This window comes from Halomonas organivorans (genome assembly GCF_014192055.1).
GTDB lineage: Bacteria > Pseudomonadota > Gammaproteobacteria > Pseudomonadales > Halomonadaceae > Halomonas > Halomonas organivorans.
Window position 1 is genome coordinate 113,737 of the sequence record NZ_JACHXM010000003.1, and the last position, 56,453, is coordinate 170,189.

General features: G+C 68.0%; 51 protein-coding genes and 1 tRNA gene (1 of these 52 running past the window's edge). 20 read left to right on the top strand and 32 right to left on the bottom strand.

The features are described from left to right. The 3 genes from FHR96_RS04895 to FHR96_RS04905 form a co-directional block, all read left to right on the top strand. On the top strand, positions 1-806 hold the 3' portion of the coding sequence (locus FHR96_RS04895; RefSeq protein ID WP_183386553.1) for a methyltransferase domain-containing protein. Its footprint begins 28 nt before the window's first position; only the last 806 of its 834 coding nucleotides appear in the window; its start codon lies beyond the left edge, outside the window; the stop codon is at positions 804-806. 1 nt (position 807) lies between these two features. Next, on the top strand, positions 808-1,509 hold the full coding sequence (gene bioD / locus FHR96_RS04900) for a dethiobiotin synthase (RefSeq protein ID WP_183386554.1): 702 nt from the start codon (positions 808-810) through the stop codon (positions 1,507-1,509). A 45-nt stretch (positions 1,510-1,554) separates the two neighbouring features. Next, positions 1,555-1,639: transfer RNA gene (locus FHR96_RS04905), tRNA-Leu, on the top strand. A gap of 197 nt (positions 1,640-1,836) precedes the next feature. Here FHR96_RS04905 and FHR96_RS04910 read toward each other — a convergent pair. Beyond that, entirely contained in the window at positions 1,837-3,342 is a 1,506-nt protein-coding gene (locus tag FHR96_RS04910; RefSeq protein WP_183386555.1) for a sensor domain-containing diguanylate cyclase, read from the bottom strand. Positions 3,343-3,563: 221 nt separating this feature from the next. Between FHR96_RS04910 and bioA the strand changes: the two genes are divergently transcribed. The 4 genes from bioA (at position 3,564) to FHR96_RS04930 (ending at position 6,234) form a co-directional block, all read left to right on the top strand. Beyond that, entirely contained in the window at positions 3,564-4,841 is a 1,278-nt protein-coding gene (gene bioA, locus FHR96_RS04915; protein ID WP_183386556.1) for an adenosylmethionine--8-amino-7-oxononanoate transaminase, read from the top strand. An 84-nt stretch (positions 4,842-4,925) separates the two neighbouring features. Further along, entirely contained in the window at positions 4,926-5,219 is a 294-nt protein-coding gene (locus FHR96_RS04920; protein ID WP_183386557.1) for a winged helix-turn-helix domain-containing protein, read from the top strand. Between the two features lie 71 nt (positions 5,220-5,290). Next, positions 5,291-5,839, top strand: coding sequence for a thioredoxin family protein (locus tag FHR96_RS04925; RefSeq protein ID WP_183386558.1), 549 nt, complete (start codon positions 5,291-5,293; stop codon positions 5,837-5,839). 17 nt (positions 5,840-5,856) lie between these two features. After that, positions 5,857-6,234 carry a VOC family protein gene (locus FHR96_RS04930; protein WP_183386559.1) on the top strand — a complete coding sequence of 126 codons (378 nt, stop codon included), beginning with the start codon at positions 5,857-5,859 and terminating at the stop codon, positions 6,232-6,234. A gap of 63 nt (positions 6,235-6,297) precedes the next feature. On the opposite strand, the gene FHR96_RS04935 is transcribed toward FHR96_RS04930, so the two are convergent. From FHR96_RS04935 to FHR96_RS04960, 7 genes are all read right to left on the bottom strand, one after another. Next, positions 6,298-7,161, bottom strand: coding sequence for an HTH domain-containing protein (locus FHR96_RS04935; RefSeq protein WP_183386560.1), 864 nt, complete (start codon positions 7,159-7,161; stop codon positions 6,298-6,300). A 181-nt stretch (positions 7,162-7,342) separates the two neighbouring features. Then, positions 7,343-9,166, bottom strand: coding sequence for an acyl-CoA dehydrogenase C-terminal domain-containing protein (locus FHR96_RS04940; protein WP_183386561.1), 1,824 nt, complete (start codon positions 9,164-9,166; stop codon positions 7,343-7,345). 99 nt (positions 9,167-9,265) lie between these two features. Beyond that, complete coding sequence (locus FHR96_RS22565; RefSeq protein ID WP_281378369.1) at positions 9,266-9,391, bottom strand: hypothetical protein; 126 nt, start codon at positions 9,389-9,391, stop codon at positions 9,266-9,268. Positions 9,392-9,410: 19 nt separating this feature from the next. Then, positions 9,411-9,593 carry a hypothetical protein gene (locus FHR96_RS04945; protein ID WP_183386562.1) on the bottom strand — a complete coding sequence of 61 codons (183 nt, stop codon included), beginning with the start codon at positions 9,591-9,593 and terminating at the stop codon, positions 9,411-9,413. After that, entirely contained in the window at positions 9,590-10,357 is a 768-nt protein-coding gene (locus FHR96_RS04950; protein ID WP_183386563.1) for an SDR family NAD(P)-dependent oxidoreductase, read from the bottom strand. Before FHR96_RS04950 ends, FHR96_RS04945 begins: the two co-directional genes overlap by 4 nt. A gap of 15 nt (positions 10,358-10,372) precedes the next feature. Beyond that, the gene (locus FHR96_RS04955; protein ID WP_183386564.1) at positions 10,373-12,043 is read right to left on the bottom strand and encodes an AMP-binding protein; all 1,671 of its coding nucleotides are present in this window, start codon (positions 12,041-12,043) and stop codon (positions 10,373-10,375) included. A gap of 241 nt (positions 12,044-12,284) precedes the next feature. Beyond that, a complete protein-coding gene (locus FHR96_RS04960; protein WP_183386565.1) occupies positions 12,285-12,854 on the bottom strand; it encodes a TetR/AcrR family transcriptional regulator in 570 nt (189 codons plus the stop codon). 128 nt (positions 12,855-12,982) lie between these two features. Here FHR96_RS04960 and FHR96_RS04965 point away from each other — a divergent pair, with 128 nt between their 5' ends. The 3 genes from FHR96_RS04965 (at position 12,983) to FHR96_RS04975 (ending at position 16,285) form a co-directional block, all read left to right on the top strand. Beyond that, positions 12,983-14,170 carry an acetyl-CoA C-acyltransferase gene (locus FHR96_RS04965; protein WP_183386566.1) on the top strand — a complete coding sequence of 396 codons (1,188 nt, stop codon included), beginning with the start codon at positions 12,983-12,985 and terminating at the stop codon, positions 14,168-14,170. Positions 14,171-14,282: 112 nt separating this feature from the next. Continuing rightward, positions 14,283-14,978, top strand: a complete 696-nt coding sequence (locus tag FHR96_RS04970; protein WP_343066330.1) for an alpha/beta fold hydrolase — start codon at positions 14,283-14,285, stop codon at positions 14,976-14,978. Between the two features lie 122 nt (positions 14,979-15,100). Then, positions 15,101-16,285, top strand: a complete 1,185-nt coding sequence (locus tag FHR96_RS04975) for an MFS transporter (protein ID WP_183386567.1) — start codon at positions 15,101-15,103, stop codon at positions 16,283-16,285. A 179-nt stretch (positions 16,286-16,464) separates the two neighbouring features. On the opposite strand, the gene pstB is transcribed toward FHR96_RS04975, so the two are convergent. The 5 genes from pstB to FHR96_RS05000 all read right to left on the bottom strand — a co-directional run bounded on the left by pstB (position 16,465) and on the right by FHR96_RS05000 (position 22,278). After that, positions 16,465-17,247 (bottom strand): phosphate ABC transporter ATP-binding protein PstB, encoded by a 783-nt coding sequence (pstB, locus tag FHR96_RS04980; protein WP_183386697.1) that lies wholly within the window; start codon positions 17,245-17,247, stop codon positions 16,465-16,467. A 93-nt stretch (positions 17,248-17,340) separates the two neighbouring features. After that, entirely contained in the window at positions 17,341-18,507 is a 1,167-nt protein-coding gene (gene pstA, locus FHR96_RS04985; RefSeq protein WP_183386568.1) for a phosphate ABC transporter permease PstA, read from the bottom strand. Between the two features lie 17 nt (positions 18,508-18,524). After that, positions 18,525-19,781, bottom strand: coding sequence for a phosphate ABC transporter permease subunit PstC (pstC, locus tag FHR96_RS04990; RefSeq protein WP_183386569.1), 1,257 nt, complete (start codon positions 19,779-19,781; stop codon positions 18,525-18,527). Positions 19,782-19,895: 114 nt separating this feature from the next. Then, positions 19,896-20,909 (bottom strand): PstS family phosphate ABC transporter substrate-binding protein, encoded by a 1,014-nt coding sequence (locus tag FHR96_RS04995; RefSeq protein WP_183386570.1) that lies wholly within the window; start codon positions 20,907-20,909, stop codon positions 19,896-19,898. A 184-nt stretch (positions 20,910-21,093) separates the two neighbouring features. Next, on the bottom strand, positions 21,094-22,278 hold the full coding sequence (locus FHR96_RS05000; RefSeq protein ID WP_183386571.1) for a multidrug effflux MFS transporter: 1,185 nt from the start codon (positions 22,276-22,278) through the stop codon (positions 21,094-21,096). A 132-nt stretch (positions 22,279-22,410) separates the two neighbouring features. Here FHR96_RS05000 and tal point away from each other — a divergent pair, with 132 nt between their 5' ends. Beyond that, positions 22,411-23,349, top strand: a complete 939-nt coding sequence (gene tal / locus FHR96_RS05005) for a transaldolase (RefSeq protein ID WP_183386572.1) — start codon at positions 22,411-22,413, stop codon at positions 23,347-23,349. Positions 23,350-23,425: 76 nt separating this feature from the next. On the opposite strand, the gene FHR96_RS05010 is transcribed toward tal, so the two are convergent. The 9 genes from FHR96_RS05010 to FHR96_RS05050 form a co-directional block, all read right to left on the bottom strand. Next, entirely contained in the window at positions 23,426-23,935 is a 510-nt protein-coding gene (locus tag FHR96_RS05010; protein WP_183386573.1) for an STAS domain-containing protein, read from the bottom strand. Beyond that, entirely contained in the window at positions 23,922-25,118 is a 1,197-nt protein-coding gene (locus FHR96_RS05015) for a PP2C family protein-serine/threonine phosphatase (protein WP_183386574.1), read from the bottom strand. Before FHR96_RS05015 ends, FHR96_RS05010 begins: the two co-directional genes overlap by 14 nt. Positions 25,119-25,130: 12 nt before the next feature. Next, positions 25,131-25,904, bottom strand: a complete 774-nt coding sequence (locus tag FHR96_RS05020; protein WP_183386575.1) for an MlaA family lipoprotein — start codon at positions 25,902-25,904, stop codon at positions 25,131-25,133. 46 nt (positions 25,905-25,950) lie between these two features. Continuing rightward, positions 25,951-27,063: a beta-ketoacyl-ACP synthase III gene (locus FHR96_RS05025; protein WP_183386576.1), complete on the bottom strand. Its 1,113-nt coding sequence runs from the start codon at positions 27,061-27,063 to the stop codon at positions 25,951-25,953. A 54-nt stretch (positions 27,064-27,117) separates the two neighbouring features. Further along, the gene (hrpA, locus tag FHR96_RS05030) at positions 27,118-31,134 is read right to left on the bottom strand and encodes an ATP-dependent RNA helicase HrpA (RefSeq protein WP_183386577.1); all 4,017 of its coding nucleotides are present in this window, start codon (positions 31,132-31,134) and stop codon (positions 27,118-27,120) included. Between the two features lie 312 nt (positions 31,135-31,446). Then, positions 31,447-33,126, bottom strand: a complete 1,680-nt coding sequence (locus tag FHR96_RS05035) for an AMP-binding protein (protein ID WP_183386578.1) — start codon at positions 33,124-33,126, stop codon at positions 31,447-31,449. Positions 33,127-33,245: 119 nt separating this feature from the next. Beyond that, positions 33,246-34,025, bottom strand: a complete 780-nt coding sequence (locus FHR96_RS05040) for a class II glutamine amidotransferase (RefSeq protein WP_183386579.1) — start codon at positions 34,023-34,025, stop codon at positions 33,246-33,248. Next, positions 34,018-35,856: a VWA domain-containing protein gene (locus FHR96_RS05045; protein WP_183386580.1), complete on the bottom strand. Its 1,839-nt coding sequence runs from the start codon at positions 35,854-35,856 to the stop codon at positions 34,018-34,020. Before FHR96_RS05045 ends, FHR96_RS05040 begins: the two co-directional genes overlap by 8 nt. A gap of 9 nt (positions 35,857-35,865) precedes the next feature. Further along, positions 35,866-36,300, bottom strand: coding sequence for a hypothetical protein (locus tag FHR96_RS05050; RefSeq protein WP_183386581.1), 435 nt, complete (start codon positions 36,298-36,300; stop codon positions 35,866-35,868). Positions 36,301-36,373: 73 nt separating this feature from the next. Between FHR96_RS05050 and FHR96_RS05055 the strand changes: the two genes are divergently transcribed. Continuing rightward, positions 36,374-38,485 (top strand): S9 family peptidase, encoded by a 2,112-nt coding sequence (locus tag FHR96_RS05055; RefSeq protein ID WP_183386582.1) that lies wholly within the window; start codon positions 36,374-36,376, stop codon positions 38,483-38,485. 62 nt (positions 38,486-38,547) lie between these two features. Here FHR96_RS05055 and FHR96_RS05060 read toward each other — a convergent pair whose 3' ends face one another. From FHR96_RS05060 to FHR96_RS05090, 7 genes are all read right to left on the bottom strand, one after another. Then, entirely contained in the window at positions 38,548-38,994 is a 447-nt protein-coding gene (locus tag FHR96_RS05060) for a YcgN family cysteine cluster protein (RefSeq protein ID WP_183386583.1), read from the bottom strand. Between the two features lie 274 nt (positions 38,995-39,268). Next, the gene (locus tag FHR96_RS05065; RefSeq protein ID WP_183386584.1) at positions 39,269-39,571 is read right to left on the bottom strand and encodes a YcgL domain-containing protein; all 303 of its coding nucleotides are present in this window, start codon (positions 39,569-39,571) and stop codon (positions 39,269-39,271) included. Then, on the bottom strand, positions 39,568-40,701 hold the full coding sequence (gene rnd / locus FHR96_RS05070) for a ribonuclease D (RefSeq protein WP_246392785.1): 1,134 nt from the start codon (positions 40,699-40,701) through the stop codon (positions 39,568-39,570). The genes FHR96_RS05065 and rnd overlap by 4 nt, the downstream gene beginning before the upstream one ends. A 34-nt stretch (positions 40,702-40,735) precedes the next feature. Next, positions 40,736-41,341: a recombination mediator RecR gene (gene recR / locus FHR96_RS05075; RefSeq protein ID WP_183386586.1), complete on the bottom strand. Its 606-nt coding sequence runs from the start codon at positions 41,339-41,341 to the stop codon at positions 40,736-40,738. Between the two features lie 95 nt (positions 41,342-41,436). After that, positions 41,437-41,763 carry a YbaB/EbfC family nucleoid-associated protein gene (locus FHR96_RS05080; protein ID WP_183386587.1) on the bottom strand — a complete coding sequence of 109 codons (327 nt, stop codon included), beginning with the start codon at positions 41,761-41,763 and terminating at the stop codon, positions 41,437-41,439. Positions 41,764-41,838: 75 nt separating this feature from the next. Then, a complete protein-coding gene (dnaX, locus tag FHR96_RS05085) occupies positions 41,839-43,938 on the bottom strand; it encodes a DNA polymerase III subunit gamma/tau (protein ID WP_183386588.1) in 2,100 nt (699 codons plus the stop codon). Positions 43,939-44,083: 145 nt separating this feature from the next. Next, complete coding sequence (locus FHR96_RS05090) at positions 44,084-45,163, bottom strand: endonuclease/exonuclease/phosphatase family protein (protein ID WP_246392786.1); 1,080 nt, start codon at positions 45,161-45,163, stop codon at positions 44,084-44,086. Positions 45,164-45,294: 131 nt separating this feature from the next. Between FHR96_RS05090 and FHR96_RS22570 the strand changes: the two genes are divergently transcribed. Beyond that, entirely contained in the window at positions 45,295-46,332 is a 1,038-nt protein-coding gene (locus FHR96_RS22570) for a sodium:calcium antiporter (RefSeq protein ID WP_183386589.1), read from the top strand. Positions 46,333-46,414: 82 nt separating this feature from the next. On the opposite strand, the gene cysK is transcribed toward FHR96_RS22570, so the two are convergent. The 3 genes from cysK to FHR96_RS05110 form a co-directional block, all read right to left on the bottom strand. Continuing rightward, positions 46,415-47,386, bottom strand: coding sequence for a cysteine synthase A (gene cysK, locus FHR96_RS05100; RefSeq protein WP_183386590.1), 972 nt, complete (start codon positions 47,384-47,386; stop codon positions 46,415-46,417). Positions 47,387-47,410: 24 nt separating this feature from the next. After that, positions 47,411-48,445: a histone deacetylase family protein gene (locus FHR96_RS05105; protein ID WP_183386591.1), complete on the bottom strand. Its 1,035-nt coding sequence runs from the start codon at positions 48,443-48,445 to the stop codon at positions 47,411-47,413. Positions 48,446-48,566: 121 nt separating this feature from the next. Beyond that, on the bottom strand, positions 48,567-49,478 hold the full coding sequence (locus tag FHR96_RS05110; RefSeq protein ID WP_183386592.1) for a LysR family transcriptional regulator: 912 nt from the start codon (positions 49,476-49,478) through the stop codon (positions 48,567-48,569). A 106-nt stretch (positions 49,479-49,584) separates the two neighbouring features. Here FHR96_RS05110 and FHR96_RS05115 point away from each other — a divergent pair, with 106 nt between their 5' ends. The 7 genes from FHR96_RS05115 (at position 49,585) to FHR96_RS05145 (ending at position 56,451) form a co-directional block, all read left to right on the top strand. Beyond that, positions 49,585-50,955, top strand: a complete 1,371-nt coding sequence (locus tag FHR96_RS05115; RefSeq protein ID WP_183386593.1) for an aminotransferase family protein — start codon at positions 49,585-49,587, stop codon at positions 50,953-50,955. Between the two features lie 5 nt (positions 50,956-50,960). Beyond that, positions 50,961-51,662, top strand: a complete 702-nt coding sequence (locus FHR96_RS05120) for a CoA transferase subunit A (protein WP_183386594.1) — start codon at positions 50,961-50,963, stop codon at positions 51,660-51,662. Next, positions 51,652-52,305: a 3-oxoacid CoA-transferase subunit B gene (locus tag FHR96_RS05125; protein WP_183386595.1), complete on the top strand. Its 654-nt coding sequence runs from the start codon at positions 51,652-51,654 to the stop codon at positions 52,303-52,305. Before FHR96_RS05120 ends, FHR96_RS05125 begins: the two co-directional genes overlap by 11 nt. Next, positions 52,305-53,585 carry an ArgE/DapE family deacylase gene (locus FHR96_RS05130; RefSeq protein ID WP_183386596.1) on the top strand — a complete coding sequence of 427 codons (1,281 nt, stop codon included), beginning with the start codon at positions 52,305-52,307 and terminating at the stop codon, positions 53,583-53,585. The genes FHR96_RS05125 and FHR96_RS05130 overlap by 1 nt, the downstream gene beginning before the upstream one ends. After that, positions 53,582-54,760 carry an acetyl-CoA C-acyltransferase gene (locus FHR96_RS05135; RefSeq protein ID WP_183386597.1) on the top strand — a complete coding sequence of 393 codons (1,179 nt, stop codon included), beginning with the start codon at positions 53,582-53,584 and terminating at the stop codon, positions 54,758-54,760. Before FHR96_RS05130 ends, FHR96_RS05135 begins: the two co-directional genes overlap by 4 nt. Before the next feature lie 153 nt (positions 54,761-54,913). Beyond that, positions 54,914-55,717 carry a transporter substrate-binding domain-containing protein gene (locus tag FHR96_RS05140; protein ID WP_183386598.1) on the top strand — a complete coding sequence of 268 codons (804 nt, stop codon included), beginning with the start codon at positions 54,914-54,916 and terminating at the stop codon, positions 55,715-55,717. A 77-nt stretch (positions 55,718-55,794) separates the two neighbouring features. Then, the gene (locus tag FHR96_RS05145) at positions 55,795-56,451 is read left to right on the top strand and encodes an amino acid ABC transporter permease (protein ID WP_183386599.1); all 657 of its coding nucleotides are present in this window, start codon (positions 55,795-55,797) and stop codon (positions 56,449-56,451) included. The last annotated feature ends 2 nt before the right edge of the window (positions 56,452-56,453 follow it).

Below are 56,453 nucleotides of genomic sequence, written 5' to 3' on the forward strand. Positions count from 1 at the left end.
ACGCGCCTGACGCCGTCCGGGATCGCAACTGGCGCGACCGGGTCGCCCACGCCTTCTCCCGGGCCGCGCCGCACTACCGCGAACGCGCCCGGGCCCAGCAGGCCATGGCCGAGCGCCTGCTCGAGCGACTGCCCGACCGTGCCGGTGCCGTGCTGGACCTGGGCTGCGGTCCCGGCGACATGACCGCCGAGCTGGCGCGGCGCTATGTTGATGGCGATGGCGATGGCGATGGCGATGGCGATGGCGGCACGATCCACGGCCTCGATCTGGCACCGGGCATGCTCACCGAAGCCCGCCGCCGCCATGGCGAGGCCATCGGCTGGCTGTGCGCCGACGCCGCCGACCTGCCGCTGCCGAGCGCAAGCCTCGATCTGGTGGCCTCCAACCTGGCGATCCAGTGGTGCCCGGACCTGGACGCGGTGCTCGCCGAACTCGTCCGGGTGCTGCGCCCCGGCGGACGAGCGCTGATCAACACCCTGGCGCCGGGCACGCTGGCCGAGGTCGGCCAGGCCTGGCAGCGCCCTGCCGGCCTGCTCGGCTTCCGCGACGCGGCCTGCCATCGCCGCGCCGCCCACCAGGCCGGCTTTCGCCGCGTCGAGGTCACGGAGCACATCGAGCGCTTCCACTATCCCGACCTCTCCGCGGTGATGGCCTCGATCAAGGGCGTGGGTGCCCAGGTGGCGCGCGACGGCGCACGGCTTTCACGCGCCGACGTGGCCCGCGCCGCTCGTCGCTTTGAGAGGCTGCGCACCGAGGACGGACTGCCCGTCTCCTATCACCTCCTGACGCTCGACCTGGAACGCTGAGATGACCGCCTATTTCGTGACCGGCACCGACACCGACGCCGGCAAGACCCTCGTCGCCAGCGGCCTGCTGGCCAAAGCCCGCCGCCGCGGCCTGACCACCCTGGGACTCAAGCCCGTGGCCTCCGGCTGCGAGTCGACCGCCGTGGGGCTGCGCAACATCGACGCCCTGACCCTGCAGGCCCAGAGCGAGCCAGCCACGCCCTACGCCGTCATCAATCCCTACACCTACGCGCCGCCCATCGCCCCCCACCTGGCGGCCAAGCAGGTCGGCGAGCGGCCGACCGTCGACGCCCTGGCCGAACACATTGCCGCACCGCTGGCCGAGCGGCGCGGGCTGACGCTGATCGAGGGCGCTGGCGGCTGGCGAGTGCCGCTCAACGACGATGAGGACCTCGCCGGCCTGGCGGTGCGCCTCGAGCTGCCGGCGATCCTGGTCGTCGGACTCAAGCTCGGCTGCCTGAACCATGCCCGGCTCACCGCCGAGGCGATCCGCGCCGACGGCCTACGCGTGGCCGGCTGGGTAGGCAACCTGATCGACCCCGACTTTGCCACAGACGAAGCCTGCTACCGCGACAACCTGGCCACCCTCGAGCGCACCCTGGACGCCCCCTGCCTCGGCATCGTGCCGCGTCTGGACGCCGACACCCCGGACACCCGCGCCACCGCGGCCGCCGATTACCTGGGACTGCCCGACGACGATTGACTTGCCGCATGGCGTCCGTAAAATATGGACGCCTGCCTGACCCGTGCGGATGTGGTGGAATTGGTAGACACGCCAGATTTAGGTTCTGGTGCCTTCGGGCGTGGGAGTTCAAGTCTCCCCATCCGCACCATTTATCTCTTTTATTTCAACACCTTGCCTTGCGATCTCATGCCCGTTTGGGCTGCATTTGGTCTGTTTTGGGCATGGTGTGGTCAGCTTTTTGGTCAATTCCCCGAACGACATCTTGGCGATGATCGCGCCCCATGTCGCGCCGCCAACATGCTCCGCTTGATACGGTCCTGGCATGACCACACGATGCCCCCGGGCTCAGCGTTCGGTCGCGCAAGATCCCAAGGCACCGTTTCCAGCCCCGGTCACGCTTGCATGCCGCCTGGTGCGATTGCGCCCCGCCTGCTTGGCGGCATACAGCGCCTCGTCCGCCCAGACCAGCGCCAGGGCCTGACGCGTCTCGAGATCCGTCGTTCCCGGTGGCATGCGCGCGACGCCAAGGCTGATCGAGACGGCGACCGTCACCGGTTCCGGCGCTCCGGGCAGCTGCAGGCGAAAGGGACGGTCGACCACCGCACCGCGCAGTCGCTCGGCGAGGGCCAGCATCCGCTCGCCGTCGCCGCTGCGAATCAGCAGCGCGAACTCCTCGCCGCCCAACCTCACCAGTGCATCGTCCTCGCGCAACTCGCCGTGCAATCGCCGGGACAGCTGACACAGCAGGGCATCGCCCGCCGCATGGCCGTATCGATCGTTGACCGCCTTGAAATGATCGATGTCCAGCAGCATCAGGTGCACCGACTCGCGGCGAGCATGGGCTTCCAGCCAACGCATCAGCCCTCGCCGGTTCAGCGCCCCGGTCAGGGCATCCGACTCGGCGGCCCGTCGGGAACGCTCCTCGTCTCGCTTGCGGCGATGAATGTCGATCAGGATTCCGGCCATGGACAGCGGTCGGCCGGCCTCGTCGCGCTGGATCTCGGCGACGATCTCGAACCAGCCGGTGCCACCCGCGTAGAGCGGCATCCGCACATCCAGCCGACAGTGCGATTGCCGCCCGGCCAGGCAAGCACGCACCTGCTGCCAGAGCTGGTGTCGATCCTCGCGCCACAGCCTGGCCAGCATGCGGCGCAGCGGAACGCGCGGATAGGTCGCGGGATAGCCCAGCTGCGCCTTGAGGGCTTCGGAGCACCAGACGTGTCCATTGGTCAGCGCAACTTCCCAGACGCCGCAGTTCGCCACCCGCTGGAACAGTTCGACCTGCCGGGAGCGGCTGGTCAGTCGATGTCGATAGATGGCGGCCGCGATCAGCTCGGCGGTGGCGATCAGCAGATCGAGCCCAGGTCCCTTCCAGGAGATCGCCCGCCGGCAGTCGTCGATGCCCAGCGTGCCCCACCACTCGCCATGAACCATGATCGGTACCGTGGCCATGGACAGAATGTCCTGGCTCTCGAGGTGGCGTCGCAGCGGACCGTCGGCCATGTCCGACACGCACAGGTCATGGCATCCGCCGTCACGTCGCTCCTCGACCAGGCGACGATAGACGGGATCCTCGAGCCCCGAACGGAAAAAACGGAAGCGGCGCTGCATCAGCTGCCGATAGGCCGGCGCGGCGGCCCACTCGAAGACGTAGTCCTGCAGCACGGCCTGGGGCTGGAGCTCCAGCAACTGGAAGACCCACACCCGGCTGGCACCGGTCGCCCGGCCGATCTCGGCGAGTAACCGGTCCACGCCATCCGCCCAGTTGTCGGCCTGCATCATGGCACGGCTGCCGACCGAGAGGGCCGCCAGGTAAAGGCTCTCATGAGACGCGGACGCGACTGTCGTCATGCCATCCTCACTGTCAGCGATGCCGGCCGACGCGGCGAGGCACATCCTCAATTCGATTCGGCCGATATGGTCGACACTTTATCCGCTCAAGGCGGGGGATGCCACGCGCCAACAGTCAACATCTTCATAACACCATGGTTTACATGTAAGGTAGCCACAGCCACTCCATCGGCACGCCGCCCGTCCCGATGGCGCCGTTCATGCACGCTTCAGGAGGCCCGATGACGTCCCCCGTCTGGCACCCCTACGCCCACCTCAAGACCCAGGCCCCATCCCCCAAGGTGATCGGCGGCGAAGGCCCGCGCTTCACCCTGGAGGGCGGCGAGTCGCTGCTCGATGCCACCTGCTCCTGGTGGTGCATGATCCACGGCTATCGTCATCCGCGGCTGGTCGAGGCCATCCAGCGCCAGGCCGACGAGCTGTGCCACGTGATGCTCGGCGGACTCACCCACGATCCCGCCGACCGCCTGGCCCGGGAACTGGTTCGCGTCACGCCGGAAGGCCTGAATCATGTGTTCTTCTCCGACAGCGGCTCGGTAGGCATGGAAGTGGCCATGAAAATGGCCGTGCAGTACCACTACCTGCGCGGCAAGCCGGCCAAGCATCGCATGCTGACGCTGATGAAGGCCTACCACGGCGACACCGCCGGCTGCATGGCGGTCTGCGACCCAGAAGAGGGCATGCACTCGCTGTTCACCGGTTTCCTGCCCCGGCACCACTTCGCCCCCGCGCCCACCGCAGGCTTCGACGCCAGCCGCGCCGAGGTGCAGGACGACCTCGACGCCCTGCGCGCTGTGCTCGAGGCCCATCACGAAGAGATCGGCGCACTGCTGATGGAGCCGCTGCTGCAGGCGGCCGGCGGGCTCAACATGACCTCGCCCCACTACCTGCGCGGCTCCCGCGAGCTGTGTGACGAGTTCGACGTGCTGCTGGTGTTCGACGAGGTGGCCACCGGCTTCGGCCGCACCGGCCGGATGTTCGCCGCCGATCACGCCGAGGTGACGCCGGACATCATGGTGCTGTCCAAGGGGCTCACCGGCGGCTATCTGGGCCATGCCGCGACGCTGGCCACCGACCGCGTCCACGATGCCTTCATCGGCGACAGCGAGCTGCACGCCTTTATGCACGGCCCCACCTTCATGGGCAACCCGCTGGCCTGCCGCGTCGCCCTGGAGAGTCTGGCGGTGTTCGAGGAGGATGACTATCTGGGCCGCATCCAGGCGCTGAACGGCGTGCTACGCCAGGAGCTGGCGGACGATGAGTCGCTGCGTGCCCACGCTGATGTCGCCGACGTACGCGTGCTCGGCGCCACCGCGGTGATCGAGGTCCACGACCCCGCCGCTCTCAGGGGCGTGGCCGACTTCGCCCGCACTCGAGGCGTATGGCTGCGCCCCTTCGGCCGCTGGCTGTACACCATGCCGGCCTACATCACTCCCGAGGACGACATGCGCCGCATTACCGATACCATGAAGGACTGGTTCCTCTCCCGCTCCCGCTGAGGCGTCGTCCTGGAGAAGGCCCAGGCTGGCACTCGCCTCTGCGCCATGTCAGCCTGTGGCAAATCTTCCCGGACGATCCCCACAATGAGCCTGAGCAAGACCCAGACGAGCTTCTATCGCCGCCTCTACGTGGCCCACCTGATCGCCGCCGGTACCGCCAGCGTGCCGGCGATCATGCAGGCCACCGGCATGCCGCGCCGCACCGCCCAGGACACCATCGCCGCCCTGGCCGAACTGGACGTTCGCTGCGAATTCGAGCCCGAACCCGGCCAGCGCCACAACGTCGGCCATTACGTTATCCGTGACTGGGGCCCCATCGACCCGGACTGGGTGGCCCACCACGCCGATCGGCTGCGCCAGGCACTGGGCTACGACTGAATCGGCAACCGCCGGGCGGCCTGCGAGCCTTCTGATAGGCTGAGAAGATCACCCACACAACGGTAGCTCCCATGTCCCTGACGCCGTCCACCATGATCGAGCTTGGCAGCCCCCTGCCCCCTTTCCGCCTGGCCGATGCCCAAGGCCATGCGACGGGAAGCGATGACTACCCCGACCAGCCGCTGCTGGTCGTCTTCATGTGCAACCACTGCCCCTTCGTCAAGCACCTGGCCGACGCCCTGGCCGACTTCGGCCGCGAGTATCAGGCCAAGGGGCTGGCGGTGGTCGGCATCAACAGCAACGACTACCGGCGTCATCCGCAGGATCGCCCCGAGAAGATGCTCGAGGAAGCCCGGGCAAGGGGCTACACCTTCCCCTACCTGGTCGACGAGACCCAGGAGGTCGCCCGGGCCTTCCAGGCCGCCTGCACCCCTGACATCTTCCTTTTCGACCGCGATCACCGGCTCGCCTATCGCGGCCAGTTCGACGCCAGCCGCCCTGGCAAGGAGCTTCCGGTGACCGGCGAGGACCTGCGCGCCGCCGCCGATGCCGTGCTGGCAGGCCACGCACCGAGCCCACACCAGCAACCGTCCATTGGCTGCAACATCAAGTGGAAGTGACAGCGGAGATCATCCCGATGAGCGCTCAACCCTACCTCGAGATCCAGGCCGACGACCCCGAGCGAGCTCGCGCCTTCTACACCGGCCTGCTCGGCTGGCGATTCACCGCCGTGGAGGGTCTCCCGGTGGCCTACTGGCGCCTCGAGGCCGAGGGCCTGCGCGGCGGCCTGCTCGAGCGACCGGCCGCCACGCCGCCTGCCGAGTGCGGCACCAACGCTTTCACCTGTTCCTTCGAGGTCGACGACATCCGCGAAGCGGCGGCCCGTGTCGAGGGGCTCGGCGGCCGGGTCGCCCTGCCCGTCTTCGCCATTCCCGACACCTGCTGGCAGGGCTACTTCCTGGATACCGAAGGCAACACCTTCGGACTCTTCCAGGTCGACGCCAACGCCCGCTGAAACGTCGCGCCGGAACCTTCAGCGCTCACCGCCCGTGACTCGGCGTCGTGCGGCACCGACGGGCTACGAGCCCGCCGCGTATTGCCTTGCCTCGTCAACGAATGCCGCGGCTCGGCGCTGGGCCGGGCGCGCCTCGAGGCCGGCCCAGTAGGCCTCGAATTCGGGACGTCGCGGAAGCGTGCCGAACGCCATGCCCCAGCCGATATGGGACCCGACGTAGACATCGGCCGCGCTGAAGGCATCGCCGGCGATGAAGCGGCGGTCGCGAACCGCCCCGGCCAGCGTCTCGACCACGGCCTCCGAGTTTCCGCAGCCGAGCTGCATCTCCTGCGCCGGGCTCGGATGCACGCCGAGCAGCGACGACAGGGACAGCGTGGTCTCGAGCGGCCCTGCCGCGAAGAAGAGCCAGCGGTAGTAGGCGCCACGCCGATCGGGCGCCGGCGCCAGTCCCGCCTCGGGGAAGGCGTCGGCGAGATAGGCACAGATCGCCGCGGCCTCGGTGACCACGACGTCGCCATGGCGTATGGCCGGCACCTTGCCCATCGGATTGATCGACAGATAGTCCGGCGCCTTCATCGGCGCACCGTAATCGAGCACCTCCCGGCGATAGGAGATGCCGAGCTCCTCGAGCATCCAATGGACGATGCCGCCCCTCGACAAGGGGTTGGTGTAGAAGACCAGCTCGGCCGAAGGTTCGACGCCGGGAGCTCGCAGCGCCGGCGGCGGCAGCGGAACGTCGGGCGGCAGCACATACCCTTGTCCGGGCTCACTGACGATTTCGACGCCCACCGCCCGCAGCACGGCGATATCCTGGTAGAGCGTGCGCAGCGGCACCCCAAGCGCCTCGGCGAGCTCCTGCCCGCCGAGCGGTCCATCGTGATGTCGCAGCCTACCGAGCAGTTCCTGCAGGCGGTTCGTTCGGGACATGCTGGCCTCCTGGCGCACAGGGCGCGTTATCGCGGGCTCGATCCAAGCTGGCATCATGCCCCTACCTTCGCCCGAGCACCAGAGGCCCGGCAGCCAGACGCAAGAAAGGCGGCGAGATGACCTCGCCGCCAAGCCACCGGTCACCGACCGGCCGAGAGAGAAACCGCGATCGCTCCGCTTGTCAGATCTCGAAGCCGAGCCCGAAGTCCTCGGCGGAGATCGCCATCAGCGAATCGCCCCCCGCCTCGATGGCCTGCTTGTGGCCACGGGTCCTCGGCAGCAGCCGCTCGAAATAGAACCGCGCGGTATCGATCTTGGTGCGATAGAAGGCGGCCTCGCCCGTGCCGGCTTCCAGGGCGCTTCGCGCCTGCCGGGCGGCGCGGGCGAACAGATAGGCCAGCGTCACGTAGCCCGCGTACATCAGATAGTCGACGCTGGCGGCGCCCACTTCGTCGCGGTCGTTCATGGCCTTCATTCCCAGGCCCATGGTCAGCTCGCCCCATTCCGCGTTGAGCTTGGCCAACGGGCGGACGAATTCCGCCATCCCCGGCGTGGACTGCTCGGCCTGGCAGAACTTGTGGATCTCCCTGGTAAAGGCCTTGAGGGTCTCGCCCTGGCTCATCAGCACCTTGCGGCCCAGCAGGTCCAGGGCCTGGATACCCGTGGTGCCCTCGTAGAGGCGAGTGATGCGGGCGTCACGCACCAGCTGCTCCATCCCCCACTCCTGGATGAACCCATGGCCCCCGAACACCTGCACGCCCTCATTGGTCGCCTCGAAACCGACCTCGGTGAGAAACGCCTTGACGATCGGCGTCAGCAGGCCGAGCAGAGTATCGGCGCGCTCGCGTTCGGCGACGTCCTCGCCGTGCTCGACCACGTCGACCAACTGGGCCGTGTAGAGCACCAGCATGCGGCCGCCTTCGGCGAAGGCCTTCTGGGTCAGCAGCATGCGCCGCACGTCAGGATGTACGATGATCGGATCGGCAGGCTTGTCTGGGGCCTTGGCCCCGTCCAGGGAGCGCATCTGCAGCCGATCCCGAGCATAGGCCAGGGCGTTCTGGAAGCTCGCCTCGGCCAGTCCCAATCCCTGGATGCCCACCCCGATGCGCGCGGCGTTCATCATCGTGAACATGCAGGCCAGTCCCTTGTGAGGGCGACCCACCAGGAAGCCCCTGGCGCCGTCGAAGTTCATCACGCAGGTCGCATTGCCGTGAATGCCCATCTTGTGTTCCAGCGAGCCGCAGACCACGCCGTTGCGCGCGCCCGGCTCACCCTGTTCGCCGGTCAGGTGCTCTGGCAGGTACTTCGGCACCACGAACAGCGAGATGCCCCTGGAGCCCTCGGGCGCATCGGGCAGCTTGGCCAGTACCAGGTGGACGATGTTCTCGGCCAGGTCGTGCTCGCCGGCGGAGATGAAGATCTTGGTGCCGGTGACGTCATAGCTGCCATCGTCCCTCGGCACCGCCCGGGTCTTGATCAGGCCCAGGTCGGTGCCGCAATGGGGCTCGGTCAGGCACATGGTGCCGGTCCAGGTGCCCTCCACCAGCTTGGTGAGGTAGGTCGCCTGCTGCTCGGCGGTGCCATGGTGGCGCAGGGCATCGGCCGCGCCGTGCGAGAGCCCCGGGTACATGCCCCAGGCCAGGTTCGCCGAACAGATCATCTCCGAGAGCACCATCGACAGCGACGGCGGGAGCCCCTGGCCGCCGTGGTCGGGGGACGCCGCCAGGCCCGGCCAGCCGCCCTCGACGTACTGCCGGTAGGCGGCCTTGAAACCGCGCGGCGTCTTGACCTCGCCTCCCTCCAGCAGGCAGCCCTCGCGATCACCGCTCTGGTTCAGCGGCAACAGCACCTCGCGGGCGAAGCGCCCGCCCTCCTCGAGGATCGCCGCCACCACGTCCGGAGTGGCCTCCTCGCCGCCGGGCAGCCGCGCATAGTGGGCGGGGTAGTCCAGCAACTCCTCCATCACGAAGCGCATGTCGCGCAGCGGGGCCTGATAGTCGGGCATCTCGGTCTCTCCTGCTGTCGGGCGTAGGGGCACGGCGAAGGCCGCTTCAAACATGTGTTTGAAATTACGCCCGCACAGAAAGACAGTCAAGCGTTCGTTTTAGGATGAAGAAACGAAAAGCTGGAAGCTGGAAGCTGGAAGCTGGAAGCTGGAAGCTGGAAGCTGGAAGCTGGAAGCTGGAAGCTGGAAGCTGGAAGCTGGAAGCTGGAAGCTGGAAGGCAGCATGAACCCCGCCATCATCGGGTCAAGGGTTTTCTGCAAGCTTCAAGCTTATGACTTCAAGCTCCGGGCGAAGCCCGGCCGGGTTTTCTTCAAGCTTCCAGCTTAAGCCCGCGAAGCGGGCGTTCTTCCAGCTCCGGGCGAAGCGGGCGTTCTTCCAGCTCCGGGCGAAGCCCGGCTCTTTCAGCTCCCGGCGCAGCCGGGTCATTGCATGCGAATGCCGCCGTCCAGGCGAATCACCTCGCCGTTGAGCATCGGGTTGGTGACGATCTGCTCGGCCAGGCGGGCATACTCGTCGGGGCGCCCCAGCCGCTTGGGGAAAGGCACGGCGGCCGACAGCGCCTCCACGGCAGCCTCGGGAATGTCGCTCATCATCGGCGTCTCGAACACGCCCGGGGCGATGGCCATCACCCGGATCCCGTGGCGCGACAGCTCCCGGGCTGCCGGCAGGCTCATGCCCACCACACCCGCCTTGGAAGCGCTGTAGGCACACTGCCCCACCTGGCCGTCGAAAGCCGCCACCGAGGCGGTGTTGATGATCACCCCGCGCTCCCCGTCCTCTCCCGGCACATTCCTGGCCATGGCCGCCGAGGCCAGGCGCATGACATTGAAGGTGCCCACCAGGTTGATCTGCAGGGTTCGCGCATAGGCCTCCAGGTCCGCGGGATGGCCTTCGCGATCGAGCAGCTTGGCCACGCTGACCACCCCGGCGCAGTGCACCACTCCCGCCAGGCCGCGCTCGCCTCCCAGGGCCACGGCGGCATCCACCGCGGCCTGGATGTCGTCGGCCGAGGTGACGTCCCCGCGCACCGCGCGTGCCGCCTCGCCCAGCCGCTCGGCATGCGCCTCGACGGCCTCGCTGAGGTCGCACAGCACCACCCGACCGCCGGCCGCGACCAGGCGCTCGGCGGTGGCCGCTCCCAGGCCGGAAGCGGCACCGGTGATCAGAAAGGCGTTGTCCTTCACTTGCATCGAGAGTCTCCTCGGTCAGGGGGCGGGCGTCGCCGCCTTGTCGGCGGCGTCCGCGCGCAGCTTGAAGCGCTGGATCTTGCCGCTCGGGGTCTTGGGCAGGGCATCGACGAACTCGATCACCCGGGGAAAGGCATGGGTCGAGAGCCGCTCGCGAACCTGCTGGCGAATCTCGTCGGCCAGGGCCTCGCTTTCTTCCACCCCCTCGCGCAGCACCACGTAGGACTTGATGATCTCGCCGCGGATCTCGTCGGGCTGGCCGACGGCGGCGGACTCGGCCACGGCGGGATGGGTCAGGACGGAATTCTCCACGTCGGTGGGCCCCACCCGGTAGCCGGCGGTGGTGATGATGTCGTCGTCACGGCCGGCGAACTGGAAGGTGCCGTCCTCGTTGCGCACCACCACGTCGCCGGTCAGGTAGTAGCCCTCGGCGAAGGGATGCTTCTCCTGCCAAGTGTAGCCGGGGAAGAAGTGCGCCGGGGACCGGGCGATATCCACCGCCAGCACGCCGGGCTCGCCCGATGGCAGCTCGCGATGTTCGGCGTCGAGGATCGCCAGCCGATAGCCGGGCAACGGCACGCCCATGCCGCCGACGTGCTTGAGATGGCCAAGGGCATGATGGTTGCAGCAGGTCATGCCGGTCTCGGTCTGGCCGTAGTGATCCATCACCGGGCAGCCCAGCGCGCTCTCCACCCAGGTCACCACCTCGGTATTGAGCGGCTCGCCGGCGGAACTGGCCCGCCTCAGTTGGAGGGTCTCGCGAGCATCGTCGAACAGCCCCGAGGCCTTCATCAGCCGGTAGGCGGTGGGCGCCGCGGCGAAGTTGGTGATGCGATGACGCGTCATGAAGGCCAGCGCGCCCTCGGCGCTGAACCCCGCCTCGCAGAAATGGGTGGTCGCCCCCAGCAGCAGCGGGCCGGTGATCGCATAGTAGAGCCCGTAGGCCCAGCCCGGGTCGGCCATGTTCCAGAAGCGGTCATCGGACGTCAGTCCGACGGCCAGTTCCATGTAGAGAGCAAAGGCGGGCAGCGCCGAGAGCGGTACGGCCACCCCCTTGGGCTTGCCCACCGTGCCAGAGGTGAACATCTGCAGGAAAGGTGCCTCGGGCGCCAGTCGGGGCGCGGGGGTGGCGATCGGGGGCGAGTCCAGGGCCGCCTGCCAATCCAGGTCGGCCTGGTGGTCGCTATCCGCCCCGCCGACCGAGAGCACCGGTGGGCAGCTCGCCAGCCCGTCGAACTTGGCGCGATTGGCCCGATCGGTGATCACCAGCCGGGTATCGGCACGCCCCAGGCGGAAGTCCACCGAGTCCGGGCCGAAAGCGGTGAACAGCGGTTGGTAGACTGCCCCGATGCGCCAGGTGGCGAGCACCGCGATCAACAGCTGCGGCGAACGCGGCAGCATGCAGGCGATGCGGTCGCCCTGGCCCAGCCCTCGATGCTCCAGCCACCCGGCGAGCCGCTCGCTCGCCGCCGCCAGCTGGGCATAGCTCAGAGTGGTGATGTTTCCCTGGACATCCTCGTGCACCAGCGCCGTCGCCTCGCCACGACCCTCGCGCAGATGGCGCCCGCAGCAGGCCTCGAAGGCGTTGAGCTGGCCATCGCGATGATCGTCGAGCCGATCGATCACCGCATCGACGGAGAAAGCATCGAGATAGGTCGAGTAGTCGGTAAGCGTCGCGGATGTGCTCATGAGCTGCCCTCTTGGCTGACGGCCCCTTCTCGGGGCCATTGTGCTTGTTGTCGGCGATCGGCCGTCTGCCGGCACGGGTGCCTCTTGGCGAATCCGGCTCGCTGTTATACAGTTGACGTAAACGTCAACCTAGCAAGCGCTAGGTACACGCTAGAGGCTTCTCGTCGATGGGGCAAGATGTAAAGCGACAGGATGAACTAGACGATGGTCGAGCCCGCCGAACGGCGGGCGACGTGAAGCATCAGGCGCGAGGGGACATGAGCATGGCGATGAGTTCCCGGGCCAGGTCCTCCGGAGAGCGTTCGCCCTCGGGGTCGTACCAGCGCACGGTCCAGTTGAGCGCGCCCATCACGAAGCGCGACACCAGGAAGCGATCGCCCTGGATCACCCCAGCCGCCAGCGCCTCGTCGATGACCGTCTCCCACAGCGCCTCGTAGGCGTCACGCAGGTGGCTGAGATGGGCACGAGCCTGGCCGTCCAGACGGCGCCACTCGTAGAGTGCCACTACATGGGCATTGCGGTCTGTGAGCAGGGTCGCCAGATGGGCCCGGGCCATGGCGTGCAACCTCGCTTCCGGGTCGCTGTCGCATTCCTCGAGGGCGGCACGCGCGATGCTCAGGGCATTCTCGGTGCCCTCCTCGATCACCGCGGCCAGGATCTCCTGCTTGTCGCGGAAATGATGGAAGAGGCTGCCCGACTTGATCCCCATCTCCTGGGCCAGCATGCGCACCGTGGTACGGTCGAAGCCTTCCTGGACGAACAGCTGGGCGGCCTGACGTGTGAGCTCCTTGCGGCGCGGCGAGTCATTCATTACATTCATCGACGTTTACACTAGCGCTTGCTTGGTTGACCTTGAGAGAACCATAGCCCCGCCGGCGGGTCAACGCGCCGACGGTCTCTGACCTTCACGACGAAAACCCCAGAGTCGGGAGACCCTACATGAGCGATTCCACAGACATCGTCTTCCTCTCCGCCGCACGCACGCCCATGGGCGGCCTGCTGGGCAGCCTTTCCAGCCTCAGCGCGCCGACGCTCGCGGCCACGGCGATCCGCGCCGCCATCGAGCGCGCCGGCATCGAGGCCGACGCCCTCGACGAAGGCATCCTGGGCTGCGTGCTGCCCGCAGGCGTCAAGCAAGGACCTGCCCGCCAGGCCATGCGCCAGGCCGGCATCCCCGACGGCATCGGTGCCACCACCGTCAACAAGCTGTGCGGCTCCGGCATGAAGGCCACCATGCTGGCCCATGACCTGATCCGCGCCGGCAGCGGCGACATCCTGCTGGCCGGCGGCATGGAGTCGATGTCCAACGCGCCCCACGTGTTGACCAAGGCGCGCGGCGGCTATCGCCTGGGCCACGGCGAGCTCAAGGACCACATGTTCCTGGACGGCCTCGAGGACGCCGAAACGGGGCAGCTGATGGGCGGCTTCGCCCAGCAGGTCGCCAGCGCCCGTGACTATTCCCGCGAGCGCCTGGACGATTTCGCCATCGCCTCCCTCGAGCGGGCCATGGCCGCCACCAACGCCGGGCACCTTGACGCGGAGATGGCCCCGGTCACGGTCCCGGGCCGACACGGCGATACCCTCGTCGAGCACGACGAGCAGCCCTTCCAGGCCAAGCTCGACAAGATCCGCTCGCTGCGCCCGGCCTTCGCCAAGGACGGGACCATCACCGCCGCCAACTCGAGCTCCATCTCCGACGGCGCCTCGGCGCTGATTCTGGCCAGTCGGGCCGCGGCAGAGCGTGCGGGGGCCAAGCCCATCGCGCGCATGCTGGGCCACAGCACCCACTCGCGGCATCCCAGCGAATTCACCATCGCCCCGGTCGGCGCCATCGAGAAGCTGATGACCAGGCTCGGCTGGGGCGTGGGCGACGTCGATCTGTTCGAGATCAACGAGGCCTTCGCCGTGGTCACCCTGATCGCCATGGACGACCTGGGCCTGCCCCACGACAAGGTCAACGTCTTCGGCGGCGCCTGCGCCCAGGGCCACCCCATCGGTTCCACCGGCTCGCGCATCATCGCCACCCTGATTCACGCCCTGCGCCAGCGCGGCGGCAAGCGCGGCATCGCCAGCCTGTGCATCGGCGGCGGCGAGGCCACGGCGGTGGCCGTCGAGCTGGTCGACTAGGCGCGATGCCGTGAGAGAGGGCCGGGAAACACGCATCGCGACCCCGCAGGGCGAGCTGTACGCCGTGCGATGGATGCCGCCGCGAGGAGAAGACGCCGACAGGACGCCCGTGGTGCTGCTGCACGATTCGCTGGGCAGCGTCTCGCTGTGGCGGAGCTTTCCGGCCCGACTGGCGTGCACCCTGAACCGCCCGGTGGTGGCCTACGATCGCCTGGGCTACGGCCGGTCGGCGCCCTACCCCGGACAACTGCCCCCGAGCTTCATCGATGACGAGGCGAGCAGCGGCTTCGCCGCCTTGCGGGAGCGCCTGGGGCTGGCGCGTTTCATGGTGCTGGGCCACAGCGTAGGCGGCGGCATGGCCGCCAACATCGCGGCACGCCATCCCGACGCCTGCGACGCGATGATCACCGTCGCGGCCCAGGCCTTCACCGAGCCCCGCACGTTGGCCGGCATCCGCACCGCCGAGCGCGCCTTCACGGCCCCCGGACAGATGGAGCGGCTGGCCCGCCATCACGGCGACAAGGCCGATTGGGTGCTGCGCGCCTGGGTGGACACCTGGCACTCCGAAGCCTTCCGGCACTGGCGGCTGGATGAGGCTCTGGGCGGCGTTCGCTGTCCCACCCTGGCCGTCCACGGCGAACGCGACGAATACGGCTCCCCGCAACAGCCCCGGCGCATCGCGGCCCTGACGCCGGGCCCCGACGAGCCGCTTATGCTCGCGGACTGCGGTCATGTGCCCCACCGAGAGTGCCCCGAGCGGTTGATCGACGGCATCGCACCCTTCGTCGCCGCCTCGACGGCCAGCTGAGGTCCGGCGAGCCCGATCGCGCCGACATCCTGCGGCATCGTACGCGACCATCGCCGGCTGGATGAGATGAGCCATGGCTCATAGGATGGTCGCTCCAGCATCGCATCAGCGGATTTCCTGTCATGCGCTCGCCCTCGCGCCATCCCCTGGCCATCATCGTCATCGCCCAGCTGTTCGGCACCTCGCTGTGGTTCAGCGTCAACGGCGTGGGGCTGTCGCTCGCCGGTGACCTGGGACTCTCCGACGCCGACCTCGGCCGGCTGACGCTGGCCGTGCAGGCCGGCTTCATCCTCGGTGCCCTCGGGCTTGCCACCAGCGGACTCACCGATCGCTTCCGTGCCAGCCGCGTGTTCGCCACCGCCTGCCTGGCCGGCGCCCTGGCCAATGCCGGCTTCATACTGGCCGCTCCCCACCCCGCGCTCGCCCTGGCGCTGCGCTTTCTCACCGGCGTCTGCCTGGCGGGCATCTATCCGCTGGGCATGAAGCTGGTGATCGGCTGGACGCCGCGCTACACCGGGGCGGCGCTGTCCTGGCTGCTGGGCATGCTGACGCTGGGCACCGCCCTGCCCCACCTGCTGCGCGGCGCCACCCTGGGGCTGTCCTGGCAGATGCCGCTGCTGGGCGCCTCTATGCTGGCACTCGCCGGCGGCGCCCTGGTCCTGGCCCTGGGCGACGGGCCGCACCTGCCGCCACCAGGCGGCCGAGCGCGCCTGCGCGAGGGGTTGGCCGCGCTGCGCGATCCGCGCTTTCGCTCGGTGGCCGGCGGCTACTTCGGCCACTGCTGGGAGCTCTACGCGGTATGGACCCTGACGCCCTTCCTGGTCGGCCGCGAGCTCGACCGTCTGTCGGCCCCTGCATCACTGATCCCGTGGCTGGCCTTCACCGTGATCGCGCTGGGCGCGGTGGGTTGCGTATTGGGCGGTCGGCTGAGCCGGCGACTGGACAGCCTGCCGGTGGCCCGAGGCGCGCTGGCCATCTCGGGGCTGATCTGCCTGGGCTATCCATTGCTCGCGCATGTGTCGCCCTGGTGGCTGCTGGCGCTGATGGCGCTGTGGGGGCTGACGGTGATCGCCGATTCGCCGCAGTTCTCCGCCCTGGCCGCCGCCAACGCCCCGCGCGCTCACGTGGGGTCGACGCTGGCGGTGATGAACGCCATCGGCTTCAGCCTGACGATTCCCGGCATCTGGCTGACCACCGCGCTATGGGACTCTCAAGGCCCCTGGACGATCTGGTGGCTGCTACCGGGCCCGGCGCTCGGGCTCTGGTGCCTGCGTCGACACGTGCCTCGGGACGAGGCGGTCACCTGACTCGGGCGCCGATCAGCGCAGCGCAGCCGGACGAGAGACCTCGGCGATGCGGCCATGGCCACGATGGCACATGGCAGGCCATTCCCGTGCGATCGACGTGACGATCGCCTGACGCGCTCGGAAACGACGACGGGGAGGCGCGGTCGCCTCCCCGTCGATCCCCCGCGGACCCGCCGCGATCAGCCGTAACGGCCGGTGATGTAGTCCTCGGCCTTCTTGGTGGCCGGATTGGAGAACATGGTCTGGGTATCGTTGTACTCGACCAGTTCGCCGAGGTGGAAGAACGCCGTGTAGTCGGCGACCCGCGCGGCCTGCTGCATGTTGTGGGTCACGGTGATGATGGTGAACTGCTGCTTGAGCTTGTCCATCAGGTCCTCGATGGTCGCCGTGGAGATCGGATCCAGGGCCGAGGTCGGCTCGTCCATCAGGATGACATCGGGCTGGACGGCGATCGCCCGGGCGATGCACAGGCGCTGCTGCTGGCCGCCGGACAGCGAGGTGCCGGGCTCCTGCAGCTTGTCCTTCACCTCTTCCCAGAGCCCCGCATCGCGCAGCGAGCGCTCCACCAGTTCGTCGGTGTCGGCCTTGCGGCTCACCAGGTCGTGCATGCGCGGCGCATAGGCGATGTTGTCGTAGATCGACTTGGGAAAGGGGTTGGGCTTCTGGAACACCATGCCGACGCGGCGACGCAGGGCCACCTCGTCCATCTTCGCCTCGTTGACGTCGCGACTGTCCATCTCCACCAGGCCGGCGATACGCACGCTGGGGATCAGGTCGTTCATGCGATTGAGGCAGCGCAGGAACGTCGACTTGCCGCAGCCGGACGGGCCGATCAGGGCCGTGATGTTCTTCTGGTAGACATCGATGTTGATGTCCCGCAGCGCCTGGGTCTCACCGTACCAGAGGTTGAGGTCACGCACCCGCACGCTCAGCTCGTGATTGGCCTGCTCGTTGCGGGTCACGGGTTCCCCGGCACTGTGACCGGTCATGGGTGTCATGCTCCGCTGGGCTACTTGAATGTTCATCTTGGCATGTCCTGTGTCGGGCCGCATGGCTTACCAGCGACGTTCGAATTTCTTGCGCAGCACCACGGCGGTGGCGTTGAGGGTAATCAGCACGGCGAGCAGCACCAGGATGCCTCCGGAGGTCTTCTCGACGAAGGCACGCTCGGGCTCGCCCGCCCAGGTGAAGATCTGCGCCGGCAGTACCGTGGCGGCATCGCTGAAGGAGGCGGTGACATCGGGGATGAAGGCCACCATGCCGACGATGATCAGCGGCGCCGTCTCGCCCATGGCCTGGGCCAGACCGATGATCGAGCCGGTCATGATGCCCGGCAGGGCCAGCGGCAGGACGTGGTCGCGCACCACCTGCCAGCGCGAGCAGCCCACCCCGAAGGCGGCGTGGCGAATGGCATCCGGCACGCTGCGCAGCGCCGTGCGGGTGGAGATGATGATCACCGGCAGGGTCATCAGGGCCAGGGTCAAGCCACCGACCAGCGGCGATGAGCGCGGCACGCCGAAGAAGTTGATGAAGATGGCCAGGCCCAGCAGACCGAACAGGATCGAGGGGATCGCCGCCAGGTTGTTGATGTTGATCTCGATCAGCTGGGTGAAGCGGTTATCCGGAGCGAACTCCTCGAGATACACCGCGGTCATCACGCCGATCGGAAAGGACACGGCGAGAGTCACCAGCAGGGTCATCACCGTCCCCATGGCGGCCGAGGCGATACCCGACAGCTCAGGCATCTTGGAGTCGCCGCTGGTAAAGAAGGTGGTGTTGAAGCGCAGCTCGGCGCGACCGTCGGCCTTGAGCCGGTCCACCACCGCCTGCTGGTTCGCGCTCAGTCGGGTGTGATGGCCCTTGAGGTACTGGTCGACTTCCGCATCGGCCATCACCCACTCCATGCGCGTGGTGCCGAGCAGCTCGGGATTGTCTTCCATGCGGCCGGGGATCAGGCGCAGGTAACCGCGGCTGACCAGCGGGCGCACGTCCTCCTGGACGGCGGCCAGGGGCAGCTCGGCGGCGCGCTCGCTGTAGTCGACCTGGACCTGGATCTGGGCCTGCTGGAAGGCCGGCAGGCCCTTGACCAGCATGTCGGCAAAGAACAGCACCAGGAACAGGCCGGCCAGCCCCAGGGCGCCCATGGATACCCACTTGAGGCGGGCGGACTTGCGGTGACGACGCCGGAGCTGGGCGCTGATCTCGTCGAAGGATTGGCTCATCGGAATGGCTCCCAGCGTTAAAGGTTGTTGATCCGGTACTTCTCGCGGAACCGGCGAATCATGATCACCGACACCAGGTTCAGCGACAGGGTCACCACGAACAGCACCAGGCCCAGGGCGAAGGCCGAGAGGGTCTCGGCGCTGGCGAATTCCTGATCACCGGTCAGGGCGGCGACGATGCGCACCGTCACGGTGGTCATGTCCTCCAGCGGGTTGGCGGTGAGGTTGGGGCGCATGCCGGCGGCCATCACCACGATCATGGTCTCGCCCAGCGCCCGCGACACTGCCAGCAGCGAGGCGGAAATGATCCCCGGCAGCGCCGCCGGCACCACCACGTCACGGATGGTCTCGGCCTTGGTCATGCCCAGCGCCAGCGAGCCCTGGCGCATGCTGTCCGGTACCGAATTGATGACGTCGTCGGACAGCGAGGAGATGAAGGGGATGATCATGATGCCCATCACCACGCCGGGGGCCAGGGCGTTGTTGAAGGAGGCCTCGAGGCCGAAGAACCCAGCCACGTCGACGATGAACGGCGCCACGGTAATCGCAGCGAAGAAGCCGTAGACCACGGTGGGAATGCCGGCCAGCACCTCGAGCACCGGCTTGGCCAGGGTCCGCACCCGCGCCGGCGCGAACTCGGCCATGTAGATCGCCGACAGCAAGCCCACCGGAATCGCCACCAGCATGGCGATGGCGGTGATCATGAAGGTCCCGGCGAACAGCGGCACCGAGCCGAACTGGGCGGCGCTGGCGCCCTCCTCGGCACGGCCGGCGGCGGCCAGGAAGCTCGCGCCCGGATTCCAGGTGGTGCCGGTGATGAAGTCCCAGAAGCTCTGCATCTGGAAGAAGCGAATGGCCTCACCGACGATGGAGATCAGGATCCCGAAGGTGGTGAAGATCGAGATCAGCGCGGCGCCGGCCAGGAAGAAGCGGATGACCCGCTCGATGGCCTGGCGCGCGTGGAAGTCGGGCCGCACCAGCCGAATGCCGGCGGCCAGCCCCGCACAGCCGACCACCAGGCTGGCGGCCAGCAGATAGAGGGGCGAGATCGCAGTGCCCAGCAGCAGCATGGCCAGGGCGCCGACCACCCCTACGGCGATCGCCGGCCCGGCGGTGGACAGCACGCTGAACCAGGCGTACTGGTCGGGCTGGGCATACATGGACGCGCCGCCGGCACGCACCTTGGCGGCCTTGGCACGCCCCAGGAAGAAGGCTATCAGACCCAGCACCAGCAGGGTGCCGCAGAACAGGGCGAGGAGTTGATTGGTCTGCATAGGTGTCTCTCGGCGGAATGGATCCGCGGGGCCGGAACGACCGTCACCCCACCGGAACGTGCGCCGGCCGACAGCCCCTGGCTGCCGGCCGGTACAGGGCTGAGACCCGGCCTCTTACTTGAGGTCGGCCAGCTCGAGTGCCTCGTGATTCTCGACGGCGCTGCGGGCCTCGGCGCGCAGGTCTTCCGGCGCCGGAATCAGGCCGATGCCCTTGAGATAGCCGAGATCGCCGATCATCTGCTCGCTCATGAACATGTTGGCGTACTCGTTCATGGCCGGTACCGCGTCGGCGTGCTGGTTCTTCACGTAGAAGAACAGCGAGCGGGAGACCGGATATTCGCCGCTGCCGATGGCCTCGGGGGTCGGCTCGATGCCATCGATGCTGGCACCGATCAGGCTGTCGCCGTTCTCTTCCAGGAAGGAGTAGCCGAAGATCCCGAAGGCCTCGGTGTTCTCGGCCAGGCGCTGAACGATCAGGTTGTCGTTTTCGCCGGCATCGATGTAGGCACCATCGGCACGGATATCGGTGTAGCCTTCGCCGCCATAGACGTCCATGTCCTCGGAGGCGGCTTCCATCACCAGTTCCTCGAAGGCATCACGGGTGCCGGAGGTGGTGGGCGGACCGTAGACGGCGATCTTGCGATCCGGCAGCGAGGAATCGATGTCGCTCCACTTGGTGTAGGGGTTGTCGACCAGCTCACCGTCGACCGGCACCTTGGCGGCCAGGGCCAGGAACAGCTGCTCGCGGGTCAGGTTCAGGGCCTCGTTCTCGCTGGATTCGGCGAAGGCGATGCCGTCATAGCCGATGAAGGCCTCGGTGATGTCGGTCACGCCGTTCTCGGCGCAGCGCTCGAACTCGGAGGGCTTCATGCGGCGCGACGCGTTGGTGATGTCCGGGGTGTCATCGCCGACGCCGTTGCAGAACAGGCGCAGGCCGCCACCGGAACCGGTGGATTCGATGACCGGGGTCGGATGATCGGTGGTTGCGCCGAACTCCTCGGCCACGTAGCTGGCGAACGGATAGACGGTGCTGGACCCGACGATGCGAACCTGCTCGCGGGCTTGGGCGACACCGACTACGCCCATGACGGCGGCAGCGATAGCGGTGGTCTTGAGGATGCGGTTCATGGAGAAAGCTCCTGTTCTGGGAAGTAATCATCCTGCGCGAGACACACGATGCCCCACGAAAATGACAGCTTCATGACAAGCGCTCTCTCGTGCCGACCGCATCGTCGGCGGAGGGAAGCAGTGGCCTCGGCAACCCCGGGGCCCTGGGCATGCCGGCCGAGCGGCCGGCGTGGAGGAGGCCCCCTCAGTGGAGGGCGGCGCGCCCCACCAGGCCGCGCAGGGCCAGGTTCCCCGCCAGCGACACCAGCAGCATGGTCAGCACCATCGGCCAGGCGCTATTGATCTCGAAGGCGCTCACCACCATCCCGGCCAGGGCCCCACAGGTGAACTGTATGCAGCCCAGCAGCGCCGTGGCGGTGGCGCTCATGTGACTGAAGTGCTCGAGCAGCGAGGCGATGGCGTTGGGCGTGATCAGCCCGACCATGCCCATGAACAGCATGATCAGCGGCACCACGGTCACCAGCGAATCCAGCCCGGTGGCCACCAGCGCCACCAGGGCAACGGCCACGCCGAACTGCACGCCCAGCCCCAGGCGCATGTTCTGCTGGGGCGTACGCCGGCGCAGCAGGCGGATATTGACCCGGTTGGAGAGCGCCATGACCACCACATTGGCGCCGAACACCAGCGGATAGATCGCCGGCGATACGCCGTAGTGGGTCATGTAGAGAAAGGGCGAGGCAGTGATGAAGGCAAACATCCCCGAGAAGGTGGCCGCCACCGACAGCACATAGCCCATGCCCTCGCGGTGACGCAGCACGCTTGCGTAGTTGCGCAGCACCTGGCGCGGCGAGGCCACCGGGGCATCGGCGGCTCGGGTTTCCGGCAGCCGAGTGCCCATGAACCACAGCAGGAAGGCCGCATAGGCCGCCAGGAAGGCGAAGATCAGCCACCAGTCGGCCAGATACAGCAGGCCGCTGCCCACCGCCGGCGCCACCAGCGGCGCCAGCATCAGGATCATCGCCATGGTCGACATCACCTTGGCCGCTTCGCGCCCGCTGAAGCAGTCCCGCACGATGGCCGCCGAATTGACCACGCAGGCCCCGCCGCCGAGGGCCTGCACGAAGCGCCAGGTCAGCAGCTCGCCCAGCGACTCCACGCGGATGATCATCAGGCTGGCCAGCAGGAACACCACCAGGCCGGTGAGCAGCACCGGGCGCCGCCCCAGGCGGTCGGACATCGGCCCCCCGGTCAGCTGGCCGAAGGCGAAGCCGAGCAGGAAGACGCTGATCGACATCTCGGTGTGATGAATGCTCTCGCCTACCGCGTCGGCCAAGGCAGGCATGGCGGGCAGATAGGCATCGATGGCGAAGGGAGCCAGCGCGGTGTTGGTGGCCACCAGCAGGGCCACGCGTCGGGCATTGAGGATCAAGGAGCCTCCAACAGGATATCCACTAGGCCGCTAATATTAACCCAACTGACCGGCACTTGCCGGGCCCGGCTATATTCGCTCCGCGGCCCTTGCTAGAGTGAAAAGCCAGATACCACGGAGGACGCACGACCCATGGCAGACGACCTGCTGACGCAACTCAAGAACATGACCACGGTAGTCGCCGACACCGGCGACATCGAGGCCATTCGCCGCTTCCAGCCCACCGACGCCACCACCAACCCGTCGCTGATCCTGCAGGCCGCCCAGCAGGAGGGCCGCCGCCAGCGGCTTGGCGAGATCGCTCGCCAGGCCACCGACATCGATGACGCCCTTGACGCGGTCGCGGTGGAAATCGGCAGCGAGATCAGCGCCCTGGTGCCCGGCTACGTGTCCACCGAGGTCAGCGCGCGGCTGTCCTTCGACACCGAGGCCTCGCTGGCCCGGGCCCGCGCGCTGATCGACCGCTACCAGCGCCACGGCGTGGATCCCTCGCGGATCCTGATCAAGCTCGCCTCCACCTGGGAAGGCATTCGTGCCGCCCAGGTCCTCGAACGCGAGGGCATCCACTGCAACCTGACGCTGATGTTCGGCGTCGACCAGGCCCGCGCCTGCGCCGATGCCGGCGTCACCCTGGTCTCGCCCTTCGTCGGCCGCATCCTCGACTGGCACAAGTCCCGGGAGCCAGAGGCCGACTTCGAGGGCGATCGCGACCCCGGCGTGCAGTCGGTCAAGCGCATCTACGAGCACTTCAAGGGGCACGGCTACGAGACCATCGTGATGGGCGCCAGCTTCCGCAACAGCGGCGAGATCAAGGCGCTTGCCGGCTGCGACCGGCTGACCATCTCGCCGGCCCTGCTGGGCGAGCTGGCCGAGAGCCACGGTCACCTGGCGCGTCGCCTGTCCCCGATGGACGCCGAGACCCGCGCCCCGGAACCGCAGGACGAGGCCGAGTTCCGCTGGGCCCTGAACGAGGATGCCATGGCGACCGAGAAACTGGCCGAAGGCATCCGCAAGTTCATGGCCGACCAGCGCAAGCTCGAGACGCTGCTGGGCGAGCTTCGCCAAGGCTGAAAACGACGCGCGGGAGTCGCCTTTCGGCGACTCCCGCGGGATGAGATGCACTCGGCTCGCGCGGCAAGCGGCTTGCTCAGCCCCGGTGAGGCGCGATCTCCTGATCCTCGAGCATCTCCACCAGCGGCTGGAACTGCTCGCGATTGTGCTCGTTCATGTGCATCAGAATACGATGCGCCTCGAGGATGCGTTCACGCAATTGCGCCTCGTCGGCAGGGACCTCCGGCAGATCACGCAGCTCGTGGGGCTCGGTGATCGGCGAATCCACCAGGGTGAAGTAATGGGCGAAACCCATGACGTCGAGCATGCGCCTGACGTCGGGATTGTCGACGACGATGGTCGGCGGCTGACGCAGTCGGCCCTGAAGCGCCATGGCGACCTTGGCCAGGAAACCGAGCGCCGTGGAATCGACATTGGTGGCCTCGCGCAGGTCCACCATCACCGCCTCCAGCCCCGGCGTCTCGGCCAGACGCTGGGCCTGGGTGTCGAGGGTCGCGCACAGCGTCAGGCGAACGTCCCCACACAGCTTGAGTACGAACACCCCGGAGTCGAACGCCGCCTTGATGCGGCCTTCATGCATCATCATTGCCAAATCCGCTCAACATCATGATCGTCAGGTCATCGGGAAGCTCGTCATGGCCGGGGGCGTGCTCGGCGACCTCTGTATCATCGTCGGCGATCTTGTCGCCCAGGGCAAGGCCGTCGCGCAGCGCCGACAGCGTCTCGCTGTCCCGAGCCCGCCGGCGCAGTTCCTCGAGACGCGACTCGAGCGTCTCCCCGGGCAGGCACTCGAGGATGCCGTCGGAGCACAGCCACAGCCGAAAGTCGGCCGGCAATTCACAGCCCAACTGCGGATATTCGACATCCGGGAACAGTCCCACCGGCATGCCCTCCCCCGAGAGGTAGCGAGCGTCGCCGTCGTCGACCAGCAGCGGCATGGGCAGCTGGGCGCCGAGCGAATAGTGCAGATAGCGACGCTCTCGGTCAATGACGCCGACGAACAGCGTGGCATGCTTGCCGATGCCCGTGTCGAGCAGCTCACGATTCAAGCCGGCCAGCCAGCGCGGTGCCAGGCGTTCCGGGTGCTGACCGTCCCACTCGTGCTGCCAGCGGTTGGACAGCGACTTGAGCAGCACGGTGACGAAGGCCGAGGAAGCTCCGTGCCCCGAGACGTCGGCGAAGTAGAACAGGGTATAGCGATCGTCGAAGCGCTGGAAGTCGAGGAAGTCGCCGGACAGGTACAGCGACGGCGCCAACCAGTAGTCGCAGCTCACGCCACCCACGCTCTGGGGCCGAGGCGGCAGCAGCTTGCGCTGGATCTGGCCGCCGGCCTGCTGGTCGAGGCGCAGCATCGCCAGATGGGTCTCGAGGCGCTCGTTGAGCTCGGCCAGCCGCGCGCGGTCGTGCTCGCGTTCCTGGGCCAGCCGGTTGAGGTCGATGACCCGGCGAATCATGCGTCGCAGCAGGTGACCGTGCCGGCGCGGCTCGACCACATAGTCGACCAGGCCGGCATCCACGGCCCTCAGCAGCTCGCTGTCCTGTCGATCGTCGCTGACCACCAGGGTCGGCGTACGCTCGGCCAGATCCCCCCAGGCATCGCTGGGCAGCGCGCGTGAATGCGCCACCACCAGGGCGGCGTTGTGCGGCAGTTGCTCGGCGTTCTCCACGGCGATAACCGCCAGCCCATCCTTGGCGATGATCTCGGCCAGGGCATCGCGCTCGGGCCCGGGAACGTCGATCAGCGCGACCAGCTCGTTGGCTCCAGACATGCTGTCATGGCCTCATTCGGCGAAGGCGTCATCGAAGTCGGCATCATCGAAGTCGAACTCATCGTTGGCGAAGGGATCTTCGCCCAGTTCGCCGTCGTTGACCTCGAAGCGTCGACGCTGCAACCAGCTGTCGCGGATGAAACTGTAGCGATCGCCGCGAATCAGGCGCTCCTGATCGAGCAATCCTGCGCGGGTATCGATGACATCCAGGGCAAACAGCGAATAGCGTACCTTATCCTCCTCCACATAGGTGAGCGGATCCGTGTACATGTCCACCGGCAGCCCGGCGGTATCGCGCACCGTGCTCGGCCCCAGCAGCGGCAGCACCACGTAGGGCCCCTCGCCGACGCCCCAGGTAGCCAGGGTCTGGCCGAAATCCTCCTCGCGACCGGTCAACTCCATGTGCGAGGCCACGTCGAAGAAGCCGAGCACGCCCACCGTGGAGTTGATCAAGAAGCGCCCCGTGGCGATGCCGGCGTTACTGCCCTTGCCCTGCAGCAGGCTGTTGAGGGTGGTACGGATCTCGCCAAGGTTCGAGAAGAAGTTGCCGATGCCGGTTTCCACCGGATCCGGGGTCACGAATCGATAGCCCTGGGCCGCCGGCTTGAGGGCATAGCGATCGAGGGTCTCGTTGAAGGCGAACACCTGGCGATTGAACCCCTCCCAGGGGTCCTCGGGTCGGGAGCGCTCGCTGGTGGCGGTGGACGCACAGCCCGTCAGCAGGGCCAGCGCGCACAGCGCCGCCAGGCCACGTCCGGCCTGGCGCATCGGGGCATGTGAGTTCATTGCTCGAGCAGTCTCCCTACGCATCTTTCCATCGTCCATATCGGTCTCAGCGTCGCTGGATCACGACGCTGCCGGCACTGTAGCCCGCGCCGAAGGAACACACCACCCCGAGTGCACCCGTCGGCAGGTCCTGACGGTGCAAATGCAGAGCGATGATCGAGCCGGCCGAGCTGGTATTGGCGTAGCGATCGAGAATGATCGGCGCTTCCGCGGGACTCGGATCGCGGCCCAGGACCCGGCGGGCGATCAGGTCATTCATGTGGCGGTTGGCCTGATGCAGCCACAGACGATCGAGCCTCTCCCCCGACAATGAAAGCTCGGCCAGGTGATCGCCGATCAACGAGGCCACCATCGGGCAGACGTCCTTGAACACTCGCCGGCCTTCCTGAACGAAGAGTCGATCGGCGGCCAGCGAATCGACGTCGGTGACCCGATCGAGAAAGCCCGCGTTATTGCGGATGGCATTGGAGAAACGGGTCACGAGTCGCGTCCCCAGGATCTCGAAGCCCCCCTCGGCACTGGCCACAGCGGCGTCCTCGAGGACGATGGCCGTGCAGGCATCGCCGAAGATGAAATGGCTGTCGCGGTCGCGGAAGTTGAGATGCGCCGAGCAGATCTCGGGATTGACCACCAGAGCGCGGCGCACGCCGCCGCCACGGATGGCGTTGGCGGCGGCGTCGATGGCGAAGGTCGCCGAACTGCAGGCCACGTTCATGTCGTAGGCGTGGCCGGAGGCACCCAGGGCCGCCTGCAGCTCCACGGCCACCGCCGGATAGGCACGCTCCAGGTTGGAGCAGGCCACGATCACCAGGTCGATGCCAGCGGCCTCGACGCCCGACGCAGCCAGGGCCTCGCTGGCCGCCGCCAGCCCCATCTCGCACTGGATCGATGGCTCGTCATTGCCTCTCCGGGGCAGCCGAGGGCGCATCCGGGTCGGATCGAGGATGCCCTCGGCGTCGAGCACATAGCGGTTCTCGATGCCCGAGGCCTTGACGATAAAGTCGCTGCTCGACGCGTCGAGCCGCGCCGTCTCGCCGGCCTCGGCGCGCCTGGCGTTCTCGGTCTCTACCCAGGCATTGAAGGCGCCCACCAGGGCCTCGTTGCCGATGGCATGCGGCGGCGTATAAAGGCCAGTACCGGTGATGACCACATCCGTCATGCATGTCTCCTTGGGCCGACGCTTGGCTGCTGCCCTCGCCGGCCGGCTAGTGAATCAGGCGCGCCCGGTGAGCTCCTTCCAGCGCTTCTCGAGACGCTTCTCCGAGACCGGCATCCGGGTCCCCAGCTGCTGGGCGAACAGCGACACGCGCAGTTCCTCGATCCACCAGCCGAACTCGACCAGCGCCGGGTCCTCGACGCCGCCGCGCCGCTCGCTCTCGCGCCGGGCCATCCACCGCGCCTCGAAGTCCTGCACCGACTGCATGTGCATCTGGTCGCGCATGCGCTCCCGCGGCGCCTTCTCCAGGCGAATACGTGCGGCGTCCATGTAGCGCGGATACTCCACCAGCCAGTCGCCGGCCTCGGTGAGGAAGCCGGGATGCACCAGGCGCTGCATCTGGGCCTTGAGATCACTGTAAACCAGCGCCAGCGAGAGGTTGAGATTGCCCTTCAACGCCTTGGTCACCGAGAGATGACCCTCCAGCGCCTGCTTGAGGATACCGAGCCGTTCCTCGGCGTGGGGGACCAGGGCGTCGCGGGTCTGGACCAGGCGCGTCTCCAGCTCATCGCGGGAACGGGGCAGCGGGTCGACGGCCACTATCTGCTGGATGACGGCGCTGACCAGGTCTTCCGTCAGCTGTCGCTTGCTGCCCACCTTGGCGAACAGCAGCGCACAGGGCTGCACTCCGGGCAGGCGCTCGATGGCCCGCACCTGGTCGGGCAGCCGCGCCATGGCGGCCCGTACCACGCCGTGGCGATGGGCCTCGCGCGCCTTGTCGGGATGGTCGAACAGCTCGACCCGCAGGTTGTCGTCCTCGGGTACTACCGCCGGATAGGCCTCGACGCGGATGCCGGCCTGGGTGGTGACCCGGGATTCCGGCAGCGGCGCCTCGGGCAGCGTCTCCAGCACATCCGCTTCGCTGGCCTCACTGGCCAGCGCGCGAGCGCCCTCCCCGGCGGCGGCCTCGAAACGCTGCTCCAGGGCGCGAATGTCGCGCCCCTGGCCGAGCTCTCGTCCCTCATGGTCGACCACCCGCAGGTTCATCACCAGGTGCGGCTCGAGCTGATCGACCCGCCAGTCATCGGGATGCAGGCGAACCCCGGTCTTGACGCGCAGGAACTCGCCCAGCGCCTCGCTGAGCGACACGTCGTCCGGCGTCATGGCCTGCAGGGCGGCATCCACCCAGTCGGGAATCGGCACCACCTGGCGACGGATCGACTTGGGCAGCGACTTGAGCAGCGCAATGCACTTCTCGCGCAACAGGCCAGGCACCAGCCACTCCAGGCGCGATTCGGGCAGCTGCGGCAGCATCGCCGCCGGCACGGTCAGGGTCACGCCGTCGTCGGCAGCGCCGGGGGCGAAATGATAGCTCAGCGGATAGCGCACGCCGTTCAACGCCAGCTCGTCGGGATAATCGGCCTGGGTGACCTCCTCGGCCTCCCGGGCCAGCAGCGCGGCGCGGTCGAACTTGAGCACGTCCGGGGCGTCACGCTCGGCCTTCTTGCGCCAGGCCTCGAAGCCCTTGCCGTTGACGATGTCCTCGGGGAGCCGGGCGTCGTAGAAGTCGAACAGCGCCTCTTCGTCGACCAGGATGTCGCGCTTTCGGGCGCGGTCCTCGAGATCCTCGACCTCCTCGACCAGCGCGCGGTTATGGGCGAAGAACTCGCCGCGGGTCTTGAATTCGCCCTCCACCAGCGCCCGGCGGATGAAAAGCTCCCGGGACTCCGCCGGCGCGATGGGGCCGTAGTGCACCTTGCGCCGGTTGACGATCGCCAGGCCGAACAGCGTGACCTGCTCGAAGGCCACCACCTGGGCGCGCTTCATCTCCCAGTGCGGCTCGCTGTAGCTGCGCTTGACCAGATGGCCGGCCAGCGGCTCGATCCAGGCCGGATCGATCTTGGCCACGGTGCGAGCAAACAGCTTCGAGGTCTCGACCAGCTCGAAGGCCATCACCCACTTGGGCGTCTTCTTGGAAAGCCCCGAGCCGGGATGGATCATGAACTTGCGGTTGCGCGCGCCCTGATACTCGCGGTTCTCCAGGAAATGGCCGAGGTGCGACAGCAGCCCCGGCAGCAGCGCCTTGTGCAGCCGCACGGCACTGTCGCGGCGGGCCTTTTGGGCGATCTCGCCGTCATCGTCAGCCGGCGGAAGCGAACTCGGCGCCGGGACCTCGATATCCATGTCGCGCAGCAGCTGACGCAGCTGGCGGAAGGTATCGTGCCACTCGCGCAGGCGCAGGTAGTTGAGGTAGTGATCCTTGCACCAGCGGCGCAGCCGGTTGCCGGAGAGCTCCTCGCGAGCGGCCTCGAAGCCGTGCCACAGGTTGAGCAGCGCCACGAAATCGGAGTCCGGGTCCTGCCAGCGACGGTGGGCCTGGTCGGCGGCCTGTCGCTTTTCGGCGGGGCGATCGCGGGGATCCTGGATGGCCAGCGCCGAGACCACCACCAGCACCTCGCGCAGGCCGCCCTGCTCGGCCCCGGCCAACAGCATGCGTGCCAGGCGCGGGTCGATGGGCAACCGTGCCAGCTTGCGGCCGAGCGGCGTGATGCGCTGGCCCTCGTCCACCGCGCCGAGCTCGAACAGCAGCCGGAAGCCGTCGGTAACGAAGCGCGAGTCGGGCGGGTCGACGAAGGGGAAGGCCTCGATGCTGCCGAGCTTCAGCGACAGCATCGACAGGATCACCGAGGCCAGGTTGGTGCGCCGAATCTCGGGATCGGTGAATTCGGGGCGGCCAAGGTAGTCTTCCTCGTCGTAGAGGCGGATGCACAGGCCCTCGGCCACGCGGCCGCAGCGGCCCTTGCGCTGATCGGCGCTGGCCTGGCTGACCGCCTCCACCGGCAGGCGCTGGATCTTGGCCCGGTAGCTGTAGCGGCTGATGCGCACCAGGCCCGGGTCGATCACGTAGCGGATGCCCGGCACGGTCAGGGACGTCTCGGCGACGTTGGTCGAGAGCACGATGCGCCGCCCGCGGTGCGGGGCGAAGACGCGATTCTGCTCGGCGTTGGAGAGCCGCGCGTAGAGCGGCAGGATCTCGGTGTCGCGCAGCTCGGCGCGGCGCAGGGTGTCGGCGGCCTCGCGGATCTCGCGCTCGCCGGGCAGGAACACCAGGATGTCCCGCGGCCCATGCAGCCAGCCCTTCTCGCGCTCGGCGGCCTGGATCTCCTCCACCGCCTGCAGGATGCCCTCCTGCAGGGTGCGGTCCTCCTCGTCCTCGGCCTCGCGGGTCAGCGGCCGATAGCGCACCTCCACCGGATAGGTGCGCCCCGAGACCTCGACCACCGGCGCCCGGCGCCGGGTGCCGTTCTCCCCCGCCAGGGCGAAATGCTCGGCGAAGCGCTCCACGTCGATGGTCGCCGAGGTGATGATCACCTTGAGGTCGGGGCGACGCTCGAGCAGGCGCTTGAGATAGCCGAGCAGGAAGTCGATGTTGAGGCTGCGCTCGTGGGCTTCATCGATGATGATCGCTTCGTAGCGGCGAAGGTCGGGATCATGACGGGTCTCGGCCAGCAGGATGCCGTCGGTCATCAGCTTGACCAGGGTGGCATCGTCGGTGTGGTCGGTGAAACGCACCTGATAGCCGACCTGCTCGCCCAGCGGCACCTCCATCTCTTCGGCCAGGCGGGTGGCCACCGAGCGGGCCGCCAGCCGGCGCGGCTGGGTGTGACCGATCAACCCACGGCGTCCAAGCCCCAGCTCCAGGCACAGCTTGGGCAACTGGGTGGTCTTGCCCGAGCCCGTCTCACCGGCCACCACCACCACCTGGTGATCGCGCAGCGCCTCGAGGATGTCCTCACGGCGCTCGGCGACCGGCAGCTCCTCGGGATAGGCCAGGCGTACCGGCCGCGACGCCCGGGCATCCACCTTCGCCTGCGAGCGCTCGACCTCACGGCGCAGCTCGGACAGCCCGCGATCCACCGGCTTGCCCTGCCGACTGCGCCGGGTCAGGCCGGCGAGGCGCTTGCCCAGTCGGGGTGCGTCGCGCAGCAGCACGCCGTCGAGCTCGCCCTGGAGGGCCTTCAGGGCGGCGGCGTCGGATTCGGGCGCGTCGGGGGCTGGGGTCAGGCTACTCACGATGGACTCGAAGGCTCCAGTAATCGATCAGGCTCGGGACGAAAGAACCCGCATCGGCAGGGCGATGCGGGCCGGTTATTGTAACGCCGTGAGACAGTCCGGGGCTAATCGCACCTGGCTACGGGCTGCGGGCTACGGGCTACGGGCTACGGGCTACGGGCCTCCAGCTTCGGGCTGCGGGCTACGGGCCTCCAGCTTCGGGCTACGGGCTACGGGCTGCGGGCTGCGGGCTGCGGGCCTCCAGCTTCGAGCCAAGGGCCGCTGGCGGCGCGGCACCTTGCTGAACGGGACAAGCGTCTTGGGCAGCCGAGCCTAACCGCCTCCATTCTGCCCCTTGGCCTCGTCGCGAAGCTGGCGGCGCAGCACTTTCCCCACATTCGTCTTGGGCAGCTCGTCGCGAAACTCCACGTAGCGCGGCACCTTGTAGCCGGTCAATTCCCGCTTGCACCAGGTGCGCAGGGTCTCGGCGTCCAGATCGGGGTCCTTGGCCACCACGAACAGCTTGATGGCCTCGCCGCTGGCCTCGTCCGGCACCCCGACGGCGGCCGACTCCACCACGCCGGGATGATGGGCCACGACATCCTCGATCTCGTTGGGGTACACGTTGAAGCCGGATACCAGGATCATGTCCTTCTTGCGATCGACGATGCGGATGTAGCCATCTTCCTCGAACACGGCGACGTCGCCGGTGTGGAACCAGCCATCGGCGTCGAGGGCACGCGCAGTATCCTCGTCGCGGTTCCAGTAGCCTTTCATTACCTGGGGACCTCGGACGCAGAGCTCGCCGGCCTCGCCGCCGAGCAGGTCATTGCCTTCCAGGTCCACGACCTTGACCTCGGTGCCGGCCACCGGCTTGCCGATCGTGCCGAGCCGTATGGCATCGATGGGGTTGAAGCTGACGATCGGTGAAGTCTCGGTGAGCCCATAGCCCTCGGCGACCGGGCAGCCGGTCACCTCTTCCCAACGCTTGGCCACCGCCCGGGTCAGCGCCATGCCGCCGGAGATGGTCAGGTGCAGGCCGGAGAAGTCGAGCGCCCGGAAGTCATCGCGGTTGCACAGCGCATTGAACAGGGTATTGAGCCCCACGAAACCGGTGAAATGCACCGATTTCAGGGTCTTGATGAAACCGTCCAGATCCCGGGGATTGGGAATCAGCACCGAATGATTGCCGGTCTCCATCATGAACAGGCAATTCACGGTGAAGGTGTAGATGTGGTAGACGGGCAGCGGCGCGATGATCGTCTCGCCGCCCTCCGCGAGCCCGGGGCCGATCGCCTGGCGCGCCTGAAGCATGTTGGCCACCAGGTTGCCGTGGGTCAGCATGGTGCCCTTGGCCAGCCCGGTAGTGCCGCCGGTGTACTGCAGGGCAGCGATATCGCCGGCCTCACGGGCGATGTCGCGATGCTCGAGCAGCGCCCCCCGCGACAGGGTATCGCGGAAACGCCAGGCGCCGGGCAGGCGGTAGGCCGGTACCAGCTTCTTGAGATATTTCACCGCGGCGTTGATCAGCGGCCGCTTGGGGAAGGGGTGCAGATCGGCCAGTTCGGTGACCACCACCTGCTCGATCTCGGTGTCGTCGAGGATCTTCTCGAGCTTGGCCGCCATGTTGGCCAGGATGACGATCGAACGGACACCGGCATCCTTGAACTGGTGGGCCATCTCCCGCTCGGTGTAGAGAGGATTGGTATTGACCACGACCAGGCCGGCACGCAGGGCACCGAACACTGCCACCGGAAACTGCAGGACATTGGGCAACTGAATGGCGATGCGATCGCCGGGCCGGAGATCGGTCTCGTGCTGCAGCCAGGCGGCGAAAGCGGCGGACAGGCGATCCAGCTCACCGTAGCTCAGCGTGCGCCCCATGCAGGTGAAAGCGGGATTGTCGGCAAAACGCTCGACGGCGGCATGAAAGACATCCATCACCGAGGCATAGCCGTCGCCGCCCTCGAGTTCGGGGCCGCGCAGGATGGCGGGCGTCGCGTGCTCACTCATGGCATTCTCCAGGCTGTGATCGACCCGGCTGCCCCGGGATCGCTCCTTGTTGTTATGACGCTATGATGGACCCCACCCTATCCCAACCGCCTCCCGGCTGTAAAACGATCGATTGAAACTTACGTTTTATAGCGACCTCGAATCTCGCCATCACGCCACACCAGCAGCTCGCCGGGCTCCATGCGCACCCAGTCCTCGTTGTCTGTCAGCGGTTCGGTGGCGATCACCGAGACCACGTCGTCGGGCGTGGTGTGCTCGGCAAAGTTCACCGCCAGTTCGGCATCCGAGAGACTGGCCTGGCCGAACGGTGCCCGACGGGTGATATGCGCCAGCTTGGTGGTGCAATAGGTGTAGAGATACTCGCCATCGGCCAGCAACAGGTTGAAGACCCCGAGTCCACGCAGCCGTTCGCAGAGACGATGCAGCAGACTCCAGAGCCGGCGGCGATCCGCTGGCGGCTCGGGAAAGGCGCGGCGCAGCTCGCCCATCAGCCAGCAGAAGGCATGCTCGCTGTCGGTACCTCCCACCGGCCGGTAGAAGGAAAGCGGCAAGGCTTCCCAGCCCTCGAGCTGGCCGTTGTGGGCATAGCACCAGGGCTGGCCCCACATTTCCCGGGTGAAGGGATGGGTATTGGTCAGCCTCACCTGGCCGACATTGGCCTGGCGGATGTGGCTGATCACGATATGCGACTTGATCGGATAATCGCGAATCAGCCGGGCGATGGGCGAATCCACCGAGGGGTGGGGGTCGCGGAAATCGCGATAGCCGCCGGCCTCGTAGAAAGCGATGCCCCAGCCGTCGCGGTGCGGCCCCGTACCGCCGCCCCGATGCAGGAAACCGGTGAAGCTGAAGCAGATATCGGTCGGCACGTTGGCGCTCATGCCCAATAATTCACACATGCGGATCCCTGCGCTCGCGGGAGGAAGCGGAACGGCTGGTATGGCGCCACAGCAGACGCAGCAGCACCAGGCCAATGGCCAGCGCCAGCAGAATCCAGAACATCGGCCCGTGCGACCAGCCGCGGACCCGCTCGACCAGCCCCGGCCAGCCGGCCTGCCAGGCCAGGCGAAGCTTGGCTGGCACCGCGTTGACGCCCTCGACGAAGCGGTCGGCGAGGCTCGGCGACGCATCGGGTGCCGCCTGGTCATCTGGCCCGGCGAAGCGTTCGGCGGCAAGCGTCGGGCCGGCCTCGGTGCCGGCGATGCCGACCCGCGCATCGGGATTGAGCATCAGCTGCGGCAGGTTCAGCTCGCGGGTCTCGCCATCCAGGGTGACGGTCGCGGTCAGCTCGAGCGGCTGGCGCAGTTCGGGATCCAGCGACGGCAGCGACAGCGTCCAGCGTGCCTCGCCGACCGCCTCGGCGCTGAGCGATTCGCCCCTCAGATCGCCGCGGATGCGCGTATTGTCACGGGTCAGGCGCGGATGCTCGGCGACCAGCACGACGCGCCCCGCCGCCGGATCATGCACGGCACCAATCGCCGGCAGGACATTGACGGCCTGACTGCGCTGGCGAGTGAATCCGTCGCCGGAGGCCCGTACCACCAGCCGTGCATTGCCGGTCAGGTCCGGCGGCGGCAACTCGCCCTCGAAGCGCCCCTCCGCACCGGCGTTAAGGACCACCGACGCCTGCTCTTCGCCGTCCGCATCTTCGAGTGCGACCTCCAGGGTGAGGTTTCCGGGCAGGTTGGCCGCGTCAGCTTCCGCCTCGAGCCAAGCCTCGACGGGCACCGGGAAGCCACGGTACAGCGTGGCGGGCAGCGGCGAGGTGCGCAGATGCCAGGGGCCGCTGACGCTGATGCGACTGCGTTCGCCCACCCTCCCCTCGAGACGCCACTCGCCCGCCTGGGGCTCGGGCAGGCGGATCAGATCGAAGTGGGGCTCCACCTGCCAGTTTGCTCCCTCCGGAGCCGTCTCGGCCTGGTAGCGGGTACCGTCCGGGGCGACCAGGGTCAGCGGAGGGGCGTCGGGCTCGTGGAAGACCAGCGCCGAGAGGCTATCCACGCCCTTGTCGACGATGAAGCGGCCTTCGTCGTCGAGAGGCAGGCGGTCGGCCGGAAAGATACGCTCGAAGATATCGAGAAAAGCCCCGAGTAGCCCTTCGGGGGAATCCACCCGGGCGGCCAACCCGCCGGTGCTCTGGGCCAGCCGCTCGACCAGCGCCAGGTCGGCTTCGTCGGAGAAGGCGATGGCATGCACCGCCACCCCCTGGTCGGCGAGCGTCGGCGCCAGCTCCTCCACCAGGCGGCGCCGCGAGTCCCGGTCGATGCCCGGCTTGGCGCCGCGGGCGGGCGGCAAATCGATGACGCCATCGGTCATCAGTATCAGGTGCCGACCGCCATTGGCTTCGGCATCGACCGCGCGACGCAGCGCGGTCTCGATGTCGGTATATTGCTGATAGTCGCGCAGGGCCGGCGGCAGGGCCAGGGCGCGCTCGCGCCAGGCGGATTCGACGCGCCCCAGCGGCAGCGGATTGTCGACCCGCTCGCCGAAGGTCCAGACCCCGGCGCTGGCGCCCTCGGGCAGCAGCGAGACCAGAAGCCCCATGGCACTCGCCGCCAGGCGATCGGGATCATGAGCCTTCATGCTGCCGGAAACATCGACGACGACCCGCACGTCAGGTCGCGCCGACGCGGGCTGCGCGGCCGCCATCGCCACCGCCCCGAGCAGCCACAGTACCAGCCACCACCGTGCGTGGCTACCCCTACGACCGCGCCAAGCTCCGCTACGCATCGCGCATCCTTAGCCGATCACCGGCTCCTGTCGCTGTGCACCGCCATCCTGGCGGCGTTCTCCCTGACGCCCCTGATCCTCGGCGGCCTCGGCCACCGCGCCCCGGCGACCGCGCCGCCACAGCAACAGGCCAACCAGGGCACCCAGGCCCGCGGCTACCACGACCAGCATCAGGGCCGGCAGCATGGCGCCGGTGTCCCCTTCGAGGAAGGCCAGCCCGCTGACCACCACGGCCGGGGCCAAACCCTTGTAGACTTCCCCTTCGTCCATCAACGGCAGCTGAAAACTGGCCGGCACCCACATCACGCCGGCCACCGCCCAGGTAATGACCAGGCGCGGCAGGCGCGGCAGAAACGCCAGCCCCAGATAGCCGGTGCCAAGCACCACCAGCGACAGCACGGCATAGCTCAGCCATAGTAGAGACATTGAATCCGAAAGCAGCATCGGTACCTCGTCATTTGCGGCGTCGAAAGACGCACCCTGTTGAATTCACTTCGAGTATGGTACATCCCGCACCATGAAAGCACAGCCGCCACGTGATCCCAGCCAACCAACGGCTTCCTTCGCCTCCTCCCCGACCGCCGGATTCCGGCGTCCCGACGACCCCGACTGGCACTGGCTGGAGGAGCGCGACGACCCGCAGGTGACGGCCTTCCTCGAGGCCGCCAACGCCCAATCCCGGGCCTGGTTCGCGCCCCTGGACGACCTCACCGAGCGCCTCTATCACGGCCACCTGGCCCGCCGCGAGCTGGCGGTTCATGGCCTGCCCACGGCGCTCGATCACTACACGGTGTGGAGCGAGACCGCGGTAGACGCCGACCACCCGGTGTGGTGGCGCCATCCCAACGGCGAACCCGAGCGAGGCGAGCCGTTCTTCGACCTGCAGCATCGGGCCGCCGACCACGCCTTCTTCGAGGTCGGCGACATGTCGCTGTCGCCGGACGAAAGCTGGCTGGCCTGGAGCGAGGACACCCGCGGCGACGAGACCTATACCCTATGGCTCAGGCGCCTGCCGGACGGCGAGCCGCTGGCCCTGCTCGAGGAGATCGGCCCCGAGCTGTGCTGGGCCGAGGACGGCGCCACCCTGCTGTTCACCCGCTACGACGCCACCCAACGGCCGGACAGCATCTGGCGATTGCCGCTGCGACTCGGCGCGACGCCCACGGCGGACGAGCCGGCACTGATACTGCGCGAGGACGACCCGGAATTCTGGCTGGGGCTTGGCAAGACACGCTCCCGCGAGTGGCTGATGCTGGAGTCCGCCTCCAAGGACACCAGCGAGGTCCACCTGGTTCCGGCGGCCGCACCGGCGACATCGCCCACGCTGTTCCACCCTCGCCAGCGCGGCGTGGAGTACGGCGTGGATCACCGCCCCGGCCACTTCTACGTGCTGCACAATCGCGAGGCGCCCCACTTCTGCCTCGACCGGGTCGACGAGGCCGCCCCTCAGGGCGAGCCCGAACGGCTGATCGAACACCGTGAAGACACTACCCTCGAGGGCATCGATGCCTTCGCCTGGGGACTAGTGGCCACCGAACGCGACCATCACCAGGCCCAGGTGCATCTGAGGGTGATCGAGCTCGATGACCGCCACACCCTGCGTCGCGATGAGCGGCTGACGCTGCCCGAGACACCCTGCAGCCTGTCGCTTGGCGACGCGCCGCACTTCGCCGAGCGGTGCCTGAGACTGCGCGAGGAGTCCTTCACCCTGCCGGTGACCTGGACCGAGCTGGACCTGGACAGCGGACGCCGGCGGCGCCTCAAGCAACAGCCGGTGCACGGCGACCTCACGCCCGACCAACTGGTCTGCGAGCGACTGTGGGCGACCTCCCACGATGGCGAGCGCATCCCGGTCTCGGTGGTGATGCGCGCCGACCTGAGCGGTCATCCGCTGCCCACCCTGCTCTACGGCTACGGCGCCTACGGCGAGGTGCTCGACCCCTGGTTCTCGGTGGCCCGCCTGGAGCTTCTGGCGCGGGGCGCCGCCTTCGCGGTGGCCCACGTGCGCGGCGGCGGCGACCGTGGCGAGCCCTGGTACCTGGCCGGCAAGCTCGAGCACAAGGCCAACAGCTTCCAGGACTTCCTGGCCGCCCGCGACGCCCTGGTCGAACAGGGGTTCAGCGATGATGAACGCCTCGTCGCCTATGGCGCCAGCGCCGGCGGGCTACTGGTGGGAGCCAGCCTCAACCTGGCGCCGGAACGCTTCTGCGCCGCGGTACTCGACGTGCCCTTCGTCGACGTGCTGCGCACCATGGAGAACCCCGACCTGCCGCTGACGACCGCCGAGTACAGCGAGTGGGGCGACCCGCGCGAGCCGTCCGCGCGTCGCCGCATCCGCGACTACTCGCCGCTCGACAACCTGCCCGAGCGGCCCTGGCCGCCGGTGTTCCTGCAAGGCAGCTGGCACGATACCCGGGTGCCCTACTGGGAGCCGGCCAAGCTGTATGCCCGCCTCACCGAGCTGGCCGAGGGCAGCGGGCTGTCCTCGCACGACCATCCCACGCTGCTGCGCACCGACCTGGAAGCCGGCCACGGCGGGGCCTCCGGGCGCTTCAAGGGCTGGCACGACAACGCCCGCCAGGATGCCTTCATCCTGTGGGCGCTGGGGCTGGAGAGCCGGGAGGCCTGAGCATCGTCGCTTTCGCTTAGGCGATGTCCGAAAGCCGGCGAGCGCAGCCCTCTCGGACGCACCTAACCGTCGATCGGCAGGATCGCGATGATATGGTCTTCGAGCTCTTCCTCGGGAACCTCGGACTGGGACACCGCGAAGCTGCGCACGCTGATGCCCTTGCGATGCACCCGCTCGGGGTCACCCGAGATCAGCGGATGCCAGCCGGCCAGCTTGCGCCCTTCGGCCAGGCGCCGGTAGGCGCAGGACCTGGGCAGCCAGCGGAACTCCTCGATGCGCTCGACGGTGAGCTGCTGGCAGTCCGGCACCTTCTCGAAGCGGTGGGCGTAATCGCTGCAACGACAGCCTTGGATGTCGAGCAGCTCGCAGGCCACGTTGAGCACCGCCAGGTCGCCCTCGTCGTCCTGGAACTTGAGCAGGCAGCACTGGCCACAGCCGTCGCACAGCGCCTCCCACTCCTCATTGGTCAGCTCTTCCAGCGGGAAGCGCTCCCAGAAACGTTCTCTCATCGTCACCGTCGTCGATCGGTTAGTGGCAAACAAGCCGCGAGCAGCGAGCCCCGGGCAACGAGCGATTCATCGCAAGCCTGCCGACCCGCAGCCCGTAGCCTGCAGCCCGCAGCCCGCAGCCCGCAGCCCGTAGCCCGTAGCCCGTAGCCCGCAGCCCGCAGCCCGTAGCCCGTAGCCCGCAGCCCGCAGCCCGTAGCCCGCAGCCCGCAGCCCGCAGCCCGCAGCCCGCAGCCCGTAGCCCGTAGCCCGTAGCCCGTAGCCCGCAGCCCACAGCCTAGTATTTCGCTTCCGTGGGCGTCCGGTAGAGATCCAGCAGGTACGCCTCCTTGGCCGGCGGCATCTGCAGGTAGAAGCCCTTCTCCTCGATGGCGGCCATCACCTCGGCGCCGCGGGTTCGGGCCAGCGGCTTGTCCGGCGACAGAATCAGGGTCATCGCCGAGACCGGCTCACCGAAGCGCTCGAGCAGTACCTCCGGCACGTCTTCGAGGCCGCGCCGCTTGTCCACGTAGAGGTACATCTCTTCCTTGCGCGGGCTCTTGAAGACCTCGCACAACAGCTTGCCGTCCAGGGTCGTCATGCGGGTTCTCCCACCTCGTTCAGGGTACGCTCCAGCGTCGCGGCCAGGCGCTCACCGCGCCAGCCCACAGGCAGCGGCAGTGGCCGGCCGCGCAGCCTGGCGCTGGCCAGGGCCTCGAGGTCGCGGCGCCGCATCAGCACCTCCGGCGCCACCCCCAGAGATTCGGCCTCGGCGCCCACCACCTTCTTCATTGCCTTCAGACAGCGCTTGAAGGCCGGCGACAGCGGCGACAGCGGCGCCGGCGAAAGATCGGCCTCATCGGCGTGGCGCGCCTCCTTGATCAACGCCAGCAGGGCATCGCCCTCGCGCTTGACCAGCGGCGGCTTGACGCCATCGACCGAGGCCAGCTCATAGCGATTCTCCGGCAGTCGCTCGGCAATGGCGAACAGCAGCTTGTCGCTGACCAGCCAGCTGCGCGGCAGGTCGCGACGGCGAACCTCGCCCTCACGCCAGATGGTCATTCGCCGGTAGGCCTCGATCTGCCGGGGCCCCAGCCGCCAAAGGTTGCGCTGGCGAAGGTACCACTGGCCGTCGGCCTCGTCGCTGCGGGTCGCCTGATCCACCAGCGCCGCGCAATCCTCTTCCAGCCAGGCCAGGCGCCCGTGGCGTTCCAGGGATTCACGCTGGCCGGTCCAGACGTCGAGCAGGTAGACCACGTCCAGCGCCGCGTAGGACTTCTGGGCCTCGGAGAGCGGACGCTCCAGCCAGTTCGAGCGGGTCTCGTCCTTGGGCAGGGTCTCGCCCACCCAGTGCTCGACCAGCTTCTGGTAGCCCATGGCCGGCACCTCGCCGAGCAACGCCTGGGCGATCTGGGTGTCCACCAGCGGCGCCACCGGCGCGCCGGCCCATTGGGCAAACACTTCCAGGTCCTCGCTGGAGGCATGCAGCAGTTTCAGCGGCCCCTCGGAGAGCAGGCGGCGAAAGTTCGCGGTGCACTCGACCTCCAGCGGGTCGACCAGGAAGGCCGGCCCACCGGCACAGAACTGGATCAGCGCCGGCACCGGGTGAAAGGTGCGCTCGCGAAAGAATTCGGTGTCCAGGGCGAGGACATCGGCCCCCGCCACCTCGGCGCAGGCGGCATCCAGGGCCTCGGGGGTATCGATCCAGCGGATCTCGGGAGTCAGGGACATGCGGTCATCCGACATGGCAAGGGTGGCAAGGCGGTCACTCGCCCTGAAAGGGCAGCCGGCCGTTGAAGGCCCGGCTCAGGGTGCCGCCGTCGACGTATTCGAGTTCGCCGCCCATGGGCACGCCATAGGCGAGGCGCGAGAGCTTGACGCCCAGCGGCGCGAGCTGGGCGGCGATATAGTGGGCCGTGGCCTCGCCCTCGACGGTGGGGTTGGTGGCCAGGATGACCTCCTCGACGCCGGCCTCGGCGACTCGCGCCTCCAGCTGATCGAGGCCGATGTCCTCGGGGCCGATGCCATCGAGCGGCGAGAGGTGGCCGTGCAGCACGAAGTAGCGACCGCGGAAGCCGCCGGCCTCCTCGATGGCGAGCTGATCGGCGGGAGACTCCACCACGCACAGCACGCCATCGTCGCGCCGCGGGCTGGCACAGATGCCGCACAGCTCTTCCTCGGTGAGGGTGCGGCAGCGCTGGCAGTAGCCGACCGCCTCGAGGGCCACGCCGAGCGACTCTACCAGGCGCCGACCACCATCGCGGTCACGCTCGAGCAGGTGCATGGCCATGCGCTGGGCGGTCTTGGGGCCGACGCTGGGCAGCACCCGGAAGGCCTCCATCAGCCGTTCGACCAGGGGAGAAAAGCTCATGGATCGTCAGGACTCAACTCTCGTCAGGCGGCGGGATGAGCGCCCTGCGAAGACGCCGTGCCGGCACTCATCCCTCGTGTCGTGAACGAGATGCCTCAGAAAGGCATCTTGAACCCGGGCGGCAGATTCAGGCCGGAGGTGGCATCTTCCATGAGCTGCTTGGAGCTGGCCTCGACCTTGCGCACGGCGTCGTTGACCGCGGCGGCCAGCAGATCCTCGAGCAGCTCCTTGTCCTCTTGCATGACGCTCGGGTCGATGTCGACCTTGAGCACGTCGTGGCGACCGTTCATGGTGATCTTGATCATGCCGGCCCCGGCTTCGCCATGCACCTCGGCCTTGGCGACTTCCTCCTGGGCCTTCTGCATTTTCTCCTGCATCTCCTGGGCCTGCTTCATCAGGTTGCCCATTCCACCCTTCATCATGATGACGTCCTCTCGATTGGATGTTCCGCTCGGCCGCCGCGGCGGCCCTTGTCTGTTCGGGTCGTTCGGTCCGGTTCAGCGGCGTTCCGCCGCCTCGGCGGGCTTCACCGTGGTCTCGATCAGCCTGGCGCCGAAGGCCTGCTGCAGCTTCTGCACCTGGGGGTCGGCCTGCAGCGCGGCCACCGCCTCGGCATGGCGCTCGGCGGCTAGCCGATCGGCGCGCTGGCGCGGCGTCTCGATGTCCGCGGGCAGCGGCCCATCGGCGATGGTCAAGCGACGCTCGAACCCGGCAGCGGCCAACGCCTGGCGGATGCGCTCGACGTGGACCTCGGCCTGCATGGCCGCCTGGGACGGGTCGAGCCGCAGGGCCAGCGCCATGCCGTCGTCGGCTTCGACCACGCAATGGGCGGCGAGGTTGCGCGTCAGTCCGGACAGGCCCAGCGAATCGAAGCGCTCCAGCCACACGGCGTGACTCAGCTCGCCCGCGGTGGCTTCGGCGGCGGTTGCGGTAGCCGGTGCCTCGGCAGGCTCGGGTGCGGCATGAGACGCTGGGGCCTCGACGGGCGCAGGCTCAGGAGCCGGTTCGGGCTGTGGCTCGGGCGCTGCGGACTCGGATGTCGCGGGTTCAGGCGACGCTGTTTCAGGAGATGGTTCGGGCGCAGGCGCCGCCGGAGCGGGCGCTTCCTGTGCAGGCACGTCCTGTACAGGCACGTCCTGTACAGGCACGTCCTGAGCTGCGTCCTCGATCCAGAGCGGCGGCTCGGGCACCGGCTGCGGCTGGCCAGCGGGCTCGGAAGTCTCGGCAACGTCGACCGGCACAGGCGCAGGCTCGGGCGCGAGGCCGGGCTGAGGGGCCGATGCTTCGGAAGCGGGTGCGGGTTCGGCCATGGGCTGCGGTGCAGCAGCGCCAGGCGCGGCGGCCTGTGCCGTTGCGGCGGCGGGAGCACCACTCGGCGCCGCAGCGACGCTGGCGGCTTGATCGCTGCCACCCGGCTGTCCGGCGCCGCCTCCGGCCGCGGGCGCCCCGCCATCGCCGCGCATCGGCAACGGGGTCTGGGCCGGCTTGGGCACGCCCTGGGGCCGAAAGGCCAGCATGCGCAGCAGGGTCATCTCCAGGGCGGTACGCAGGTCCGGCGCATGAGCCATGTCGCCGCGGCCCTGGATGCCGATCTGGTAGTAGAGTTGGATGTCCTCGGCGGTGAAACGCGCGGCCAGCGCCAGCAGCATCTCGCGGTCGCCGTGGCCGTTGTCCAGGGCGTCCGGGACCATCTGCGCTACCGCCAGACGGTGCAGCACGCCGGTGACGTCGTCGAGCACCCCGGCGAAGTCCGGGCCCTGCTCGGCCAGGGCGGCGACCTCGGCCAGCACTCGGGCGGCATCGACCTCGGCCAGCGCCTCGAGCAGCGCCAGCACGTGGCGATGGTCGAGGGTCCCGAGCATGGCCGCCACGTCGGCATGGCGCACCGCGCCCTGGCCGAAGGCGATCGCCTGGTCGGTCAGGCTCATGGCGTCGCGCATCGAGCCCTCGGCGGCCTTGCCGAGCAGCCACAGCGCGCTCTCCTCGAAGGAGACGCCCTCTGCCTCGAGCACCTGGGAGAGATGGCCGACGATGCGTTCGGGAGGCATGTGCTTGAGCGTGAACTGCAGGCAGCGCGACAGCACCGTGGGCGGCAGCTTCTGCGGGTCGGTGGTGGCCAGCAGGAACTTCACGTGGGGCGGCGGCTCTTCCAACGTCTTGAGCAGCGCATTGAAGCTGCTGGTGGAGAGCATGTGCACCTCATCGATGAGGTACACCTTGTAGCGCCCCTGGGTCGGCGCGTACTGCACGTTGTCGAGCAGTTCGCGGGTGTCCTCGACCTTGGTGCGCGAGGCGGCGTCGACTTCGATCAGGTCGACGAAGCGGCCCTCATCGATGGCCTCGCAGCTCGGGCACTGGCCACAGGGGGTCGAGGTCACGCCCTCGTCGCCCCGCCCGCCTGCGGTGCAGTTCAGGCACTTGGCCAGGATACGGGCCAGCGTCGTCTTGCCGACCCCGCGGGTACCGGTGAACAGGTAGGCATGGTGCAGCCGGCCCTGATCCAGGGCGTTGACCAGCGCGCGCTGGACATGCTCCTGGCCGACCAGTTCATGGAAGGTACGCGGCCGCCACTTGCGGGCCAGAACCTGATAGCTCATGCAGCTCGGAATCCTTGCAGCTGGGCTGGCTGGCAGCCGAACACGAAAGCCCCGCCGGTGCCGGGCTCGCCCACCGACGGGCTTGAAAAGAGACAGTCAACATTCTACCGGGTGGCGGCCCGGGCGCAAAGCATAGCCCCGAGCCTCAACCGCTGCACAGCCGGCCGCTGTCGCGGATGTCGGCGAGACGGCCGGCGGCGATGCCGTCGATGCGGGTGAGTTCCTCGCTGCCTGACCAGGGACGCCCGGCGACGATGGCCGCGGCGCGGGCCGGTCCGATATGCGGCAAGACCTCCAGCTCGGCGCGGGAACTGGCATTGAGGTCGACACAGCCGGCCGTGGAGCCGCGAGACACGCTGCCGGCACCTGCGACCACGTCGGCGCCGGGCGGCAGGGATTCCAGCTCGCCCTGGTGCAGTGCCAGGTAGACCGGGGCATGGTCGGAGACGCTCTCGCGGGCCTCGTCATGGGACAGCCCGGTCAGCGTCGGATAGCGCAGCATGCCGAGCGTTCGCGGGCTGAGACGATCCGGACGATACCAGATGTTGTCGTAGCGGCTGGCATAGCGGCCCGGCGCGTGGCCAAGCGTGGTGGCCTGATCGCTCAGGGCGGGCACCGCGCCGAGCGCCCTGAGCGGCGCCCAGGCGGGGTCATCCGGCGCCATGTTGAAGTCGCCCATCAGCATCCGAGGCGTGTCGGGATAGGCCTCGTCGAGCCATTGCCAGTAGTCGGCCAGCGCCTCGACCTCGGGCCGGCGGTCATCGAGGCCGTCGCCGTAGACCACGTGCACCGTGGCGGTGACGAAGGTGTCGCCGCTATCCAGGTCGCGAAATGTCGCCGAGAAGGGCTCGCGGGCGAAGACGTCGCCGCGATCGATGTACACCGCCCCGCCGCCGAGCGATTCGACGCGCGATTCGCGCCACAGGAAGCCGTAGTGCTCCTGGTAGCTGCTGCGCCCCACCGCGTGGCTGGCCATCGACGACCAGTCCTCGCCGGAGACGGCCTCGAGCTCGCGTTCCAGCTGCGTCAACGCCTCGCCGTCCATCAGCTCCTGCACCGCCAGCAGGTCGAAGCGCCCAGCCACCCGAGCCACCAGGTCGAGGCGTTTATCGTTGTTCCAGCCCAGATGCTCGAGGTTCCAACTGCCGATCACCGCAGCCCCGGCCAGTCCCGGGAAGACAGTCAGAGCCAGCATCAGAAATACTGCCAAGACAAGACGTTGCATGCACCCCTCCATGTCGGAAAGGCGCTATCCTGCCGGTCAGCGACGACGACATCAATATCAGCAACGGCAAATACAGTGCCCATTCCAGACTGTTAGGCTGGAGACTCGTCATTCACGGAAGGACGACCGACATGCCCCCCATCCTGATCTGGAGCCTCGTGGCCGTGGTGGCCACCGTCATCGTCTGGCGCGGCAGCGGCCTGCTGGAAACCAGCAGCGAGCGGCTGGCGGCCTACTATCGACTGCCGGACATCGTTCAGGGCGCCATCGTGGTGGCCATAGGCTCGAGCTTTCCGGAACTCTCCACCACGGTGATCTCGACCCTGATTCACGGCGAGTTCGAGCTGGGCGTGGCCGCCATCGTCGGCTCGGCGCTGTTCAACATCCTGGTGATTCCCGCCGCTGCAGGGCTTGCCAGCCGGCAGCCGCTGACCGCCAACCGCGACCTGGTGTACAAGGAGGCCCAGTTCTACATGATCGCGGTGGCAGTGCTGACGCTGACCTTCGCCTTCGCCGCCATCTATCACCCCGGCGACTCGCCAGACGGCGCCATCACCGGGGAGCTGACCCGCGGCCTGGCGCTGATCCCGGTGGCGCTCTATGGGCTGTACCTGTTCGTGCAGTACCAGGACACCCTGGAGCATGAGGGCGAGCCGCACGCCGGCGACATTCGCCCGGGACGCGAATGGGCACGGCTGGCGCTGTCTCTCGGGGTGATCGTGCTCGGCGTGGAGGGGCTGGTGCAGGCGGCGATCCACTTCGGCGAGATCTTCGACACCCCGAGCTTCCTGTGGGGCATCACCGTGGTCGCCGCCGGCACCTCGATCCCGGATGCCTTCGTGTCGATCCGCGCCGCGCGCCAGGGGCGCGGCGTGACCAGCATCGCCAACGTGCTGGGCAGCAACACCTTCGACCTGCTGGTGTGCATTCCGGCCGGCGTGCTGATCGCGGGCACGGCGATGGTCAACTTCTCGGTCGCCGCGCCGATGATGGCGGTACTCACCGCCGCCACCGTGGCGCTGTTTCTGATGATGCGCACCGGCATGGTGCTGACCAAGCCCGAATGCGCGATCCTGCTGGCGCTCTATGGCGCTTTTCTGGCGTGGATCGGAGTAGAGACCTTTGGAGTGGTCGACCTGGTGCCCAGCCTGCCGCCGCCGAAGGCGTAGATAGCCCAGCGGGGCGACAGAGCGTGAGAAAAACAGGCCCCGGCGGACGGGCGGCCGCCGGGGCTGGGGGCCGGGATGAGGCTTACTGCTCGGTCTCCAGCTCGCCGAAGCGGCCGGCGAACAGCGCCGAGGACAGGTAGCGTTCGGCGCTGTCGGGCAGCACCACGACGATATTCTTGCCTTGGAAGGCCGGATCCCGAGCCACGCGCAGCGCGGCGACCACGGCGGCACCGCAGGAGATGCCGCACAGGATGCCCTCCTCCTGCATCAACCGGTGCGCCATCTCCATGGCCTCGTCGTTGCCGACGGTCTCGACCCGATCGACCAGCGACATGTCGAGGTTGGTGGGCACGAAACCGGCGCCGATTCCCTGGATCTTGTGCGGCGCGGGCGTCGGATCCTGGCCGTCCCGCGTCTGGGTGATCACCGGCGAATCGACCGGCTCCACGGCCACGCTGGTGATCGCCTTGCCCTGCGTTTCCTTGATATAGCGCGAGACCCCGGTCAGGGTACCGCCGGTGCCCACGCCGGCGACGAAGACGTCCACTTCGCCGTCGGTATCGTTCCAGATCTCGGGGCCGGTGGTGGTCTCGTGGATGCGCGGGTTGGCCGGATTCTCGAACTGCTGGGGCAGGAAGTACTTGTCCGGCTCGGCGTCGGCCAGCTCCCTGGCCTTGGCGATGGCCCCGGCCATGCCCTTGGCCGGCTCGGTGAGCACCAGCTCGGCGCCCAGCGCCTTGAGCACCTTGCGCCGCTCCAGGCTCATGGAGGACGGCATGGTCAGCACCAGCGGGTAGCCGCGGGCCGCGGCGACGAAGGCCAGAGCGATGCCGGTGTTGCCGCTGGTGGGCTCGACGATGCTCATGCCCGGCTTGAGCACGCCGCGCTCCTCGGCATCCCAGATCATCGCCGCGCCAATGCGGCACTTCACCGAGTAGGCCGGGTTGCGGCCCTCGATCTTGGCCCAGATCGTCGCCCCCTCGCTGACCCGGTTGAGCCGGACCAGCGGGGTATTGCCGATCGAGCGGGAATTGTCGTCATAGATGCGTGCCATGGATCACTCCTTGTGATGGGCGTATTAACAGGCGGCCTCGAAGCCGGTCAGCACGTTCACGGCGTTGATGCCGATCTCTTCCACCGCATAGCCGCCCTCCAGCAGGAAGGTCGTGGGCAGCCCCAGCCCGGCAAGGCGCCGGCCGAGGGCGGTGAAGTCGTCGCTGGTCAGCTTGAAGGCACTGATGGGATCGTGTTCGAAGGCGTCGACGCCGAGCGAGACCACCAGCAGTTCGCAGCCGGCCTCGCGAATGCGCGCGAGGGCGTCGTCGAGCGCCCGGGACCAGGCATCGAAGGCGGTCCCCGGCGCCATCGGATAGTTGACGTTGAAGCCCTCCCCTCGCCCGCGGCCGGTCTCGTCGGCGTGGCCCAGGAAATAGGGGAAGCAGGTGCGTGGATCGCCGTGCAGCGAGGCGAACAGCACGTCGTCGCGCTCGTAGAAGATCTGCTGGGTGCCGTTGCCGTGATGGAAGTCGACGTCCAGCACCGCCACCCGCCCGACGCCGCGATCCAGGGCATGCTGGGCGGCGATGGCGGCATTGTTGAAGAAGCAGTAGCCGCCGAACTGGTCGCTGGCGGCGTGATGTCCCGGCGGCCGGCACAGCCCGAAGCAGGGCTCGCCGCTGGCCAGGGTGTGGGAAACGGCCGAAAGCGCGATGTCCTTGCTGGCCATGGCGGCCTCGAAGGTGCCCTCGCAGATCGCGGTATCGGCGGACATCGCGTAGTGGCCTAAGCGGCCATCGATATGCTCGGGAATGCGGTCGTCGCGCAGCGTGCGCGTCGGCCACATCCAGGCGATGGCCTCGCCGCGCTTGCCTTCCGCCTGCCAGTCGTCCCAGCAGGTCGCGAGGAAATCCACGTAGCCACGGTCGTGCACCGCCAGCACCGGCTCGAGGCCGAACGTCTCGGGCGCGCGCACCTCGCCGAGCCCCACCTCGCGTACGCGCCCCAGCACCAGCTCGACCCGCTCGGGGCACTCGTAGGGCGTCACCAGCTCGCCGCCATCGAGCTCGGTACGGGCGCGGCGCAGGCCGGTGTCATCACTGTGGAAGGTCAACATGTCGCGAGGGCTCCTGCCAGGATCGAAGAGCAGAGGTTCACCGACGGCGCCGGAAAGGCGCCGTCACCGGAACGCTAGCATGCCACCGCCGCGGCCCCGGCGACACCCTCGGCGCCTTGCCTCACTGCGGATAGACCTTCAACAGCTCCCGGCCGCTGGCTCGGATGAACTCCAGCGCCCGGGCATGCTTCCAGTCGTTCCGGTAGACCAGCCCGAAGCCGAAGTCGATCTCGGGGCGGAAAGGTAGCATCACCACCTCGTCGCGATGCGTGAGCTGGTCGGTGGCGGTAATCGGGTTCATTACGCTGATGCCGACACCGTTCGCCACCAGAGCGCTGATGGCCCCTATGTTGGCCTCGGTCTTGCCGGCGATATGAATGCCGTGCTGCGTGGCCAGATTCAGCAGCGGGTCGGCGCCGACATTGGGCTGGTTGCTGATCACAAGATATTCGTCCCGGAGATCGCCGATGGTCACCTCACGGCGCGTCGCGAGCGCGTGCCCCTTCGGCACCAGACACCGCGCATGGGTCGTCAGCCACTCCTCGACCCGCAGCACTCGGGAACTCACCGGCAGCGTCACGAAGCCGATATCGGCATGGCCCGACTCGACCTCCCGCAGCACCTCGTGGCTCGACATCATGTCGAAGCTGATGCTGAAGCCGCGATTGTCCTCGAGCAGCGTGGCGATCAGTTTCGGCACGAAGCCGAAGGCCAGCCCCGGAATGGCGGCGATGCGCAGTCGCGAGGTGCCGAACTCCTTGAGCGCCAGCACGCTGTGGCGCAGCTCCTCGATATTGCCCATCAGCCGCAGGATCTCCTCGTAGAGCTCCCGCGCCTCGGGCGTGGCGACCAGCCGGTTCTTCTCGCGCAGGAACAGCGATAGCCCCAGATTCTGCTCCAGCTGCGACAGCGAGCGGCTGACGCCGGACTGGGTGATGCCCAGGGTCCGCGCCGCCTGGGAGGCGCTGCCCGCCTCGAACAGGGTCTTGAAGATGGCGAGCGCCTTGAGGGAATGGATATTGACGTCAGGCATGATTCAAAGTCATGGAATTCGGTAAAAACATCATATATTGAAATAGAATAACGTGCCTACCTAGACTGGCGATATCCCGACCACATAACCACAACGGACCGATACCATGACGACCTCTCCCCTGTTCTACCAGGCGGGTCCCGCCATGCCGGAAGTCAGTCACGGCCAAGGCGTCTTCCTGTGGGACACCCGGGGAAAGGAGTACCTCGACGGCTGTTCCGGGGCGATTTCCTGCAACCTTGGCCACGGCCGCCAGGACATCCGCGACGCCATGACGGCACAGCTCGACCGCGTCGCTTTCACCTATCGCACCCAGTTCGAGAACGCGCCGGCCATGGCGCTGGGGAACGCCCTGGTCGAGATGACCGAAGGCGCGCTGAAGAAGGTGTTCTTCGTCTCCAGCGGCTCCGAGGCCGTGGAGTCCGCGCTCAAGCTGGCCCGCCAGTACTTCACCACCCGCGGCGAGCCCCAGCGCCGCCACTTCGTCTCGCTGCGTCCGTCCTATCACGGCAGCACCCTCGGTGCGCTCGGCGTCACCGGCTACCAGCCGCTGGAAGCTCCTTTCGCCGACATCACCTCGGGCTCGCTCAAGGTGCCCGGCCCGGACTTCTATCGCCGGCCGGAGGCGGACCGCGAGACCCATGTGCGCCGCGTGCTCGACGAGACCCGCGAACGGATCGAGACCGCTGGCGGCGACACCGTCATTGCCATCGTCGTCGAGCCGGTAGGCGGTGCCAGTACCGGCGCCCGACTGGTCGACCGGGCCTACCTGAAGGGGCTGCGCGCCCTGTGCGACGAGTTCGGCTGCCTGCTGATCTTCGACGAGGTGCTGTGCGGTGTCGGCCGCACCGGTCGCTGGTTCGCCTATCAGCACTGGGGCGTGGTGCCGGACCTGTTGACCACCGCCAAGGGCCTGGGCGCCGGCTACTACCCGGTGGGCGCTCTGCTGTGTCGCGAGGACATCGTCGAGACCGTGATGGCCGGCGGCGGCTTCCAGCATGGCCACACCTATGCCGGCAATCCCCTGGCCTGCGCCACCGGCCTGGCCGCCGTCGAGGCGATTCGCCGCGAGGGCCTGCTGGACAACGTCAACGCCCGCGGCCGGCAGCTGCAGCGGGGGCTCGAGGCCCTCAAGGCCCGCCATGACTGGATCGGCGACGTGCGCGGTCTCGGCCTGCTGTGGGGCATGGAGCTGGTCATGGATCCGGTCGGGAAGACGCCCTTCCCCGCCGATGCCAACCTCTTCGCCCGCGTCACGGCGCTGGCCAAGGAGGAAGGGCTGCTCATCTACCCGCGCCGCACCCTGGACGGCCGCGCCGGCGACCACTTCCTGGTCAGCCCGCCGTTCACCATCGACGAGGACGAGACCGTGCTGCTGCTCGAGCGCCTGGGCCGTGCCCTCGACCGGCTCGACCGCGAAGTGGCGTCGCTGCGCGACGCCCACGCCACGCCCCCCGCTCACGGCATCACAGGCTGACCCCCATGACACGGCTCAATCACAAGCACACCACGCTCGAGGCGGCCATCGCCGCCATTCCCGACGGCGCCTCGATCATGGTCGGCGGCTTCGGCACGCCGGGTACGCCCTGCGCACTGCTCGACGAACTGCTGGCCCAGGGCCAGAAACGCCTGACGCTGATCAAGAACGACGCCAACGAACCGGACATCGGCATCGGCCCGCTGATCCGCGCCGGCCGCGTCGAGCGGCTGATCACCTCGCACATCGGCCTCAACCGGGTCGCCATCGAGGAGATGAACCAGGGCCGCCTCGCCGTGGAGATCCACCCCCAGGGGCTGCTGGCCGAAAAGATCCGCTGCGCCGGCGCCGGCCACTACGGTTTCCTGACCGACATCGGCCTGGGCACCGAGATCGGCGAGGGCCGCCGCGAGATCGACTGCGACGGCCGGACCTGGGCGATCGAACCCGCCATCCGTGCCGACTTCGCCCTGGTGCACGCCGACCTGGCGGATACCTACGGCAACCTCGTCTATCGCGGCACCGCGATCAACTTCAATCCGCTGATGGCCATGGCCGCCGACCGCGTCATCGCCCAAGCCTATCGGGTCGAGGCGCCCGGCCGGCTGGCACCGGCCTCCATCCACACGCCCTGCGCCTTCGTCAGCCAGGTCGTGCAGATCGCCCCCGCCGCCGACCGACCGGGAGACCACGCCCATGCCGTCTGATCAACAACACATCCTCGCCCGCGCCGCCAAGGAGGTCGCCGCCGGGCAGATCGTCAACCTCGGCATCGGCCTGCCGACCCGGCTGTTCCACTACCTGCCGCCGGACATGGAGGTGCTGGTGCACTCCGAGAACGGCGTGCTGGGCTGCCAGCCCCTCGAGGGAGACGCCGAGCCCGACCTCGAGATGATCGACTCCGGCGGCGCCTATATCGGCACCCGACCCGGCGCCAGCGTCTTCGACAGCGCCCTGTCCTTCGCCATGATCCGCCGCAGCCGGGTCGACGTGACCTTCATGGGCGCCTTCGAGGTCGACCAGCAGGGCAACCTCGCCAACTGGAAGATTCCCGGCAAGTTCTCGCCCGGCATCGGCGGCGCCATGGAGCTGGCCCAGAAGGTCCGGCGGCTGGTGGTGCTCTGCTCGCACAACGACAAGCACGGCAACGCCAAGATCCTCCGCCAGTGCCGGCTGCCGCTGACGGCCCGGCACTGCATCTCGACGATCATCACCGAGAAGGCGGTGATGAACGTGACCGAGGCGGGCCTCGAGGTCGTGGACATCGCCGAGGGGCTCGACGTGGCCTCGCTGCGCGCGGCCACCGAGGCCGAACTGATCATCGACGAACACCGGCTGGGGAGGTTCTGATGCTGGATACCACCGAGAAACGCCTCCTCGAGCGCTGCGAGGCGCTGATGGACACCACCCTCGACCTCACCCGCGATCTGGTGCGCGGCTACAGCGTGCTGGGCCAGGAACGCAGCGTGCTCGACACCATGGAGCGCTGGTTCGAGCGGCTCGACCTGCCGGCCGAGCGCGTCGCCCTGGATGCCCCGGGTTTCGCCGATCATCCCCACCGCGCGCCCACCGAGTGGTCGAACGAGGGGCGCTACAACCTGGTCAGCCGGCTGAACCCGGACGCCGACAAGCCCCATCTGGTGCTCAACGGCCATCTCGACGTGGTGCCCGCCGAGCCCACCGACATGTGGACGCGGCCGCCCTGGGAGCCCTGGGAGCAGGACGGCTGGCTGTATGGCCGCGGCGCCGGCGACATGAAGGCCGGCATCGCCGCCATGGTGATGGCCGTGCAGGCGGTGCGCGAGAGCGGCATCGAGATCGACTTCCCGCTGACCCTGCAGACCGTGATCGAGGAGGAGTGCACCGGCAACGGCGCGCTGGCCTGCCTGCATCAGGGCTATAGCGGCGACTTCGTGCTGATCCCCGAGCCCTTCGGCGCCCAGATCTACAGCGGCCAGGTGGGCGTGCTGTGGTTCCGCCTGCGCGTCGACGGCGTGCCGGCCCACGTGCTGGACACCCGCGCCGGCAGCAACGCCATCGAGACCCTGCAAGGCTACCTGCCGGCCTTCAAGGCGCTGGAGGACGAGATCAACGCCCTGCCCCGACCGGCGCCCTACGACGCCCTGGAACACCCCTTCAACCTCAGCATCGGCAAGATCGAAGGCGGCAACTGGGCCTCCAGCGTGCCGGCCCACGCCATCCTCGAGGGCCGCGTCGGCTTCCCGCCCGGCATGCGCCCCGACGAGGTGATGGCGCGGGTGCGCGAGGTCGTCGCCGCGCATCACCGTGCGCTGGACGACGGCAGCCCCGCGCCGCGGGTCGAGTTCCACGGCTTTCGCTCCGAGGGCCACCTGGTCGACCTCGAGACGCCCGGCATTCGCCTGCTGTCGAGCTGCCACGAGGACCTCGTAGGCGCCCCGCCGGCGCACTATCTCTCGACCTGCACCACTGACCTGCGCGCCTTCCACGTCTCGGGCGGCATCAACGGCACCTGCTACGGCCCGGTTGCCCAACGCATCCACGGCGTCGACGAGTGCGTCGAGATCGACTCCATCCGCCGGGTGCTGAACACCTACGCCCTGTTCATCCATCGCTGGGCCTCCGCCAACACCGCGAGGAGCGCCTCATGAACGCCGCTTATCTCGTCGACTTCGCGCGCAGCGCCTTCACCCGCGCCCATCCCCGCAAGCCGGAGGTGGACGCCTGGTCCGACACCCGCGGCGACGTGCTGCTCGGCCGGGTGATCGACGCCCTGCTGGAACGCAACGCGGTCGAGGGCGACGCCATTCAGGACCTCGGCATCGGCTGTGCCCTGCCGGTGAAGGAGCAGTGGAGCTTCGGCGGCCGCTATCCGCTGTGGCTCTCGCAGCTCGGCAACGGCTGCCCCTCGCGGCTATTCGACCAGCAGTGCGGCTCCGGCCTGGCGGCGCTGCGCGGCACGGTGCGCGAGATCCAGGCCGGCGCCATCCAGGCCGGCATGGCCGGTGGCTTCGAGAACATGTCACGGGTGCCGATGGGCCCGAGCCTGTTCAAGGAAGGCGTGCTGACGGTGCCCGAGGCCCTGCAGGGCAAGCGCGACCTCGACCTGAGCGTGGCCATGAACATGGGACTGACCGCAGAGCGCCTGGCCCGGGAGAGCGGCATCACCCGGGAGGCGATGGACGCCTTCGCCCTGCGCTCCCATCAGCGAGCCGGGCTGGCCGAGCGGGAAGGCTGGTTCGACGGCGAGCGCCTGTCGCTGACCAACGCCGCCGGCGAGCCCGTCGACCGCGATGCCAGCATCCGCCCCGACACCAGCCTGGCACGGCTGGCCGAGCTCGACCCGGCCTTCCTCGAGGGCGGCCGGGTCACCCCCGGCAACAGCTCGCCGCTGACCTCCGGCGCCGGCGCCGCCCTGGTGATGTCCGAGAATGCGCTGGCGCAATACGGGCTCGCGCCCATGGCGCGGGTAGTCGAGGTGGTCGACTGCGGCGTGATGCCGGAGCGCATGGGCGCCGGCGCGGCGGCCGCCATCGAGCGCGCGCTCGCCGTCACCGGCCTCGGCATCGACGACATCGACGCCTGGGAAATCAACGAGGCCTTCAGCGCCGTGCCGCTCCATGCCATCGACGTCCTGGGGCTCGACCCAGAGCGCGTCAACGTGTTCGGCGGCGCCCTGGCGCTGGGCCATCCCCTCGGCGCCACCGGCATCCGCCTGGCCGGCACCCTGGCGCGAACGCTTCAACACCGTAAAGGGCGCTATGGCTGCGCGGCGGCCTGCATCGGCGGCGGCCAGGGCATCGCCCTGCTGCTCGAACGTGCATGACGCGCGCAGGCAACGGCCTGCACCGCCCCGCGACACAACACAAGGAGGTGATCGACGCACCACGAATCGAAAACGTCGAAAGCGTCATACAGCAGATCCTTAAATTAATCATCTAAGCTCATAACGCCAAACCCATAACAAGCAGGCAATGACATGACAAAGCACAACAAGCCTTTCCGCCGTCCCTTCATCGGTGCCCTGGCACTGCTCGGCGCCCTGTCCCTGGCCAGCCTGCCGGCACAGGCCCGGGATCTTCCCGACATCCAGGATGATGTCTTCCAGGTGGCCAATTCCGGCGCCTATCCGCCGTTCAGCTTCGTCGATACGCAGGGCAATCTGGTCGGCTTCGATGTGGATATCGCCAAGGCGCTGGCGGACAAGATGGGCGTCGAGGTCAATATCCAGACATCGCCCTGGAATGGCATCGTCGCCGCCCTGGCAGGCGGCCGTTTCGATGCCTGCATCTGCAGCATGAGCGCTACCGAGGAGCGCCGGAAGGCCGTCGACTTCACCGATTCCTACTATCGCTCGGGGCTCTCCATCTGGGTGCAGGAAGACACCGATGACGTCTCGAGCATCGAGGACTTCGAGGGCAAGCGAGTGGGCTCGACCCTCGGCGAGACCGGCAACCAGTGGGCCATCGAGCACGCCGAGGGCCGTTGGCGCAACCAGACCTTCCAGGGGCTGCCCGACATGCTCAATGCCCTCACCACCGGTCGCATCGACGTCATGGTCGCCGATGACATTCCCGTCTATGTCGCCCTCAACGAGGACGATATCGCCATCAAGCAGGTCGATGTCGGCGAGCTGCCTCGCTTCCCGGCCGCCATCGCCGTCCAGAAAGGCTCTCCGCAGCTCAAGGAGGCGCTCAACGAGGCTTTGGCCGAGATCCGGGCGGATGGCACCTACCAGGACATCGTCGACAAGTGGATCGGCGCAGGCGTCGAATTCAACTGAGGGGATCGACACAGCAGGGCACACGCCCTGCTGGCCCCCACCCTTCCTGACAACACCACAACGGGAAAGAAGGGATCATGGACTTCAATCTGATGATCGAGATCACGCCGCTGCTGGTGAAGGCGGCGTGGGTGACCGTGGACATCTCCGCACGCGCCCTGTTCTTCGGTTTTTTCATCGCCTCGGTGCTGGTGTTTTTTCGCACCTCGCGCATCACACCCGTTCGCTGGCTGGCACGCGCCTATATCAGCGTGGTGCGCGGCACGCCCTATTTCGTGCAGCTGCTGCTGGTCTTCTACGGCGGCCCCGCCGTCGGCCTGCGCCTGGATCCCTTTACCTGTGGTGTGGTGGTCGGTGCCTTCAATATCGGGGCCTACATGAGCGAAGCCATTCGCGGCGCCATCGAATCGGTGGACAGTGGCCAGAACGAGGCGTCGCGTTCCCTGGGCTTCGGTCGCCTGGAAACCCTGCAGTACATCATCCTGCCCCAGGCCGCCGGCCTGATGATTCGCTCGATCGGGGTGCTGGCCATCATTCTGGTCAAGAACTCCTCGCTGGTATCGATCATCTCGGTAATCGAACTGACCTATCAGGCTCAGCGGCTGATCGGCTCCACCTACAAGCCCCTGGAAGTCTTCACGCTCAGCGCCCTGATGTACATCGTCATCATCTATGCGGTCATGGGCATCGTGGAGTTCCTCTATCGTCGAGCCACACGCTACACCTTCCTGTAACC

Bases quoted from the DNA above. Each gene is read 5' to 3' on its own strand.
- bioD (WP_183386554.1), top strand. From the start codon at position 808: ATGACCGCCTATTTCGTGACCGGCACCGACACCGACGCCGGCAAGACC.
- FHR96_RS05065 (WP_183386584.1), bottom strand. From the start codon at position 39,571: ATGACGACCCTGGACGGCAAGCTGTTGTGCGAGGTCTTCAAGAGCCCG.
- recR (WP_183386586.1), bottom strand. From the start codon at position 41,341: ATGAGCTTTTCTCCCCTGGTCGAACGGCTGATGGAGGCCTTCCGGGTG.
- FHR96_RS05035 (WP_183386578.1), bottom strand. From the start codon at position 33,126: ATGAGTGAGCACGCGACGCCCGCCATCCTGCGCGGCCCCGAACTCGAG.
- FHR96_RS04940 (WP_183386561.1), bottom strand. From the start codon at position 9,166: ATGCCCGACTATCAGGCCCCGCTGCGCGACATGCGCTTCGTGATGGAG.
- FHR96_RS05130 (WP_183386596.1), top strand. From the start codon at position 52,305: ATGCTGGATACCACCGAGAAACGCCTCCTCGAGCGCTGCGAGGCGCTG.
- FHR96_RS05045 (WP_183386580.1), bottom strand. From the start codon at position 35,856: ATGCGTAGCGGAGCTTGGCGCGGTCGTAGGGGTAGCCACGCACGGTGG.
- FHR96_RS05025 (WP_183386576.1), bottom strand. From the start codon at position 27,063: ATGACGGATGTGGTCATCACCGGTACTGGCCTTTATACGCCGCCGCAT.
- FHR96_RS04975 (WP_183386567.1), top strand. From the start codon at position 15,101: ATGCGCTCGCCCTCGCGCCATCCCCTGGCCATCATCGTCATCGCCCAG.
- FHR96_RS05120 (WP_183386594.1), top strand. From the start codon at position 50,961: ATGACACGGCTCAATCACAAGCACACCACGCTCGAGGCGGCCATCGCC.
- FHR96_RS04945 (WP_183386562.1), bottom strand. From the start codon at position 9,593: ATGACCCGGCTGCGCCGGGAGCTGAAAGAGCCGGGCTTCGCCCGGAGC.
- FHR96_RS04920 (WP_183386557.1), top strand. From the start codon at position 4,926: ATGAGCCTGAGCAAGACCCAGACGAGCTTCTATCGCCGCCTCTACGTG.
- FHR96_RS04930 (WP_183386559.1), top strand. From the start codon at position 5,857: ATGAGCGCTCAACCCTACCTCGAGATCCAGGCCGACGACCCCGAGCGA.
- FHR96_RS04955 (WP_183386564.1), bottom strand. From the start codon at position 12,043: ATGAGCACATCCGCGACGCTTACCGACTACTCGACCTATCTCGATGCT.
- pstA (WP_183386568.1), bottom strand. From the start codon at position 18,507: ATGAGCCAATCCTTCGACGAGATCAGCGCCCAGCTCCGGCGTCGTCAC.
- FHR96_RS05050 (WP_183386581.1), bottom strand. From the start codon at position 36,300: ATGCTGCTTTCGGATTCAATGTCTCTACTATGGCTGAGCTATGCCGTG.
- FHR96_RS04950 (WP_183386563.1), bottom strand. From the start codon at position 10,357: ATGCAAGTGAAGGACAACGCCTTTCTGATCACCGGTGCCGCTTCCGGC.
- bioA (WP_183386556.1), top strand. From the start codon at position 3,564: ATGACGTCCCCCGTCTGGCACCCCTACGCCCACCTCAAGACCCAGGCC.
- FHR96_RS05060 (WP_183386583.1), bottom strand. From the start codon at position 38,994: ATGAGAGAACGTTTCTGGGAGCGCTTCCCGCTGGAAGAGCTGACCAAT.
- FHR96_RS05145 (WP_183386599.1), top strand. From the start codon at position 55,795: ATGGACTTCAATCTGATGATCGAGATCACGCCGCTGCTGGTGAAGGCG.
- FHR96_RS05015 (WP_183386574.1), bottom strand. From the start codon at position 25,118: ATGTCTGGAGCCAACGAGCTGGTCGCGCTGATCGACGTTCCCGGGCCC.
- FHR96_RS22565 (WP_281378369.1), bottom strand. From the start codon at position 9,391: ATGCTGCCTTCCAGCTTCCAGCTTCCAGCTTCCAGCTTCCAGCTTCCA.
- cysK (WP_183386590.1), bottom strand. From the start codon at position 47,386: ATGGCACGCATCTATGACGACAATTCCCGCTCGATCGGCAATACCCCG.
- FHR96_RS05105 (WP_183386591.1), bottom strand. From the start codon at position 48,445: ATGTTGACCTTCCACAGTGATGACACCGGCCTGCGCCGCGCCCGTACC.
- FHR96_RS04935 (WP_183386560.1), bottom strand. From the start codon at position 7,161: ATGTCCCGAACGAACCGCCTGCAGGAACTGCTCGGTAGGCTGCGACAT.
- FHR96_RS05010 (WP_183386573.1), bottom strand. From the start codon at position 23,935: ATGATGATGCATGAAGGCCGCATCAAGGCGGCGTTCGACTCCGGGGTG.
- rnd (WP_246392785.1), bottom strand. From the start codon at position 40,701: ATGTCCCTGACTCCCGAGATCCGCTGGATCGATACCCCCGAGGCCCTG.
- FHR96_RS04925 (WP_183386558.1), top strand. From the start codon at position 5,291: ATGTCCCTGACGCCGTCCACCATGATCGAGCTTGGCAGCCCCCTGCCC.
- dnaX (WP_183386588.1), bottom strand. From the start codon at position 43,938: ATGAGCTATCAGGTTCTGGCCCGCAAGTGGCGGCCGCGTACCTTCCAT.
- FHR96_RS05080 (WP_183386587.1), bottom strand. From the start codon at position 41,763: ATGATGAAGGGTGGAATGGGCAACCTGATGAAGCAGGCCCAGGAGATG.
- FHR96_RS05140 (WP_183386598.1), top strand. From the start codon at position 54,914: ATGACAAAGCACAACAAGCCTTTCCGCCGTCCCTTCATCGGTGCCCTG.
- FHR96_RS05040 (WP_183386579.1), bottom strand. From the start codon at position 34,025: ATGTGTGAATTATTGGGCATGAGCGCCAACGTGCCGACCGATATCTGC.
- FHR96_RS04910 (WP_183386555.1), bottom strand. From the start codon at position 3,342: ATGACGACAGTCGCGTCCGCGTCTCATGAGAGCCTTTACCTGGCGGCC.
- FHR96_RS04960 (WP_183386565.1), bottom strand. From the start codon at position 12,854: ATGAATGACTCGCCGCGCCGCAAGGAGCTCACACGTCAGGCCGCCCAG.
- tal (WP_183386572.1), top strand. From the start codon at position 22,411: ATGGCAGACGACCTGCTGACGCAACTCAAGAACATGACCACGGTAGTC.
- FHR96_RS04965 (WP_183386566.1), top strand. From the start codon at position 12,983: ATGAGCGATTCCACAGACATCGTCTTCCTCTCCGCCGCACGCACGCCC.
- FHR96_RS05125 (WP_183386595.1), top strand. From the start codon at position 51,652: ATGCCGTCTGATCAACAACACATCCTCGCCCGCGCCGCCAAGGAGGTC.
- FHR96_RS05115 (WP_183386593.1), top strand. From the start codon at position 49,585: ATGACGACCTCTCCCCTGTTCTACCAGGCGGGTCCCGCCATGCCGGAA.
- FHR96_RS05055 (WP_183386582.1), top strand. From the start codon at position 36,374: ATGAAAGCACAGCCGCCACGTGATCCCAGCCAACCAACGGCTTCCTTC.
- pstC (WP_183386569.1), bottom strand. From the start codon at position 19,781: ATGCAGACCAATCAACTCCTCGCCCTGTTCTGCGGCACCCTGCTGGTG.
- FHR96_RS22570 (WP_183386589.1), top strand. From the start codon at position 45,295: ATGCCCCCCATCCTGATCTGGAGCCTCGTGGCCGTGGTGGCCACCGTC.
- FHR96_RS05110 (WP_183386592.1), bottom strand. From the start codon at position 49,478: ATGCCTGACGTCAATATCCATTCCCTCAAGGCGCTCGCCATCTTCAAG.
- FHR96_RS05135 (WP_183386597.1), top strand. From the start codon at position 53,582: ATGAACGCCGCTTATCTCGTCGACTTCGCGCGCAGCGCCTTCACCCGC.
- FHR96_RS05020 (WP_183386575.1), bottom strand. From the start codon at position 25,904: ATGAACTCACATGCCCCGATGCGCCAGGCCGGACGTGGCCTGGCGGCG.
- FHR96_RS05090 (WP_246392786.1), bottom strand. From the start codon at position 45,163: ATGCAACGTCTTGTCTTGGCAGTATTTCTGATGCTGGCTCTGACTGTC.
- FHR96_RS04995 (WP_183386570.1), bottom strand. From the start codon at position 20,909: ATGAACCGCATCCTCAAGACCACCGCTATCGCTGCCGCCGTCATGGGC.